57 protein-coding genes (2 of these 57 only partly in view) are annotated in these 55,455 nt (G+C 72.8%); 30 read left to right on the top strand and 27 right to left on the bottom strand.

What is annotated here, in order from left to right:
* Positions 1 to 1,464 carry the 3' portion of a glycoside hydrolase family 2 TIM barrel-domain containing protein gene (locus ACW62_RS19815; RefSeq protein WP_053205819.1) on the top strand. 1,296 nt of this gene lie to the left of the window's left edge, so 1,464 of the gene's 2,760 nt are visible here — the last part of the coding sequence; its start codon lies beyond the left edge, outside the window; it ends in the stop codon at positions 1,462 to 1,464.
* Here ACW62_RS19815 and ACW62_RS19810 read toward each other — a convergent pair.
* Both ACW62_RS19810 and ACW62_RS19805 read right to left on the bottom strand, forming a co-directional pair.
* Positions 1,451 to 2,101, bottom strand: coding sequence for a hypothetical protein (locus ACW62_RS19810; RefSeq protein WP_053205818.1), 651 nt, complete (start codon positions 2,099 to 2,101; stop codon positions 1,451 to 1,453). The genes ACW62_RS19815 and ACW62_RS19810 overlap by 14 nt on opposite strands.
* Entirely contained in the window at positions 2,067 to 2,747 is a 681-nt protein-coding gene (locus ACW62_RS19805; RefSeq protein WP_053205817.1) for a hypothetical protein, read from the bottom strand. Before ACW62_RS19805 ends, ACW62_RS19810 begins: the two co-directional genes overlap by 35 nt.
* Before the next feature lie 359 nt (positions 2,748 to 3,106).
* On the opposite strand from ACW62_RS19805, the gene ACW62_RS19800 reads away from it, so the two are divergent.
* The 3 genes from ACW62_RS19800 to hemW are packed head-to-tail and all read left to right on the top strand — an operon-like array spanning position 3,107 to position 7,429.
* Positions 3,107 to 4,255: a glycosyltransferase gene (locus tag ACW62_RS19800; RefSeq protein ID WP_053205925.1), complete on the top strand. Its 1,149-nt coding sequence runs from the start codon at positions 3,107 to 3,109 to the stop codon at positions 4,253 to 4,255.
* A 60-nt stretch (positions 4,256 to 4,315) separates the two neighbouring features.
* On the top strand, positions 4,316 to 6,163 hold the full coding sequence (locus ACW62_RS19795) for an AMP-dependent synthetase/ligase (RefSeq protein WP_053205816.1): 1,848 nt from the start codon (positions 4,316 to 4,318) through the stop codon (positions 6,161 to 6,163).
* A 39-nt stretch (positions 6,164 to 6,202) separates the two neighbouring features.
* On the top strand, positions 6,203 to 7,429 hold the full coding sequence (hemW, locus tag ACW62_RS19790) for a radical SAM family heme chaperone HemW (RefSeq protein ID WP_053205815.1): 1,227 nt from the start codon (positions 6,203 to 6,205) through the stop codon (positions 7,427 to 7,429).
* A 114-nt stretch (positions 7,430 to 7,543) separates the two neighbouring features.
* Here hemW and ACW62_RS19785 read toward each other — a convergent pair whose 3' ends face one another.
* From ACW62_RS19785 to ACW62_RS19775, 3 genes are all read right to left on the bottom strand, one after another.
* Positions 7,544 to 8,389 carry a DUF3097 domain-containing protein gene (locus ACW62_RS19785; RefSeq protein ID WP_053205814.1) on the bottom strand — a complete coding sequence of 282 codons (846 nt, stop codon included), beginning with the start codon at positions 8,387 to 8,389 and terminating at the stop codon, positions 7,544 to 7,546.
* A gap of 119 nt (positions 8,390 to 8,508) precedes the next feature.
* A complete protein-coding gene (locus ACW62_RS19780) occupies positions 8,509 to 10,008 on the bottom strand; it encodes an MFS transporter (RefSeq protein WP_053205924.1) in 1,500 nt (499 codons plus the stop codon).
* Positions 10,009 to 10,081: 73 nt separating this feature from the next.
* Positions 10,082 to 10,726, bottom strand: coding sequence for a TetR/AcrR family transcriptional regulator (locus ACW62_RS19775; RefSeq protein WP_053205813.1), 645 nt, complete (start codon positions 10,724 to 10,726; stop codon positions 10,082 to 10,084).
* A gap of 911 nt (positions 10,727 to 11,637) precedes the next feature.
* Here ACW62_RS19775 and hrcA point away from each other — a divergent pair.
* The 3 genes from hrcA to ACW62_RS19760 are packed head-to-tail and all read left to right on the top strand — an operon-like array spanning position 11,638 to position 14,570.
* Positions 11,638 to 12,684, top strand: coding sequence for a heat-inducible transcriptional repressor HrcA (hrcA, locus tag ACW62_RS19770; protein WP_053205812.1), 1,047 nt, complete (start codon positions 11,638 to 11,640; stop codon positions 12,682 to 12,684).
* Between the two features lie 12 nt (positions 12,685 to 12,696).
* Positions 12,697 to 13,836 (top strand): molecular chaperone DnaJ, encoded by a 1,140-nt coding sequence (gene dnaJ / locus ACW62_RS19765; RefSeq protein WP_053205811.1) that lies wholly within the window; start codon positions 12,697 to 12,699, stop codon positions 13,834 to 13,836.
* Positions 13,833 to 14,570: a 16S rRNA (uracil(1498)-N(3))-methyltransferase gene (locus ACW62_RS19760; RefSeq protein ID WP_053205810.1), complete on the top strand. Its 738-nt coding sequence runs from the start codon at positions 13,833 to 13,835 to the stop codon at positions 14,568 to 14,570. Before dnaJ ends, ACW62_RS19760 begins: the two co-directional genes overlap by 4 nt.
* 3 nt (positions 14,571 to 14,573) lie before the next feature.
* Here ACW62_RS19760 and ACW62_RS19755 read toward each other — a convergent pair whose 3' ends face one another.
* The 3 genes from ACW62_RS19755 to ACW62_RS19745 all read right to left on the bottom strand — a co-directional run bounded on the left by ACW62_RS19755 (position 14,574) and on the right by ACW62_RS19745 (position 17,286).
* Positions 14,574 to 15,599 (bottom strand): Gmad2 immunoglobulin-like domain-containing protein, encoded by a 1,026-nt coding sequence (locus ACW62_RS19755; RefSeq protein WP_083459950.1) that lies wholly within the window; start codon positions 15,597 to 15,599, stop codon positions 14,574 to 14,576.
* A 10-nt stretch (positions 15,600 to 15,609) separates the two neighbouring features.
* Positions 15,610 to 16,119: a SigE family RNA polymerase sigma factor gene (locus ACW62_RS19750; protein WP_205629476.1), complete on the bottom strand. Its 510-nt coding sequence runs from the start codon at positions 16,117 to 16,119 to the stop codon at positions 15,610 to 15,612.
* Between the two features lie 96 nt (positions 16,120 to 16,215).
* Positions 16,216 to 17,286, bottom strand: a complete 1,071-nt coding sequence (locus tag ACW62_RS19745; protein WP_053205807.1) for an LCP family protein — start codon at positions 17,284 to 17,286, stop codon at positions 16,216 to 16,218.
* 165 nt (positions 17,287 to 17,451) lie between these two features.
* Here ACW62_RS19745 and ACW62_RS19740 point away from each other — a divergent pair, with 165 nt between their 5' ends.
* From ACW62_RS19740 to ACW62_RS19715, 6 genes are all read left to right on the top strand, one after another.
* Positions 17,452 to 17,799, top strand: a complete 348-nt coding sequence (locus ACW62_RS19740; protein WP_053205806.1) for a histidine triad nucleotide-binding protein — start codon at positions 17,452 to 17,454, stop codon at positions 17,797 to 17,799.
* A gap of 114 nt (positions 17,800 to 17,913) precedes the next feature.
* Entirely contained in the window at positions 17,914 to 18,948 is a 1,035-nt protein-coding gene (locus tag ACW62_RS19735) for a PhoH family protein (protein WP_053205805.1), read from the top strand.
* Entirely contained in the window at positions 18,945 to 19,409 is a 465-nt protein-coding gene (ybeY, locus tag ACW62_RS19730; RefSeq protein ID WP_053205804.1) for an rRNA maturation RNase YbeY, read from the top strand. Before ACW62_RS19735 ends, ybeY begins: the two co-directional genes overlap by 4 nt.
* The gene (locus ACW62_RS19725) at positions 19,409 to 20,773 is read left to right on the top strand and encodes a hemolysin family protein (protein WP_083459948.1); all 1,365 of its coding nucleotides are present in this window, start codon (positions 19,409 to 19,411) and stop codon (positions 20,771 to 20,773) included. The genes ybeY and ACW62_RS19725 overlap by 1 nt, the downstream gene beginning before the upstream one ends.
* A complete protein-coding gene (locus tag ACW62_RS19720) occupies positions 20,770 to 21,111 on the top strand; it encodes a cytidine deaminase (RefSeq protein ID WP_053205803.1) in 342 nt (113 codons plus the stop codon). The genes ACW62_RS19725 and ACW62_RS19720 overlap by 4 nt, the downstream gene beginning before the upstream one ends.
* 75 nt (positions 21,112 to 21,186) lie before the next feature.
* On the top strand, positions 21,187 to 23,301 hold the full coding sequence (locus ACW62_RS19715) for a zinc ribbon domain-containing protein (RefSeq protein WP_053205802.1): 2,115 nt from the start codon (positions 21,187 to 21,189) through the stop codon (positions 23,299 to 23,301).
* 12 nt (positions 23,302 to 23,313) lie between these two features.
* On the opposite strand, the gene ACW62_RS19710 is transcribed toward ACW62_RS19715, so the two are convergent.
* Positions 23,314 to 23,910 carry a TetR/AcrR family transcriptional regulator gene (locus ACW62_RS19710; protein ID WP_053205801.1) on the bottom strand — a complete coding sequence of 199 codons (597 nt, stop codon included), beginning with the start codon at positions 23,908 to 23,910 and terminating at the stop codon, positions 23,314 to 23,316.
* Positions 23,910 to 24,236: a DMT family transporter gene (locus ACW62_RS19705; protein ID WP_053205800.1), complete on the bottom strand. Its 327-nt coding sequence runs from the start codon at positions 24,234 to 24,236 to the stop codon at positions 23,910 to 23,912. Before ACW62_RS19705 ends, ACW62_RS19710 begins: the two co-directional genes overlap by 1 nt.
* A gap of 103 nt (positions 24,237 to 24,339) precedes the next feature.
* Here ACW62_RS19705 and era point away from each other — a divergent pair, with 103 nt between their 5' ends.
* The 5 genes from era to ACW62_RS19680 all read left to right on the top strand — a co-directional run bounded on the left by era (position 24,340) and on the right by ACW62_RS19680 (position 29,526).
* A complete protein-coding gene (gene era, locus ACW62_RS19700) occupies positions 24,340 to 25,269 on the top strand; it encodes a GTPase Era (RefSeq protein WP_053205799.1) in 930 nt (309 codons plus the stop codon).
* Positions 25,270 to 25,416: 147 nt separating this feature from the next.
* A complete protein-coding gene (gene leuA / locus ACW62_RS19695) occupies positions 25,417 to 27,174 on the top strand; it encodes a 2-isopropylmalate synthase (protein WP_053205798.1) in 1,758 nt (585 codons plus the stop codon).
* A 53-nt stretch (positions 27,175 to 27,227) separates the two neighbouring features.
* Positions 27,228 to 28,805, top strand: coding sequence for a D-alanyl-D-alanine carboxypeptidase/D-alanyl-D-alanine endopeptidase (gene dacB, locus ACW62_RS19690; RefSeq protein ID WP_053205797.1), 1,578 nt, complete (start codon positions 27,228 to 27,230; stop codon positions 28,803 to 28,805).
* Positions 28,806 to 28,849: 44 nt separating this feature from the next.
* Entirely contained in the window at positions 28,850 to 29,098 is a 249-nt protein-coding gene (locus ACW62_RS19685) for a type II toxin-antitoxin system Phd/YefM family antitoxin (protein WP_053205796.1), read from the top strand.
* On the top strand, positions 29,095 to 29,526 hold the full coding sequence (locus ACW62_RS19680) for a type II toxin-antitoxin system VapC family toxin (RefSeq protein WP_205629475.1): 432 nt from the start codon (positions 29,095 to 29,097) through the stop codon (positions 29,524 to 29,526). The genes ACW62_RS19685 and ACW62_RS19680 overlap by 4 nt, the downstream gene beginning before the upstream one ends.
* Here ACW62_RS19680 and ACW62_RS19675 read toward each other — a convergent pair.
* From ACW62_RS19675 to ACW62_RS34175, 10 genes are all read right to left on the bottom strand, one after another.
* Positions 29,499 to 30,008 carry a flavin reductase family protein gene (locus ACW62_RS19675; RefSeq protein ID WP_053205795.1) on the bottom strand — a complete coding sequence of 170 codons (510 nt, stop codon included), beginning with the start codon at positions 30,006 to 30,008 and terminating at the stop codon, positions 29,499 to 29,501. The genes ACW62_RS19680 and ACW62_RS19675 overlap by 28 nt on opposite strands.
* 22 nt (positions 30,009 to 30,030) lie before the next feature.
* Positions 30,031 to 30,813, bottom strand: a complete 783-nt coding sequence (locus tag ACW62_RS19670) for an alpha/beta hydrolase (RefSeq protein ID WP_083459972.1) — start codon at positions 30,811 to 30,813, stop codon at positions 30,031 to 30,033.
* Entirely contained in the window at positions 30,810 to 31,283 is a 474-nt protein-coding gene (locus ACW62_RS19665) for a cupin domain-containing protein (RefSeq protein ID WP_053205793.1), read from the bottom strand. Before ACW62_RS19665 ends, ACW62_RS19670 begins: the two co-directional genes overlap by 4 nt.
* Complete coding sequence (locus ACW62_RS19660) at positions 31,280 to 32,392, bottom strand: LLM class flavin-dependent oxidoreductase (RefSeq protein ID WP_053205792.1); 1,113 nt, start codon at positions 32,390 to 32,392, stop codon at positions 31,280 to 31,282. Before ACW62_RS19660 ends, ACW62_RS19665 begins: the two co-directional genes overlap by 4 nt.
* Complete coding sequence (locus tag ACW62_RS19655) at positions 32,389 to 33,192, bottom strand: ABC transporter ATP-binding protein (protein ID WP_053205791.1); 804 nt, start codon at positions 33,190 to 33,192, stop codon at positions 32,389 to 32,391. Before ACW62_RS19655 ends, ACW62_RS19660 begins: the two co-directional genes overlap by 4 nt.
* Positions 33,189 to 33,980, bottom strand: coding sequence for an ABC transporter ATP-binding protein (locus ACW62_RS19650; RefSeq protein ID WP_053205921.1), 792 nt, complete (start codon positions 33,978 to 33,980; stop codon positions 33,189 to 33,191). The genes ACW62_RS19655 and ACW62_RS19650 overlap by 4 nt, the downstream gene beginning before the upstream one ends.
* Complete coding sequence (locus ACW62_RS19645) at positions 33,964 to 34,809, bottom strand: ABC transporter permease (RefSeq protein ID WP_083459946.1); 846 nt, start codon at positions 34,807 to 34,809, stop codon at positions 33,964 to 33,966. Before ACW62_RS19645 ends, ACW62_RS19650 begins: the two co-directional genes overlap by 17 nt.
* Complete coding sequence (locus ACW62_RS19640) at positions 34,806 to 35,759, bottom strand: ABC transporter permease (RefSeq protein WP_053205790.1); 954 nt, start codon at positions 35,757 to 35,759, stop codon at positions 34,806 to 34,808. Before ACW62_RS19640 ends, ACW62_RS19645 begins: the two co-directional genes overlap by 4 nt.
* 4 nt (positions 35,760 to 35,763) lie before the next feature.
* Positions 35,764 to 37,275 (bottom strand): ABC transporter substrate-binding protein, encoded by a 1,512-nt coding sequence (locus tag ACW62_RS19635; RefSeq protein WP_053205789.1) that lies wholly within the window; start codon positions 37,273 to 37,275, stop codon positions 35,764 to 35,766.
* 111 nt (positions 37,276 to 37,386) lie between these two features.
* Positions 37,387 to 37,524 carry a hypothetical protein gene (locus ACW62_RS34175; protein ID WP_157524257.1) on the bottom strand — a complete coding sequence of 46 codons (138 nt, stop codon included), beginning with the start codon at positions 37,522 to 37,524 and terminating at the stop codon, positions 37,387 to 37,389.
* Positions 37,525 to 37,605: 81 nt separating this feature from the next.
* Between ACW62_RS34175 and ACW62_RS19630 the strand changes: the two genes are divergently transcribed.
* Entirely contained in the window at positions 37,606 to 38,514 is a 909-nt protein-coding gene (locus tag ACW62_RS19630; RefSeq protein WP_053205788.1) for a LysR family transcriptional regulator, read from the top strand.
* 475 nt (positions 38,515 to 38,989) lie between these two features.
* Here ACW62_RS19630 and ACW62_RS19625 read toward each other — a convergent pair whose 3' ends face one another.
* On the bottom strand, positions 38,990 to 39,724 hold the full coding sequence (locus ACW62_RS19625; protein ID WP_053205787.1) for a PspA/IM30 family protein: 735 nt from the start codon (positions 39,722 to 39,724) through the stop codon (positions 38,990 to 38,992).
* Positions 39,725 to 39,787: 63 nt separating this feature from the next.
* Positions 39,788 to 41,785: a TPM domain-containing protein gene (locus tag ACW62_RS19620; RefSeq protein ID WP_083459945.1), complete on the bottom strand. Its 1,998-nt coding sequence runs from the start codon at positions 41,783 to 41,785 to the stop codon at positions 39,788 to 39,790.
* A gap of 120 nt (positions 41,786 to 41,905) precedes the next feature.
* Here ACW62_RS19620 and ACW62_RS19615 point away from each other — a divergent pair, with 120 nt between their 5' ends.
* The 9 genes from ACW62_RS19615 to ACW62_RS19575 all read left to right on the top strand — a co-directional run bounded on the left by ACW62_RS19615 (position 41,906) and on the right by ACW62_RS19575 (position 48,887).
* The gene (locus ACW62_RS19615) at positions 41,906 to 42,328 is read left to right on the top strand and encodes a PTS sugar transporter subunit IIA (RefSeq protein ID WP_083459944.1); all 423 of its coding nucleotides are present in this window, start codon (positions 41,906 to 41,908) and stop codon (positions 42,326 to 42,328) included.
* Complete coding sequence (locus ACW62_RS19610) at positions 42,325 to 43,098, top strand: PTS sugar transporter subunit IIC (protein WP_053205784.1); 774 nt, start codon at positions 42,325 to 42,327, stop codon at positions 43,096 to 43,098. Before ACW62_RS19615 ends, ACW62_RS19610 begins: the two co-directional genes overlap by 4 nt.
* Before the next feature lie 13 nt (positions 43,099 to 43,111).
* Entirely contained in the window at positions 43,112 to 43,963 is an 852-nt protein-coding gene (locus ACW62_RS19605; RefSeq protein ID WP_053205783.1) for a PTS system mannose/fructose/sorbose family transporter subunit IID, read from the top strand.
* Between the two features lie 3 nt (positions 43,964 to 43,966).
* On the top strand, positions 43,967 to 45,130 hold the full coding sequence (gene nagA / locus ACW62_RS19600) for an N-acetylglucosamine-6-phosphate deacetylase (protein WP_053205782.1): 1,164 nt from the start codon (positions 43,967 to 43,969) through the stop codon (positions 45,128 to 45,130).
* Positions 45,131 to 45,140: 10 nt separating this feature from the next.
* Positions 45,141 to 45,620 carry a PTS sugar transporter subunit IIB gene (locus tag ACW62_RS19595; RefSeq protein WP_053205781.1) on the top strand — a complete coding sequence of 160 codons (480 nt, stop codon included), beginning with the start codon at positions 45,141 to 45,143 and terminating at the stop codon, positions 45,618 to 45,620.
* A gap of 3 nt (positions 45,621 to 45,623) precedes the next feature.
* On the top strand, positions 45,624 to 46,331 hold the full coding sequence (locus ACW62_RS19590) for a GntR family transcriptional regulator (protein ID WP_053205780.1): 708 nt from the start codon (positions 45,624 to 45,626) through the stop codon (positions 46,329 to 46,331).
* Between the two features lie 25 nt (positions 46,332 to 46,356).
* Entirely contained in the window at positions 46,357 to 47,139 is a 783-nt protein-coding gene (locus tag ACW62_RS19585) for a sulfite exporter TauE/SafE family protein (protein ID WP_053205779.1), read from the top strand.
* Positions 47,140 to 47,376: 237 nt separating this feature from the next.
* On the top strand, positions 47,377 to 48,105 hold the full coding sequence (recO, locus tag ACW62_RS19580) for a DNA repair protein RecO (protein ID WP_053205778.1): 729 nt from the start codon (positions 47,377 to 47,379) through the stop codon (positions 48,103 to 48,105).
* Entirely contained in the window at positions 48,102 to 48,887 is a 786-nt protein-coding gene (locus ACW62_RS19575) for an isoprenyl transferase (RefSeq protein WP_053205777.1), read from the top strand. Before recO ends, ACW62_RS19575 begins: the two co-directional genes overlap by 4 nt.
* Positions 48,888 to 48,894: 7 nt before the next feature.
* Here ACW62_RS19575 and ACW62_RS19570 read toward each other — a convergent pair whose 3' ends face one another.
* From ACW62_RS19570 to ACW62_RS19550, 5 genes are all read right to left on the bottom strand, one after another.
* Complete coding sequence (locus ACW62_RS19570; RefSeq protein WP_053205776.1) at positions 48,895 to 49,353, bottom strand: MarR family winged helix-turn-helix transcriptional regulator; 459 nt, start codon at positions 49,351 to 49,353, stop codon at positions 48,895 to 48,897.
* 179 nt (positions 49,354 to 49,532) lie between these two features.
* Positions 49,533 to 50,777, bottom strand: a complete 1,245-nt coding sequence (locus ACW62_RS19565) for an RNA polymerase sigma factor (protein ID WP_053205775.1) — start codon at positions 50,775 to 50,777, stop codon at positions 49,533 to 49,535.
* A gap of 91 nt (positions 50,778 to 50,868) precedes the next feature.
* On the bottom strand, positions 50,869 to 51,858 hold the full coding sequence (locus ACW62_RS19560) for a metal ABC transporter permease (protein ID WP_053205774.1): 990 nt from the start codon (positions 51,856 to 51,858) through the stop codon (positions 50,869 to 50,871).
* A complete protein-coding gene (locus tag ACW62_RS19555) occupies positions 51,855 to 52,610 on the bottom strand; it encodes a metal ABC transporter ATP-binding protein (RefSeq protein WP_053205773.1) in 756 nt (251 codons plus the stop codon). Before ACW62_RS19555 ends, ACW62_RS19560 begins: the two co-directional genes overlap by 4 nt.
* Before the next feature lie 22 nt (positions 52,611 to 52,632).
* Positions 52,633 to 53,571, bottom strand: a complete 939-nt coding sequence (locus tag ACW62_RS19550; RefSeq protein WP_053205772.1) for a metal ABC transporter substrate-binding protein — start codon at positions 53,569 to 53,571, stop codon at positions 52,633 to 52,635.
* Between the two features lie 263 nt (positions 53,572 to 53,834).
* Here ACW62_RS19550 and ACW62_RS19545 point away from each other — a divergent pair, with 263 nt between their 5' ends.
* Positions 53,835 to 54,248, top strand: a complete 414-nt coding sequence (locus tag ACW62_RS19545) for a Fur family transcriptional regulator (RefSeq protein WP_053205771.1) — start codon at positions 53,835 to 53,837, stop codon at positions 54,246 to 54,248.
* A gap of 117 nt (positions 54,249 to 54,365) precedes the next feature.
* Positions 54,366 to 55,455, top strand: partial view of an AMP-binding protein gene (locus ACW62_RS19540; protein WP_053205770.1) — the 5' end (the start) only. 1,469 nt of this gene lie beyond the right edge of the window; only the first 1,090 of its 2,559 coding nucleotides appear in the window; it begins with the start codon at positions 54,366 to 54,368; its stop codon lies off the right edge, out of view.

The raw sequence follows: 55,455 nt of genomic DNA, 5'->3' as shown, positions 1-55,455 counted from the left end.
CGGATGTACGCCTCGCACACCGAGGTCGACGAGATCGGCCGGGGCGATGGCAAGCCGTTCGTGCTGTGCGAGTACGCGCACGCGATGGGCAACGGGCCGGGCGGGCTGCGCGACTACCAGGATCTGTTCGAGCGGCACGAACGCTGCCAGGGCGGCTTCGTCTGGGAGTGGATCGACCACGGCCTGCGCGCCCGCGACGCGTCCGGCCGCGCGTACTACGCCTACGGCGGCGACTTCGGCGAGCGGTTCCACGGCGGCACCTTCGTCGCCGACGGGCTGGTGTTCCCGGACCGCACACCGTCGCCGGGCCTGGTCGAGCTGAAGAAGGTGGTGGAGCCGCTGCGCCTCACCGCGGGCGACCGGCTGACCGTCGCCAACCTGCACGAGGTGCTGGACACCAGCCGGTACACGTTCCGGTGGACCCTGACCGACGACGGCGCCGAGGTGGCGGCCGGGACGCTGCCGGTTCCGGTCGTCCCGGCCGGCGGACGGGCCGAGGTGGACCTGCCGCCGCTGCCGCCGACGGCCGGCGAGGGGTGGCTGACGGTGAGTGCGGTGCTCGCCGCGGACACGCCGTGGGCGGCGGCCGGGCACGAGGTGGCCTGGGGGCAGCTGCGGGTGACGGACGCGCCTGCCGTCCCTGCGACGGTGGCGCCGATGGCCGCGCGGCTCGACCCGGCGACCGGCCGCCTCATCGGGCTGGCTGGCCTCGACGTCACGGGCGCCGCCCTGGACGTGTGGCGGGCGCCGATCGACAACGACGCCGGCGGCCTGGCCACCCTGGCGGCCACCTGGCGCACGCTCGGCCTGGACCGGATGACGCACCGGGTCGACGACGTCCGCGCCGACGGGTCCGCGCTCGTCGTGAACACTCGTGTGGCGCCGGCCGCCCGGGCGTTCGCACTGCGCACCGTGTACCGCTGGACGCCGGCCGGCGATGACGCCGTCCGGCTGGCGGTGTCCGTGACGCCCGAGGGGGCGTGGCCCGCCGACGTCTGGCTGCCGCGGCTCGGCGTCGTGCTCTCGCTGCCTTCTCGGTACGACCGCGTCACGTGGTTCGGCCGCGGCCCGGGGGAGTCGTACCCGGACTCCCGCGAGGCGGCCCGGGTCGGACGGTTCCACAGCGGCGTCGACGACCTGCAGACGCCGTACGTGCACCCGCAGGAGAACGGGCACCGCGGCGACGTCCGTTCGGCGTTCATCCACGCCGCCGACGGGTCCGGGCTGGCCGTCGACGGCGCACCGGTGTTCGGCCTGACCGTCCGGCGCTGGACGACCGCCGACCTCGAGGCGGCCCGGCACCACGCCGAACTGCGCCCGCGCGACCGCGTGTACGTCACCCTGGACCTCGCCCAGCACGGCCTGGGCAGCGCGTCGTGCGGCCCGGCGGCGTTGCCCGAGTACCGGCTCGCCGTCGGGCCGGCCGAGTTCACCGTGACGCTGCGGGCGGTCAGCTCCGGTTGAGGAAGCCGATCACCGTCGCGGTCCACCACGCCAGCTGCGACGTCGCGGCCATCAGCAGGCCGGCCCGCAGCAGTCGCCGCGACGGCGTCGTGCGGGCCGCCAGCCGCCGGCTGACCGCCAGCGCCAGCACGCCGACCACCCCCGCAACTCCCACCATGGCGACCTTGACCAGCGTGATCGTCGACGCGTAGTCGGGCGAGAGCAGCATCCCGGACAGCATCAGCCCACCCAGCCCGAGCCAGATCGGCACCGCCAGCGCGGCCGCCGTCGTCACCACCTCGCGCAGCGTCCCCTTGCCGAGCTGCCAGCGCAGCCCGAACCAGTCGACCGCCAGCACACTGCCCAGCCCGAGCACGACGCAGGCCAGGTGCACGAACTGCGCGGCCGTGTGCACGGCCGGCGGCGGCCGCACCAGCGCGCTGCCGAGCACGACGCCGGCCAGCACGATCAGCGTCGAGAACGCCAGCGCCAGTTCGGCCCGGGTGACGATCGGCTCGCGCTGCGGCCGCGCGACGACGGCCAGGCCGGCCAGGCCGGCCTGGCCGGCCGGGCCCGCCGGTGGCAGCGCGCCGGCGACCGCGGGCAGCGTCAGCGCCGCGCCGTCACTCGCAGGCCGGCGCCGCGGCCAGGAGCGCATGCGCGTCGTCATAGGCGCCGATGTTCACCGGCGCTGCCTCCCAGGAGGCGACCCAGAGGTCCTGGGCCGCGGCCGCGGTCATCTCGCCGTCGGCGTGCGAGGCCATCGCGTTGAGGTGGTTGGCCCAGTCCTGCAACCCGGCGGTCGAGGCGGCGACGGCGGTGGTGATCGCGGCCTCCCGCTCCAGGCAGGCGGCGGCCTGGCCGGCGACGTCGGGCAGCGCGCCCTCCAGCGCGCCGAGGTCGTCGCATCCTGGCAGCGCGTCGTACGCCTCCAGGGCGGCCGTGGCCTGGGCGACGTCCTCGGGGCCGGAGAGCCGGGTGCGCTTCCAGATGGCCTTCATGTCCTCCTGGGCGATGGTGCCGGCCAGCATGTCCGTCCGCGCCTGCACGTGCTCGCCCCAGTGCCCGATGCCGACGCCCGCGCTCGCGACGTAGGCGTCGCCGGCGGCCAGCCGCTCGACGCACGCCCTGACGGTGTCTCGGCCGGTCTGGGCGGCCTCGAACGAGCCGGGCGTCTCGCCGCGCGACGTCTCGCCGGCCGCGTCCGCCCGGGATCCGTCGGCCGCCTCGGCCGAGTCATCGCCGCCGTCGCCGCCGGTGAGCGCATTCACGCCGGCCCAGCCGAGCAGCGGGAGGCCGATCACGAGCAGAACCCCGATGACGAGCCCGGCCGATCCGCGGCGCTCGCGTTTTCGTTGCCTCGGCACAAGTGCCCCCCTTCAATCCACGGGCATTTTTCCATATCAGCGTGATCAAATACATAGCTAGCCTTATCCACGAAGAATACGGACATATCGATCTTGTGAGCTGGGGATTCTCTGGCCGGGACGGGCCGGCGCCAGAGGTTTTCCCGATCGCTTCGTGGCTCGCACGTCCCATTGCCGCAATTCGTGAATGCCGTCATGACGAATCGTGAAGCTGCGGCGAAAGTGGGCGGAGGAATTCACCGGCCGGACACATCGGCGTCGCCTCGGGGCCGATCCGGGCCGACAGAGTGACGGCCGTGCGCATCCTTCAGGCCGCCAATTTCGTCGCGCCGCACTCGGGCGGGATCCGCACGATGATGCGGCATCTCGCCGACGGGTACGCCGCCGCCGGGCACGAGGTCGTGGCGCTGGTGCCGGGGGAGCGCAACGCGACCCGCGCCACGTCGTACGGACGCGTCGTCGAGATCGCCGCGCCGGCCATCCCGGCCACCGGCGGCTACCGGATGATCACTCGGTGGCGCATCGTCGAGGACCTGCTCGCCGCCGTCGCGCCGGACCGCGTCGAGGTGTCCGACCGCATGACGCTGGCCCGCATCGGGCCGTGGGCGGAGCGGCGCAAGGTGCCGTCGGCGGTGTTCTCGCACGAGCGGCTGGACGCGCTGCTGCAGTTCCACCTCGGCCGCGCGCTGCCGACCCGGCAGCTCGCGGACCGCTGGAACCGCCGGCTGGCGTCGTCGTTCGGCACCGTCGTCTGCACCACCCGGTGGGCCGCCGAGGAGTTCGTCCGGCTGGGCGTCGGCAACCTCGCGCACGTGCCGCTGGGCATCGACCTGGACACCTTCCACCCGCGGCGGCGGGACCCGCGGCTGCGCGCCGAACTGGCCCGCGGCGCCGACGTACTGATCGTCACCGCCGTCCGGCTGTCCCCGGAGAAGCGGCCGGACCTGCTCGTCCCGATGGTCGAGGAGCTGGTGAAGCGGGGCGCGAGCGTCCGGATGGTCGTGTGCGGAGACGGTTCGGTCCGCGACCTGGTGGCCGAGCAGGCCGCGGGCCGCCCCGTCACGATGGCCGGGTTCGTCACCGACCGCTCGCAGCTGGCCGCGCTGCTGGCCAGCGCCGACGTCGTCGTCGCGCCCGGGCCGTACGAGACGTTCGGGCTGGCCGCGCTGGAGGCGATGGCCAGTGGCACGCCGGTCGTCGCCAGCGACCGCGGCGCGCTGCCGGAGCTGGTGACCGGCGGGTCCGGGCGGACCGCTCCGTCCGACCCCGCGGCGATGGCCGACGCGGTCCTGGACGTGGTCGCCGAGGGCCCCGCGGCGAGGAGGGCGGCGCGCCGCCGGGCCCAGGATTTCTCCTGGTCGGATACCGTTGAGGGGATGCTTGCGGTGCATGGTTTGGAAACCCGTGGACCGCGGAGACTGTCGCTGGAAGCTACCAGGTCGTAACCTTCCTCCACCTGGCCGTTTCCGGCTGGTCCCGTCAAGGGCGATTGGGAGGAATGACGCATGAGCCTCGGCACCACGGACAAGGCGGATCTCGTCGCGGTGCGGCCGGCCTCGGTCGGCAGGATGTTCCTGGATCGGGTCGAGGCCACGCCGAGCCGCGAGGCCTACCGCTACCCCAGCGGCTCCGGCTGGTCGTCGCTGACCTGGGACGAGACCAAGGACCGTGTCTGGGTGTTCGCCGCGGGGCTGCTCGACCTCGGCATCGAGCACGAGCACCGGGTGGCCATCGCCGCCACCACGCGCATCGAGTGGATCCTGGCCGACCTCGCCATCAACGTCATCGGCGCGGCCACCACCACCGTCTACCCGACCACCACGCCCGAGGACGTCTCGTACATCCTCAGCGACTCCGACACCCGGGTGGTGTTCGCCGAGAACGCCGAGCAGGTCGCCAAGGTGCTCGACCACCGGGCCGAGCTGCCGTCGCTGACCCACGTCGTGGTCTTCGACGACGACGGCGTCGAGCGGCACGATCGCGACGACGACGGGCCCGGCGTCCTGAGCCTGGCCGAGCTGGACGAGCGCGGCCGCGCCCTGCTGGCCGACCGCCCCGACGCCGTCGACGACGCCCTCGCCGCCGTCGGGCCGGAGACTTTGGCCACGCTCATCTACACCTCCGGCACCACCGGGCGGCCCAAGGGCGTCCGGCTGGTCAACGACAACTGGGTGTACGAGGGCGTCGCGGTCGACGCCCACAAGATCCTCTCCGTCGACGACGTCCAGTACCTCTGGCTGCCGCTGTCGCACTCGTTCGGCAAGACGCTCGAGGCCATCCAGCTGCGCATCGGCTTCGCGACCGCCGTCGACGGCGACCTCGACAACATCGTCGAGAACCTCGGCGTGGTGAAGCCGACCTTCATGGCCGGCGCGCCGCGCATCTTCGAGAAGGTCCGCTCCCGGGTCATCACCGGCGTCCAGAACGAGGGCGGCCCGAAGGCGAAGATCTTCGAGTGGGCGTTCGGCGTCGGCGCCAAGGTGTCGAAGCTGCGCCAGCAGGGTCAGGAGCCCACCGGGCTGCTCAAGTTCCAGTACGGCCTCGCCGACAAGCTGGTGTTCAGCAAGATCAAGGCCCGGCTGGGCGGCAACATCCGGTTCTTCGTCAGCGGCGCGGCGGCGCTGTCCCGCGACGTCGCCGAGTGGTTCCACGCCGCCGGCATGCTGATCCTGGAGGGCTACGGCCTCACCGAGACCAGCGCCGCCTGCTTCGTCAACGTGCCCTGGGACTGCCGCTTCGGCACCGTCGGGCCGCCGCTGCCGGCCACCGAGGTGAAGATCGCCGACGACGGCGAGATCCTGGTCCGCGGCCCGGTCGTCATGCGCGGCTACCACAAGCTGCCCGACGTCACCGCCGAGGTGCTCGACGCCGACGGCTGGTTCCACACCGGCGACATCGGCGAGCTGGCCGACGGCTACCTGCGCGTCACCGACCGCAAGAAGGATCTCATCAAGACCTCCGGCGGCAAGTACGTGGCGCCGCAGAAGATCGAGATCATCTTCAAGGCGGTCAGCCCGCATGCCAGCCAGATCGTCGTCCACGGCGACACCCGCAACTACTGCGTCGCGCTCATCACGCTCGACCCCGAGGCCATCGCCGACTGGGCCGATCACAACGAGCTCGGCGGCCGCTCGTACGAGGAGCTGACCGGGGCGCCGGAGGTGCGGGCGCTGATCCAGGGCCAGATCGACGAGCTCAACGCCCGGCTGGAGCGGTGGGAGACGATCAAGAAGTTCGAGATCCTGCCGGCCGACCTCAGCATCGAGGGCGGCGACATCACGCCCAGCCTCAAGGTGAAGCGCAAGGCCGTCGAGAAGCGGTACATGGACGTCATCGACAGCATGTACGACTGACGGTTTCGCGTCCGGGCCGCCCGGCGGGGACAATGGGTCGTGCCCTCCACCCTGCCCGACGGCTCGCCCGCGCCCGCTGACGGCTCGCTGCCGCCGTCCGCGCTGGCCGGCGTCGGCACCCGGCCGTTCGGTGTGTACCTGCACGTGCCGTTCTGCACCACGCGGTGCGGTTATTGCGACTTCAACACCTACACGGCGTCCGAGTTGGGCGCCGCGCCCGGCGCGTCCCGGTCGTCGTGGGCCGACGGCGCCATCGCGGAGCTGCGGCTGGCCCGGCGGGTGCTCGGCTCGGCCGACGTCCCCGTCTCGACGGTGTTCGTGGGCGGCGGCACGCCGACGCTGCTGCCGCCTGCTGACCTGGGGCGGGTGCTGCGGTTCGTCGGCGACGAATTCGGCCTGGCGCCCGGCGCCGAGGTGACGACGGAGGCCAACCCCGAGTCCGTCGACGCGCGGTCGCTGGCCGGGCTGCGGGCGGCCGGCTTCACCCGGGTGTCCGTCGGCATGCAGAGCGCGCGGCCGCATGTGCTCGCCGTCCTCGACCGCGTGCACACCCCCGGCCGCCCGGCGCAGGTCGTGGCCGAGGCCCGGGCCGCCGGATTCGAGCACGTCAGCGTCGACCTCATCTACGGCACCCCGGGCGAGTCGCTGGAGGACTGGCGGGCCAGCGTCACGGCCGCCGTCGACGCCGGGCCCGACCACGTCAGCGCCTACGCGCTCATCGTCGAGCCGGGCACCCGGCTGGCGGCGCGGATGTCGCGGGGCGAGCTGCCGCTGCCCGATGACGACGACCAGGCCGACAAGTACCTGCTGGCCGACTCGCTGCTGTCGGCGGCCGGGTTCGAGTGGTACGAGCTGTCCAACTGGGCGACGTCGGCGGCCGGGCGGTGCGCCCACAACGAGCTGTACTGGACCGGCGCCGACTGGTGGGGCGCCGGCCCCGGCGCGCACAGCCACATCGGCGGCACCCGCTGGTGGAACGTCAAGCATCCGGCCGCGTGGGCGGCCCGGCTGGCGTCGGGTGAGAGCCCGGCGCACGCCCGCGAGATCCTCGACGCCGAGACGCGGCGGGTCGAGCGGGTGCTGCTGGAGGTCCGGCTGGCCGCCGGCCTCGACCTCGCCGTCCTCGACGACGCCGGCCGCAAGGCGGCGGCCGCCGCGGTGGCCGACGGCCTCGGCGAACCGGACGCCCTCGTCGCCGGCCGGCTCGTCCTCACCCGCCGCGGCCGCCTCCTCGCCGACGCCGTCGTCCGCGACCTGCTCCCCTGACCTCTCCCTGCTGGTCTGCCGTCACGTCCTGGTTCTGAGTCGCGCTTCCGGGGCCGAAACGGCCGAAAAGCGCGACTGGGGACCAGGACGTGACACAGGACGAGCTGATGACGATCAGGGACGGTCTGTAGACGGGTCCGTCACGAAGTCGATCAGCTCCTCGACCCGGCCGAGGATGGCCGGCTCGAGGTCGGTGTAGGTCGTGACCTTGCCGAGGATGTGCGCCCACGCCTCCCACGTCTCGCCGCGCCAGCCCAGCCGCCGCAGCACGCCCTCCTTCCAGGGCTCGCCCTTCGGCACGTCCGGCCAGGCCTTCAGGCCCAGCACGGCCGGGCGGACCGCCTGCCACACGTCGACGTACGGGTGCCCGACGATGAGGACGGCGTCCGCGTGCGGGCCGCCACGGACCGTGTCGGCGAGGCGGGTCTCCTTGCTGCCGGCGACCAAGTGGTCGAGCATGACGCCGAGCCGCCGGCCGGGGCCGGGCTGGAACTCGGCGACGACCGCGGCGAGGTCGTCGGCGCCGCCCAGCTCCTCGACGACGACGCCCTCGACCCGCAGGTCATGGCCCCACACCTTCTCGACCAGCTCGGCGTCGTGCTTGCCCTCGACGTAGATGCGGCTGGCCCGCGCCGTGCGCGCCTTGTGGTCCAGCACGGCGACCGAGCCGGACGCGGACACCATGCGGCCGCTCTTGGGCGGCGCCGTGGGGCGGACCAGCTCGACCGGCTTGCCGTCGATCCAGAACCCGGGCCCGAGCGGGAACGCGCGCCGCTTGCCGTGCCGGTCCTCCAGGAGCACGCCGTGCTTGTCCACCTCGACGACGGCGCCGACGTACCCCGTCTGCACATCCTCGACGACCAGCCCCGGCACGGCGGCCTCCTGGGTGCTGACCGGGCGCTTCGGGTGCGGGGAGTTCGTGAGGACGTCGCGGCCGTAGCGATCGTTGTAGGAGCCCACGTCCGGTGACGCTAGCCGCTCAGCGGGCTTGGGTGCGGCAGCGACACGAATCGGACATGGCAGGGGCCCCGTCGCCGGACGACGGGGCCCCAGTCTCGTGCGGGCGTGGCTGACCTCGGTCAGTGGATCATGACCGGGGCGGCCTCGCCCTCGCCGTCGAGCTCGTCGAAGGCGGCCTGCTCGGAGTCGGGCGTCGCGTTCACGAAGAAGAACGCGATGGCCGCCGACACGACCAGGATGCCCACAGCCCACCAGATGGCGGTGGTGTAGCCCTCGACCATGCCCTGCAACTGCACGAGCTCAGGCGGGGTGGGCCCGCCGGCGTGCGTGGTGATGTAGGACGTGGTGGCGGTGGCCGCGATGGTGTTCAGCAGCGCCGTGCCGACGGCGCCGCCGACCTGCTGCGACGTGTTGATCATCGCCGAGGCGATGCCGGAGTCGCGTGGCTCGACGCCGAAGGTGGCCAGGCTCATGGCCGGCATGAACGTGGTACCCAGGCCGAGGCCGAGCAGGATCTGCGCCGGCAGCAGCAGGGCGACGTACGAGCTGTCGACGGTCATCTGCGTGAGCAGCAGCATGCCGACCGCGGCGACCAGCAGGCCCGGCGTCATCAGGTAGCGCGCCGGGACGCGAGTCATCAGCCGGGCGCCCAGCTGGGTCGAGCCGATGACCATGCCGACCACCATGGGCAGGAAGGCCACGCCGGAGCGGATCGGGCTGTAGCCCTTGACCACCTGCAGGTAGTAGGTGAGGAACAGGAACAGGCCGAACATCGCGATGACCGCCAGGCCGAGCGCGAGGTAGACCCCGCCGCGGTTGCGCTCGAGCACGACGCGCAGCGGCAGCAGCGGCTCCTTCACCTTCCGCTCCACCAGCACGAACGCGGCCAGCAGGACCACCGTCAGGACGAACATCGAGATGGTGCCGGTCTCGCTCCAGCCCTCGGTCTCGGCGCGGGTGAAGCCGTAGACCAGAGCCACCAGGCCCAGCGTGCCCAGCACGGTGCCGGGGAGGTCGAGCGGCGCGCGGTTGCGGGTGCCGTCGGGCTCGTGCACCGAGGTGACGGCGCCGATGAACGCGAACGCGGCGATCGGGATGTTGACGAAGAACACCCAGCGCCAGTCGAGATACTCGGTGAGGACGCCGCCGAGGATCAGGCCTAGCGCCGCACCGCCACCGGCGATGGCGCCGAAGATGCCGAACGCCTTGGCCCGCTCCTTGCCGTCGGTGAACATGACGGCCAGCAGCGACAGCGCGGCCGGGGCGAGCAGCGCGCCGAAGACACCCTGCAGCGCGCGGGAGGCGAACATCAGCGCCTCGTTGACGGCGGCACCGCCGAGGGCCGACGCGGCCGCGAAGCCGACGAGGCCGGTCAGGAAGGTGTTCTTGCGGCCCCACATGTCGGCGATGCGGCCGCCGAGCAGCAGGAGGCTGCCGAACGCCAGCGCGTAGGCCGTGATGACCCACTGCCGGTTGGCGTCGGAGATGCCGAGGTCGGCCTGCGCCGAGGGGAGCGCGATGTTCACGATGGTGGCGTCGAGCACCACCATCAGCTGAGCGAGGGCGATGAACGCCAGCGCCCGCCACCGCCTGGGGTCAGGCAGCTGTGTTTCAGGCATGACGAAGTCCAATCAGGGTGACGTGAGAAAGCGTTCTGAGCAGGGCCGGGCCGCCGTCGGCCCGCCTGGTGGCTTACGTGGTCTCGAAGTCCTCGAAGGTGGCCGCGGTGCCGCAGAGTTCCGAGCGGGCGGGCGCGCGCATGCCGTCGAGGAGGAGTTGGAGGTGGCGGTGCATGAAGCGTTCGACGTGAGCACACGCGGTGCCGGCGATGGGCCGGGTCAGCTGGGTGATCGCGACCATGAGATCACCGATGCCGACGTCGGATCGCAGCTGGCCGGCCTCGCGAGCGTTGTCCATCAGCTCGGTGACGACCGCTTCCATCCGGACCCTGGCGTCGATCACGTGTGGATCGTTCTTGTCGAAGCCTTCGTACAGCAGCGAGCACAGCGCGCCGACCCGCTCGTCGGCCGCGCGGTGGACGAACCGCCGCAGCGCCTCGAACGCGTCGGTCTCCTCGGCGAGCGCCGACTCGGCCTGCTCGGTGATGCGAGCCAGCGAGTACGACGCGACGACGTGGATGAGCTCGTGCCGGTCGGCGAAGTGCCGGTACAGCGTGGCGTTGCCCACGCCCGCGCGGTGTGCGATGGCGTCGAGCGGCACGGTGGGACCGTGCTCGACGAACGCCTCGCGTGCCGCGGCGATGATGCGCTCACGGTTACGGGTGGCGTCGACGCGTGCCGGCTGTGCCCTGCGCTCGGCTGTCGCCATGCCGCCCATGATTCCCCCTTCGAGTCGAACGACGAAACGGAGATCTTCTCCCCGTTTCCTGAACCGGGGAATGGCTCCCCGGTTGAGCTTGACGTGATCTCAAACGGGGAAGGCATCCCCGGATATTTCCCGCATCGGACGTGACCTACGTCACATCGCCTGTCGGCCTCTTCGCCGGGGTGGCTCCGACGCGGACGACAAGCGGATATCCGGCACGTTCGCACCGTACGTGCCAGCACTGACAAAGTCGGCCGGCCCGGGCGCCGGGGGAGGGTTGCCTCGGCGGCCGTGCGTTTGCGGACGTGGGTTTGGCCGACCGTGCGTTGGGGCGCCACGTTCGCCGGGGTTCCGCAGTTCGCCGCTTTGCGGCAGTGGGCCGTCCCCCTGCTGCCCATTTTCTTAGCCGCGGCACCGCGCCTCAAGCGGACTGATGGCGCTTCGCGCGGCGATGACCGCTTGACCCGCGGCACCGCGGCCAAGTGCGGGCAGTTATCAGGGGGACGGGGGAAGTGCGGGCAGAGCCCGCCCTCTGCACCGTTCGCCGTTCGGCTGGCTGGCTGCGGTTGGCCGTTCCTGCCGGTGCACCGTTGGACGATTCTGGCTATCGAAGACGGCCCAGGCCGTCGACGTCACTCGTCTCGTGGGCACGTCACCCGCCGTAGCACCGGATGAACGTCGGCGGCGGCGGCCATGCGGTGCTGACGCGGGCGAGGTGATCCCGGCGCGGGTGAAGTGAGGCGTGCCCAGACTGCCCCCGTCCCCCTGATAGGTGCGGCCAAGAGAATGGGCGCCAGGGGGACGACCAACGTGCGGCCAAACGGCGCACGGCAGCAAAGCGGCGAACGGCGGCCTGACCTGCGAGGAAAGACGGGAGCGACCGGGAGCACGTAGAATTGGCACTTGCCAGGGTCGAGTGCCAAATGCGCTGCGGGAGGTGTGCCCGGTTGTCTGTCGATGACCGCAAGCTCGACGTCCTCAGGGCGATCGTCGAGGACTATGTCGCCACGCAGGAGCCGGTCGGGTCGAAGGCGTTGGTCGATCGCCACCATCTGGGGGTGTCGCCGGCGACCATCCGCAACGACATGGCGGCGCTCGAGGAAGAGGGCTACATCGCCCAGCCGCACACGAGCGCCGGCCGGGTGCCCACCGACAAGGGGTACCGGCTGTTCGTCGACCGCCTGTCGACGGTGAAGCCGCTGTCGTCGCCGGAGAAGCGGGCCATCCAGACGTTCCTCGACGGCGCGGTCGACCTCGACGACGTCGTGTCGCGGACGGTGCGGCTGCTGGCGCAGCTGACCCGGCAGGCGGCGGTCGTGCAGTACCCGTCGCTGAGCCGGTCCCTGGTGCGCCACGTCGAGCTGGTCATGCTGGCGCCGGCGCGGGTGCTGGTGGTGCTCATCACCGACACCGGCCGGGTCGAGCAGCGCATCGTCGACCTCCCGTCCGACGCCGACGACGCGTTGGTGGGGGAACTGCGGGCGCGCATCAACGCGCTCGCCGTGGGGCAGGATTTCGCGACGGTCGAGGCGCAGGTGACGGAACTCACGGACCGGTTCGGCCCCGAGGATCGCGCGACGATCGCAGCGGTCACGGGCACGCTGCTCACCACGCTGATCGAGCGGCACGAGGAGCGGGTGGCGGTGGCCGGCACAGGCAACCTCGCCCGCTATGGCCAGGAGTTCGACCGCGAGCTCGAGCCGCTGCTGTCGGCGCTCGAGGAGCACGTCGTGCTGCTGCGGCTGCTCGGCGAGGCCACCAGCCCCACCCCGGTCCGGGTCCGCATCGGCAGCGAGAACGCGCAGACCGGGCTCTCGGCCACGTCCGTCGTCACCTCCGGCTACGGGCCGGGCGAACTGGCCCTGGCTAGCATGGGGGTGGTCGGCCCGACCCGCATGGACTACCCAGGAACCATCGCGGCCGTCGGCGCCGTCGCTCGATACGTCAGCAAGATTCTCGCGGCTCATTAGGGAAGACACAGGGTGCCCACCACCGACTACTACGAAGTTCTCGGCGTGCCGAAGAACGCCTCCAGCGAGGAGATCAAGAAGGCCTACCGCCGCCTCGCCCGGCAACTGCACCCGGACGTCAACCCCGACCCCGCCACGCAGGAGCGCTTCAAAGAGGTCGTCACGGCCTACGAGGTCCTGAACGACCCGCGCAAGCGGGAGATGTACGACCTCGGCGGCGACCCGCTCAGCAGCGGCGGCGGCGCGGGCGGCAACTTCGGCGGCGCGTTCTCCTTCACCGACATCATGGACGCCTTCTTCGGCGGGACGAACGCGCGCGGCCCGCGCAGCCGGGTCCGCCGCGGCCAGGACGCGCTGGTGCAGCTGAAGATCGAGCTGGCCGACGCCGTGTTCGGCGCCACCAAGGAGCTGCAGGTCGACACCGCCGTGGTGTGCGAGGTGTGCCACGGCGAGGGCACCGCGAAGGGCGCCACCCGGGTCACCTGCCCGACGTGTCAGGGGCAGGGCGAGGTCAGCCAGGTGCAGCGCTCGTTCCTGGGCCAGGTCATGACGACCCGCCCGTGCCCGGCCTGCCAGGGCTTCGGCACGGTCAACCCGAACCCGTGCGTCGAGTGCTCCGGCGACGGCCGGGTCCGCACCCGCCGCACGCTGACCATCAAGATCCCGGCGGGCGTCGACAACGGCACCCGCATCCAGCTGACCGGCCAGGGCGAGGTCGGCCCCGGCGGCGGCCCGGCAGGCGACCTCTACGTCGAGCTGGCGGTCACGCCGCACCCGGTGTTCAGCCGCAACGGCGACAACCTGCACTGCACGCTGCAGCTGCCGATGACGGCGGCCGCACTCGGCACCAGCGTCGACCTCGAGACCTTCGACGGCCCGACGACGATCGAGGTGCGGGCCGGCGCCCAGCACGGCGAGGTGATCAAGCTCGGCGCCCGCGGCGTCCCGAAGCTGCGCGGCACCGGCCGCGGTGACCTGCTGATCCACCTCGAGGTGCAGACGCCGACGAAGCTCGACGCGCGGCAGGAAGAGTTGCTGCGCGAGCTGGCCGGGCTGCGGAACGAGGAACGGGTCGAGGGCCCGGGCGCCGCCGGCGCTCACGGCAACTTCTTCACCCGCATCCGCGACGCCTTCAAGGACGGGCTGAACTGACCGCACCGGTGTTCCTGGCCGACGCCGCGGCGCTGCGCGGGTCGGACGTCGTCATCCTCGACGGCGACGAGGGCCGGCACGCCGCCGTGGTGCGCCGCATCGCGCCCGGCGAGGTCGTCGAGCTGACCGACGGCGCCGGGCAGCTGGCCCGCTGCGTCGTCGTCGGGGCGACCAAACAGGGCCTGACCTGCGAGGTCCAGCAGCGCGTCGACGTGCCGGAGCCGAGGCCGCGGGTGGTCGTCGCGCAGGCGATCCCCAAGGGCGACCGCGGCGAGACCGCCGTCGAGACGATGACCGAGGTCGGCGTCGACGAGATCGTGCCGTGGGCGGCGCAGCGCTGCATGGTCCGCTGGACGGGGGAGCGCGGCGACAAGGCGCTGCGGCGCTGGCGGTCGACGGCGCGCGAGGCGGCCAAGCAGTCCCGCCGCGCCTGGCTGCCGTCCGTCGCCGACCCGGTCCCGACGGCCGTGCTGGCGGCCCGGGCCGCGGCAGCGGCGCGAACCGTCGTCCTGCACGAGGAGGCCACCGCGCCGCTCGCCGCCGTCGACCTCCCGGACGACGGCGACATCCTGCTGGTCGTGGGCCCGGAGGGCGGGGTGGCGCCGGACGAGCTGGACCAGCTGGCCGCCGCCGGCGCCGTCGTCGCCCGGCTCGGCCCGACCGTCCTGCGCACGTCCACCGCAGGCACCGTCGCCGCCGGGATCGTCCTCGCGAAGACCGCCCGCTGGGCCTGACGCCTACTCGACGGTGAACGTGCGCGAGTCGCTCATCGGCGGGCGCCCCTCACCGCCGGACTCGTCGCTCTCGCTGACGACGATCTGGTAGGCGCCCGGCTCCAGGTCGAGCTCGAGGCTGAACGGCGAGAACGTGCAGCACTCCTCGGCGGTCGTGTTCCCGGAGTCGACCACCTCGCCGTCGCGGCGCAGCTCCCACAGCACGTTCGCCTCGTAAACCGCGGCCTCGCCGGTCACCGTGACGGGGCTGGGCAGCGTCGCGCCCTCGGCGGGGTCGTTGAGCTGCACCAGCTGCCGGACCTCCAGCGGGTCGGTCCGGCCGATCGGCTCGCTGGGGTCCTGCCCGCCGACCGTGATGCGGACCGGCAACGAGCCGTCCTGGCCGGCGCTCGCGGCCGCCGCCGTCGCCGTGTAGACCAGCTGCTGGGCGGCGAGATCGGGGTCCTCGCCGGCCGTCGGCGGCGCACTCAGGTCGACCACGATGGCGCCGTCGGCGAGATCAGCCGCCGTCACCTCGACGCCGGGCGCCCACAGGCTCCTGTAGTCGGGGTCCGCCGGCGGCGCCGTCAGCATCTCGTTCACCGCGGCGGCGATGGGCGTCAGGGAGGTCTCGATGGCGTGGAACTCGCGGACCAGCCGGAGCCCGTCGCCGGAGTCGGCCACGTAGTAGACCGGAACCGTCAGCGACTGCGCCGGCGGCGTGGTCTCGGCCGGCGGCGTCGTCGGCGGGGCGGTCTGTGCCGTCGTGTCGCTCGGCGAGGGCGCCGGCGACGTGGAGGTCTGGGAGGCGACGGGAGCGTCGTCGTCGCCGTCGTTCAGGGCGATCACGCCGCCCACGATCACGGCCGCGGCCAGGGCCGTCGCCCCCGCGAGCCCGAGTACCACCGGTCGTCGCCACATCGGAACCACCGCCGTCCTCCTCCTGATCCGCGCCAGGCCGTCGGGGCCCGGCTGTACCCGCTCGGCGGAGCGGTGCAGGGCGTCGTGGAGCTGCCGCTCCTGCGGTGTCCAGTTCTCCGGCGTGCTCACGGCTGCCTCCTCACGACCAGTCCGCCATCGCCTCGCGCAGCCCGGCCAGCCCGCGAGAGGCGTGACTCTTGACGGCGCCGTTGCTGATCTTCATCGCGCTCGCGATCTCCGCTTCGGAGAGACCGCCGTAGTAGCGCAGGACGAGCGCCTCGCGCTGCCGGTGCGGCAGTCCGCGTAGCGCCTCGACGACGGCGTCGGCGGCGGCGCCACCGACGGCGACCTGTTCGGCGCTGGGCGCGTGGCCGGGCGGCTCGTCCGGGTGACGGGCCGCCACGCCGCGGCGGCGCTGGACCGAGCGGCTGCCGTGCACGACGGACGTGCGCAGGTACGCGACCGCGGCGGCCGGCTCGCGGAGCCGGCGCCAGCGGGAGTGCAGGGCCACGAACGCGTCCTGCACGACCTCCTCGGCCACCGCCTCGTTGCCCAGCAGCAACGTGGCGAGCCGGACGAGGCGGACATAGTGCGCCGCGTACAGGTCCGTGATGGCGTCGTCCGCCTCGGACCCGGTCCTGTCTTGCACCACATACCCCTACTGACGCGTTGCCGGCGGCGCCGGTTTACCGAATGCGCGCCCCACCGTAGGGGATCGGGCCGTCGATCTTCAGCCGAACGGGGGTCAGCGGACGTCGTCGCCGGTGACGAGATCGGGGTTGGCGGCGAGGAACGCGTCCATGTCGTCCTCGGCGAGCGCAGTCCACAGTTGGCCGGCCCGTTCCTGGTCGTAGACGACGATGCTCTGCGCCCCGGCCATGCCGGTGCCGTCGGTGGGCACCGTCAGGAACGTCATGTCGTCCGCGCGCAGGTCGCGCATGGACAGCGCGAGGTCGACCATGCCGAACGCGCTGAGCTCCTCGTCGACCCGTGCGGCCTGGCCGATGGCGCCGGCGACGCCGTTGACCTTGCCGGGGTCGGTCAGCGTGCCGGACGAGATCAGCTCGTTCATCAGCGCGCGGAGGAAGTTCTGCTGCCGCTTGACGCGGTCGAAGTCGCCGCCGGGGAGGTCCTTGCGGTCGCGGACGTACTGCAGCGCCTGCTCGCCGGTCAGCGTGTGGGTGCCGGCCGGGATCGGGTCGTCGCCGTCGGCCAGCGGGGTCTCCTCGTCGAACGTCATGGTGACGCCGCCCAGCTCGTCGGTGAGCGCCTGGAAGCCGTTCCAGTCGATCAGCGCGAGGTGGTCGACGCGGATGCCGGTGAGCTCCTCGATGGTCTGCACGAACAGCGCCGGCCCGCCCAACGAGTAGGCGGCGTTGATCTTGTTCTCGCCCTGGCCGGGGATCTCGATGTAGGTGTCGCGTGGGATCGAGACCAGGTAGCCGCGGTCGCGGCCCTCCGGGAAGTGCGCCAGCATGATGGTGTCGGTGCGCGCGGCGCCGGGCTCGTACACGTCGACCTTGTCCTCGCCGTCGAGCCCGCCCAGCAGGAAGGTGATGCTGTCGCCGGGCAGTTCGGCCGGCCGCGCGGTCTCCGGGATGTCGAACGCGTCGGGGATGCGCTCGATGTTCGACGACAGGCGGTTCACGAAGTAGAACGCGCCGCCGGCCACCGCGAGCAGCAACGCCAGCAGCGTCACCAGCACGATCACCAGGACCTTGCGGTTGCGGCGGCGCTTGCGCGGCGGCTCGGCCGGCTCGGCCGGTTCGGCGTCGAGGGACGGGTCGGGCTGCGGGTCGCCGGGCGAGTTCGACATGGCTCCAGAGGGTACGGGCGGGCGGCGATGGGTCAGGTGAGGACACCCCGCCCGGCGGTGGCCTCTCGCTGTGATGACGCGCGAGGCGGGCGCCTGGTTGCACCGGCCGCCCGCGGGTCCCGTCGGTGGCCTACCATCCACCTACCCGAAGCACCGGAGGCACGAGTGACCCGAGACGCCGACTGCCTGTTCTGCAAGATCGCCGGCGGCGAGATCCCGGCCGACGTCGTCCGCGAGACCGAGCGCACGCTCGCGTTCCGCGACCTCGCGCCGCAGGCGCCCACGCACGTGCTGGTGGTGCCGCGCGAGCACCACCCGAACGTCGCGTCGCTCGCCGCCGCCGCGCCGGACACCCTGGCCGAACTGGTCCGGACGGCCGCCGACGTCGCGGCGGGCGAGGGAATCGAGGCGTACCGGCTGGTGTTCAACACGGGGGAGCAGGCCGGTCAGTCGGTGTTCCACGTGCACGGGCACGTGCTCGGCGGACGCGCGATGACCTGGCCGCCTGGCTGAGCCGGCCGACAAAATCGGAATGACTTGTCAGCGCTCGCAGGTAGCATTCAACACATCCACTGAACAGCGCCATCGAGACGGGAAGCAGGCGTGAGAGGCCCCGCGAGGCCGCCCATGACGAAGACAGAACAGGCCGAACCGCAGGCCGCCCAGCACACCATCGTCGTGCCGACGAGCATCTCCATGGTGAGCCTGCTCGGGTCGGCCGACGAGCTCATCAAGGTCGTCGAGTCGTCCTTCGCCGGCGTCGACATCCACGTGCGCGGCAACCAGATCACGATGACCGGCCGGCCGAGCGACATCGCTGAGGCCGAGGGCGTCATCGACGAGATGGTGGCCGTGCTGCGCACCGGGCAGGGCATGACGCCCGAGGCCGTCGAGCGCACCGTGGCCATGCTGCGCTCGCGCACCGGCGAGCGGCCGGCCGAGGTGCTCACGGCCAACATCCTGTCGAGCCGCGGGCGCACCATCCGGCCGAAGACGCTGAACCAGAAGCGCTACGTCGACGCCATCGACAAGCACACCGTCATCTTCGGCATCGGCCCGGCCGGCACCGGCAAGACCTACCTCGCGGTCGCGAAAGCCGTGCAGGCGCTGCAGGCCAAGCAGGTCAGCCGCATCCTGCTCACCCGCCCGGCCATCGAGGCGGGCGAGCGGCTGGGCTTCCTGCCCGGCACGCTGTCGGAGAAGATCGACCCGTACCTGCGGCCGCTGTACGACGCGCTGCACGACATGATGGACCCCACCTCGATCCCGCGGCTGATGACCGAGGGCACCATCGAGGTCGCGCCGCTGGCGTACATGCGCGGGCGCACGCTCAACGACGCGTTCGTCATCCTCGACGAGGCGCAGAACACCTCCGCCGAGCAGATGAAGATGTTCCTCACCCGGCTCGGCTTCGGGTCGAAGATGGTCATCACCGGCGACGTCACCCAGGTCGACCTCCCGGCCGGCACCACCAGCGGGCTGCGCGTCGTCGAGGGCATCCTCGACGGCATCAACGACGTCCACTTCTGCCGCCTGAGCAGCCGCGACGTCGTCCGGCACCGGCTCGTGGGCGAGATCGTCGAGGCGTACACCCGGTTCGACGCCGCGCAGGAGGCGGCACAGGGCAACGGGCGGTCGCGCGTTCCCGGCCGGCGCCCGTGACCATCGAGGTCAACAACGAGTCCGGGGCCGAGGTCGACGAGAAGACGCTGTCCGACCTCGCCCGGTTCGTCCTCGACCACCAGCGCATCCACCCGCTCGCCGAGCTGGCCGTCCTGCTGGTCGACACCGACACCATGGAACAGCTGCACGTGCAGTGGATGGATGAGCCCGGCCCCACCGACGTGCTGTCCTTCCCGATGGACGAGCTGCGGCCCACGCCCGACGACGCCGAGCCCGAGCCCGGCCTGCTGGGCGACGTCGTGCTCTGCCCCGACGTCGCCGCCACGCAGGCCAAGGCCGCCGGGCACAGCACCGCGGACGAGCTCGAGCTGCTGACGGCGCACGGCATCCTGCACCTGCTCGGCTACGATCACGCCGAGCCGGAAGAGGAGAAAGAGATGTTCGCGCTGCAGAAGCAGCTGCTGATCGACTGGCGGACCGCCCGAGGAGGCGGCCGCTGATGTACGCCTCACCGCTACCCGCCGCCGTCCTGGCCGCCGGTGACTCCGCCACCACCGCGGGTGGTGCGTCCACCGTCTGGCTGCTGGTCTCGGCGGCGGTGCTGGTGGTCGTCGCGATGCTGTTCGCGATGTCCGAGGCGGCGCTGACCAGCCTCTCGCGCACCCGCGCCGAGGAGCTGCACCGCGCGGGCCGCCGCGGCTCCGACGCGCTGGTGCGGGTTGCCTCCGACCCCGTCCCCGCCCTGAACACCGCGCTGCTGCTGCGCATGGCCTGCGAGGTCGCCGCGGTCGTCATCGTCGCGGTCGTGTGCGAGGAGTTCTTCACCCCGTGGTGGCAGACGCTGCTGGTCGCCGCCGGCAGCATGGTCGTGGTGTCGTTCGTCGTCATCGGCGTCGCGCCCCGCACGCTGGGCCGGCAGCACGCCGAGGGCATCGCGCTGGCCTTCGCCGGCCTGCTGCTCGGCGTCACCCGGGTGCTCGGCCCGATTCCGCGGCTGCTCATCCTGCTGGGCAACGCGCTCACCCCCGGCAAGGGCTTCCGCGAGGGTCCGTTCGCGACGGAGGCCGAGCTGCGCGAGCTGGTCGACCTCGCCGAGGCCGGCCGCATCATCGAGTCCGGCGAACGGCAGATGATCCACTCGGTGTTCGAGCTGGGCGACACCGTGGTCCGCGAGGTCATGGTGCCGCGCACCGACGTCGTGTTCATCGAGGCGCACAAGACGCTGCGGCAGTTCCAGTCGCTGGCGCTGCGCAGCGGGTTCAGCCGCATCCCGGCGGTCGGCCCGGGCGGGCTCGACGACATCGTCGGCATCACCTACCTCAAGGACGTCGCCCGCCGCCTCTACGACAACCGCGACGCCGAGTCCGTCGAGCGGGTCGAATCGGTGCTCCGGCCGGCGTTCTTCGTGCCCGACTCCAAGCCGGCCGACGACCTCCTGCGCGAGATGCAGGCGCAGCGCACCCACGTCGCCGTCGTGGTCGACGAGTACGGCGGCACCGCCGGGCTGGTCACCATCGAGGACATCCTCGAGGAGATCGTCGGCGAGATCACCGACGAGTACGACGCCGACGAGGACGGCGTCGAGACCCTCGACGACGGCGTGGTCCGGGTCAGCTCCCGGCTGCACATCGACGACCTCGGCGAGCTGTTCGGGCTGGAGCTGTCCGACGACGACGTCGACACCGTCGGCGGTCTCATGGCCAAGCAGCTGGGCCGGGTCCCGATCGCCGGGGCCGAGGTCGTCGTCGCCGGGCTGCGCCTCGTCGCTGAGGACCCGTCCGGCCGCCGCAACCGCATCGGAACCGTCCGGGTGAGCCGGCTCGTTCAGGTCACCGACAACGAGCCGCACGAGGAGCATGCGTGAGCGACGCACTCGACCCCGAGGACCAGAAGATCCTGATCCTGGCCCGGTCCGCCCGGGCCCGCACCGGGGCGCCCGCCGGCGCCGCCGTCCGCGACGCCGACGGCCGCACCTACGCCGCCGCCGACGTCGCGCTGCCGTCGCTGCGCCTCACCGCGCTGCAGCTGGCGGTCGCGTCGGCGGTGTCCAGCGGCGCCACCGGGCTCGAGGCCGCGGCGGTCGTCACCAGTGACGACGCCGGCGTCGTCGACACCGCGGTGGTGTCGGATCTCGGCGGACCGGGTATACCGGTGTACGTCGCGGGTCCCAACGGCACGCCCATCACGGCGCTGCGTTCGTAGCCATCAGCATCCGAGTGCGCTAACGTGCGGCCGTTCGACCTCCGAGGCGACCGACCGAAAACGACGGAGATACGAATGAACTTCTGCAGCAACTGCGGGGCGCCGGCCACGGGTTCGGCGTACTGCGGCAACTGCGGCGCGCCTATGACGGCGTCCGCGGCGGCCCAGGCGGCCGCTCCGGCACAGGCCGGTCCGGGCGCTTCTGCGCCCGGCGGTGCCGCCGCGCCCGGTGGCATGCCCGCGCCCGGTGGCACGCCCGCGTCCGGAGGCGTGCCCGCCGGTGGCGCCGCGCGCAACCCGTTCGCGGACATCCCCGTGTTGGACTACGCCCGCGACATCGTCGCGCTCGTGCTCCTGCTCGTCTCGTTCGGCATGCCGTGGGACCTCACCGACACCGTGACCGGCAAGGTCTACGTCGTCCTGGTGACGCTGCTGTCGGTGCTCTCCCTGTCGCTGCCCTACCTCAAGCGCGGCGGCGTGCTGCCGACGTCGTGGGGGACGGCCGAACTGCGGTTGGCCCGGCTGGCCGCCAACGCGCCGTACGTCGTGGTCGTGCTGATCACACTGGTGCTCGGCTACGTCGGCGAGAACAACGGCGACGGCGTGGGCGTCGGCATGACGTTCGGCCTGGCCGGCGCGCTGCTGGCCGCGCAGGGCCGCGAGGCCGAGCAGTCGCCGACCGGCGACGGCGCGGTGTGGCGCTGGATCACGCTCGGCATCGGCGGGCTGTTCGCGCTGCTGACGCTGGTGAGCATCATCACCTTCCTCACCGACGCCGCCGAGGGCGCCGACTGGGAGGTCGTCGCGGCCGTCATCGTCTCGATGCTGTTCTTCCTGGCGCTGGCCGCGCTGCCGCTGCTGGGCGTGCTCCGCGGCGACGGCGCCTGGCGCGACGTGCTGCTGCTGGTGGGTCTCGTGGCGCTGTTCGTCGGCGTGTGGCAGCTCGGCGCTGAGCAGACGATGCGCGACTCCTGGAGCCTGAGCACGTTCGGCCCGCAGCTGATCCTCGTCCCGGCCCTCGCCGTCGCGGCAGCCGCGCCCGGGCTCCGGTCGCAGTACCGGCAGACCCCCGGCGCCGCCTACTGGTCCGGCGTCGGCACCCGGATGTTCGAGCTGGTCATGGTCACCGCGGCCGCCGGTGCCGTGCTGTACGTGCTGGGCATCATCGGGGTCGAGGACGGCCGCGGCCTGGGCATCGTGGTGCTCGTGCTCATGCTGATCCTGGCGCTGGCCGCGCTGGTCGGCCGCAACGCGCTGGTCCGCGACCCGAACGCGGGCCGGGCCATCGCGGTCGTGGCCGGCGGGGTGTTCATCCTGCTGGGCATCGTCGTCGCCGCCATCCTGGGCGCCTCCGACGACGGGACCGTCGCGGTCGTCGACGCCGCGATCATCAGCGTGCTCTGGTGGGTCGGGGTGGCGCTGCTCGTGGTGCTGACGGCGCCGCCGTCGGTCCGCGCGGAGTACGGCCCGGTCGGCGCCAGCCAGCTCAACCTGAGCAGCGTGCTGCCGGGCAACGGCAACGGCAACGGTGCGTCCGCTCCCGCGGCGGCCGGGGCCGCGACCGGTGCGGCCGCGTCCGCCGCCGGTGCCGCGGCGGCCCGCCCGGCCGAGGCGAAGGCCGACGCCGCCAAGGTGAAGGCCGACGAGGCGAAGGCCGCTGCGGAGACCAAGGCGAAGCCCGACGACGCGAAGGCTGCCGCGGCGACCAAGGCGAAGGCCGACGACGTGAAGACGAAGGCCGACGCGAAGGCCGAGGCCGAGCCCGCCGAGACCAAGGCCGCCGACGACCCCGAGGGCGGCGAGGTGCCGGCCAGCCCGGAGGTCCCCGCCGACGACGCGAAGCCGGCGGCCGCCGGGGAGGGCCTGCTCAGTGGCGAGGCCAAGCCGGGCCCGATCAGCGGCCTCGCCGTCGGCCAGTCCGCTGCCGACGACACCGCCACCCGGATCGACCAGCAGCGGGTCGAGCCGGCTACCCGGGTCGACCAGCCGGCCGTCAGCGGCGCGCCCGGGTTCGACGCCCGCACGGCGCTCGACCCGAACACGCCGCTGCAGACGCTGGCCGACATCGCCGCCCAGGAGCCGGGGCTGCGCAAGTACGTCGCCGCCAACCCGTCGACCTACCCCGAGCTGCTGACCTGGCTGAGCCAGCTCGGCGACCCGGAGATCGACGAGGCGCTGCGCCGCCGCTGATTCGCCCCATGATCATCGGCGATCCTCCACACGATGGTGTGGTCGATCGCCGATGATCATGGACAGGGCGTCGGCGGCCGCCGCGCGCACCCCCGTCAGCTCCGCGCCGTCGGCCAGCGCGCCGAGCACCGCGCCGTCGACCACCGCGAGGATCACGTGCGGTGGCACGTCCGCCGTCAGCCCGGACCGCTCCAGTACGGCCGTCACGCTCTCGAGTGCCGCCGCGTTGCTGCGCCGGGCGGCCGCCGCGAACAACGGCTCGCGGGCGGCCAGCACGTACCGCTCATACCAGGCGACCAGCGCGGGGTACTCGTCCGGCGTCAGCAGGGTGGCGATCATCCGGGCCGCCGCGGCCGCGCCCCGCCGCCGGGCCGGCAGCGCCTCGACGGCGGCGGCCATGCGCGCGACGTCGTCGTCGGCCAGGGTGTCGACGGCGGCCCGGCGCAGCTCCGTCAGGTCGGCGAAGTAGTACGTCGTGGCGCCGAGGGGCAGCCCCGCCCGGCCCGCCACCGCGCGGTGGCTGACGGCCTCCAGCCCGCCGCCCTGCAGCAGCTCGGCGGCGGCGCGGACCAGCGCGGTGCGTCGTTGCTCGCCCTTCGCCGTGGCCATCAGTGCCCCGATCCGCCGGACAGGTTCAGCAGGATCACGCCCGACACGATGAGCCCGATCGCCGCGATGCGCAGGAACGTCGCCGGGTCGTCGAAGAACAGCATGCCGGCGATCGCCGTGCCGACCGCGCCGATGCCGACCCAGACCGCGTACGCCGTGCCGACCGGCAGCTCGCGCAGGCCGAGGCCGAGCAGCCCCATGCTGATCGCGACCGTGACGGCGAAGCTCACCGTCGGCCAGAGCCGGGTGAACCCGTGCGACTCCTTGAGTGAGATCGCGAAGGCCGTCTCGAACAGCCCGCCGACGATCACGTAGAGCCACGCCATGATGTCCTCCTGTCAACCGAATTCCTGTACGACTGTACCAGAAAACTGGTACGAGTGTACAACTCGGCGTCGCGGCGGCGCCGAAAGTGGGAGACTCGACACCGTGATCGGTGACTACGAGGGCTTCCGTTCTGGCTTCGCCTGCTTCGTCGGACGGCCCAACGCGGGCAAGTCGACCCTGACCAACGCGGTCGTCGGCGAGAAGATCGCCATCACGTCGAACCGCCCGCAGACCACCCGGCACGCCATCCGCGGCATCGTGCACCGCCCCGACGGCCAGCTGATCATCGTCGACACCCCCGGGCTGCACCGGCCGCGCACGCTGCTGGGCCAGCGGCTCAACGACGTCGTCCGCACCACCTGGGCGGAGGTCGACGTCATCGGCCTGTGCATCCCGGCCAACGAGGCCGTCGGCCCCGGCGACCGGTTCATCGCCACCGAGCTGGCCGCCCTGAGGCGCACCCCGAAGCTGGCCGTCGTCACCAAGTCCGACCTCGTGAGCGCCGGCCGGCTGGCCGAGCAGCTGACCGCCGTCGCCGAGCTGGGCACCGAGACCGGCATCGAGTGGGCCGACGTCATCCCCGTCTCCGCGACCTCCGGCGACCGCGTCGGGCTGCTCACCGAGTTGCTGCTGGCCCAGCTGCCCGAGGGCCCGCCGCTCTACCCCGACGGCGAGCTGACCGACGAGCCGGAGGAGACGCTGATCGCCGAGCTGGTCCGCGAGGCCGCGCTCGAAGGCGTCCGCGACGAGCTGCCGCACTCCATCGCCGTCGTCGTCGAGGAGATGATCCCGCGCGAGGACCGCCCCGAGGACAAGCCGCTGCTCGACATCCACGCCAGCCTCTACGTCGAGCGCGACAGCCAGAAGGCCATCGTCATCGGCCGCAAGGGCACCCGGCTGCGCGAAGTCGGCACGAACGCGCGGACGCAGATCGAGCGGCTGCTCGGCACCCCCGTCTACCTCGACCTGCACGTCAAGGTCGCCAAGGACTGGCAGCGTGACCCGAAGCAGCTCGGGAAGCTCGGCTTCTGAGGCAGTGCTAGAGTCTCTGTCCGTGCGGCGTTCGAGCCTCCTGCTTAGCTGCCGCGATGGGGTCCGCTAGACCGGCTCCCTCATCGCGGTGAGTTCGCGCTGCCGGTCGCGCTGTGCCCGACCACCCCGAGCAGGAGCCCTTCCGCCATGAGCTCTACCGCCATGAGCAGTGCCAACGTCTGGCCGCCCACGCAACAGCCGTCCGGTATGCCGGCGAGCCGCTACCGGCCGTTCCACGAGCAGATCGCCGTCGACCTCCCGGACCGCACCTGGCCCACCAAGCGCATCGAGAAGGCGCCGCAGTGGTGCGCCGTCGACCTGCGCGACGGCAACCAGGCACTGATCGACCCGATGAACGCCGAGCGCAAGATGCGCATGTTCCAGCTGCTGGTACGCATGGGTTACAAGGAGATCGAGGTCGGCTTCCCGGCCGCCAGCCAGACCGACTTCGACTTCGTCCGCGAGCTGATCGAGGGCGAGCACATCCCCGATGGCGTCGTCATCCAGGTGCTGACGCAGTGCCGCGACCACCTGATCGAGCGGACCTTCCAGTCGCTGGTGGGCGCGAAGCAGGCCATCGTGCACTTGTACAATTCGACGTCGATCCTGCAGCGCCGCGTCGTGTTCGGGCTCGACCGCGACGGCATCACCGACATCGCCACGACGGGGGCGCGGTCGGCGCAGAAGTACGCCGAGGCGATCACCCCGGGCACCGAGATCTACTGGGAGTACTCGCCCGAGTCCTACACCGGCACCGAGCTCGACTACGCGGCGGAGATCTGCGGCGCCGTGGCCGACGTGCTGCAGCCGACGCCGGACCGCCGCATGATCGTCAACCTGCCGGCGACGGTCGAGATGGCGACGCCGAACGTGTACGCCGACTCCATCGAGTGGATGCACCGCAACCTGCCGCACCGCGAGTCGATGATCCTCTCGCTCCACCCGCACAACGACCGCGGGACGGGCGTCGCGGCGGCCGAGCTGGGGCTGCTGGCCGGCGCCGACCGCGTCGAGGGGTGCCTGTTCGGCAACGGCGAGCGCACCGGCAACGTCGACCTCGTCACGCTCGGCATGAACCTGTTCACGCAGGGCATCGACCCGCGGATCGACTTCGGCGACATCGACGAGATCCGGCGCACGGTCGAGTACTGCAACCAGCTGCCGGTACCGGAGCGGCACCCGTGGGGCGGCGACCTCGTCTACACGGCGTTCTCGGGCAGCCACCAGGACGCCATCAAGAAGGGCTTCGAGGCGCTGGAGCGCGACGCCAAGGAGGCCGGCGTCGCCGTCGAGGACCACACCTGGGAGGTCCCGTACCTGCCGGTCGACCCGAAGGACGTGGGCCGCACGTACGAGGCGGTCATCCGGGTCAACTCGCAGTCCGGCAAGGGCGGCGTCGCCTACATCATGAAGACCGAGCACCAGCTCGACCTCCCGCGCCGGCTGCAGATGGAGTTCTCCGGCGTCGTCCAGGGCCTCACCGACGGCGAGGGCGGCGAGGTCGAGCCCGCGCGCATGGGCGAGGTGTTCCGCGCCGAGTACCTCGAGCGCGAGACGCCGCTGGCGCTGAACTCGGTGCACACGTCGTCGGCGGCGGGGGAGCGCGACGCCCTGCAGGTCGGGGTGTACGTCGACGGCGAGCGGCAGGTGCTGCACGGCAGCGGCGACGGCCCGATCGACGCGTTCACCGACGCGCTGCGCAGCATCGGCCACGACGTCCGGGTGCTCGATTACGCCGAGCACGCGCTGACGTCCGGCGCCGACGCGAAGGCGGCCGCGTACCTCGAGTGCTCGGTCGGCGGCGAGGTGTTCTGGGGCGTCGGCATCGACCCCAACATCGTCACGGCGTCGCTCAAGGCGATCGTCAGCGCCGTCAATCGTTCCGTCGCCCGCATTGGATCTTGACTCCGGCACTGGTATAGACCATCGTGTCGCTCTCGACCACGAGGAGTGACCCGATGGCAACCTGGACCCGCACTCTGGCCGTCACCGCCGGCGCTACCGCGCTGGTGGTGACGGGGAACGTCGCCTCACACCTGCTGGCGGCGGAGCCGGAGGCGGCTCCACCCGACGCCCTGGCCGCCGATCCCCTGGCCGCCGATCTCGACGCGATCCTCGACGATCCGCGGCTGGACGGCGGTCAGGCGTCGGTCGTCGTGCGCGACGCCGCGACCGGCGAGACGCTGTACGAGCACGATGGCGACCAGCGGCTGATGCCGGCGTCGAACGAGAAGCTGCTGACGTCGGCGGTCGCGCTGGACGTGCTCGGGCCCGACCACACGTTCGCGACCACCGTCGCGACGGCCGGGCAGCGGACCGGGCCGATCCTGCGCGGCGACGTGTACCTGCGCGGCACCGGCGACCCGACGCTGCTCGCGTCGGACTACGCGGACCTCGCCGCCCAACTGGCCGCTGACGGCGTCCGCGTGGTGTCCGGTCGGGTGCTGGCCGACGACACCTGGTTCGACGACGTCCGGCTCGGCAACGACTGGATGTGGGACGACGAGGCGTACTACTACGCCGCGCCGGTCTCCGCGCTCACCGTGGCGCCGGATACCGACTACGACGCCGGTAGCGTCATCGTCAACGTCGACCCGGGCGCCGCCGCCGGCGCACCCGCCGTCGTCACGCTCACCCCGCACACCGACGCCGTCACGATCGTCAACGAGGCCACCACCGGCACGCGCAACGCCGTCTCCGTCGAGCGTGAGCACGGCACCGGCCGCATCGTCGTGTCCGGCACCGTCGCGGCCGGTGGCAGCGGCGCCAGCGAGTGGGCCAGCGTCGAGGAGCCCACTGACTACGCCGCCGACGTGTTCGTCAAGGCGCTGGCGGCCGAGGGGGTGCGGGTCACCGGTGGCATCGGCCGCGGCGTCACCCCGTCCGGCGCCACCGTCGTCGCCGAGCACGAGTCGATGCCGCTGAGCGAGCTGATGGTGCCGTTCCTAAAGCTCAGCAACAACGGCCACGCCGAGGTGCTGATCAAGGCGATGGGCCGCGAGGTCTCGGGAGCGGGCACATGGTCCGCCGGGCTCGCCGTCCTGCGCGCCGAGCTGGCGGACTACGGCGTCGACACCGCCACCGTCGCGAACCGGGACGGTTCCGGGCTGTCCCGGCGCAACTTGATCCCGGCCGCCGAGCTGGCCGACCTGCTGGTCGCCGCGCAGGACCGGCCCTGGTTCGACGCCTGGTACGAGGCGCTGCCGATCGCCGGCGCCTCCGACCGCATGGTCGGCGGCACGCTGCGCTCGCGGATGGCCGGCACCTCGGCCGCCGGCAACGTGCACGCCAAGACCGGCTCGCTGACGGGCGCGTCGGCGCTGTCGGGCTACGTCGACGACGCCGACGGTCGGCGGCTGGTGTTCTCGATCGTGTTCAACGACCACCTCAGCAGCAAGCCGAGCGACCTGGAGGACCGCATCGCCGTCCGGCTGGCCCTGCACTCCGAGACCGAGGCAGCCCGCGTGACCAGCGTGGACATCACTGCGGTCGAGCTGCCCGACGACGTCGAGTGCTCCTGGGTCAAAGCCTGCTGACATATCCACTTGCCCGCATGACCACTTCATCTGACCATGAGGGCATGTCGATGACCATAGAGCCTTCGGGTGCGCAGATCGCGGCCGGCCGGTTCAAGGCTGTGTGCCTTCAACTGCTCGACGAGGTCGCGCAGACCCGCCGGCCGATCACGGTCACGAAACGAGGGCGGCCGGTCGCCCAGCTGGTACCGGTCGCCGAGCCGGAGCCGTTGTTCGGCGCGCTGGCCGGGTCGATCGGCCGCTACGACGACCTCATCGCGCCCATCGACGAGGAGTGGGACGCGCAACCGTGATCGAGGAGGGCAAGACCCACATCGTGCTCGACACCCACGTCCTGGTGTGGATGTTGGCCGGTGACGAGCGGTTGTCCCGCGAACTGCGGCAGTTCATCACCAACGCGTCGTACGAGTACGGCGTCGAGGTGTGTGCCATCAGCCTGTGGGAGGTGTCGATGCTCGCGGCCAAGGGGCGGCTGCAGCTCTACCGCGACATCGGCACCTGGGTGGACCTCGTGGCCACCCACCCGGCGCTGCACATCGTCCCGCTGGCCCCGGAGATCTCGGTCGCCAGCACCCGGCTGCCGGGCGAACTGCCGCGCGATCCCGCCGACCGGATGATCGTCGCGACCGCGCGCATCCTCAACGCCACCCTGGTCACCGCCGACCGCGCGCTGCTCGACTACGGCGCCCAGGGTCACGTCCGGGTGCTGGCCGCGGCCTGACTGGCCACCGTGCCGTACGCGCCGGCGTGGTAGACGAGCGGTGCGGTGGCCGGCGCCGCCGTCACCGCGGCGTCGACCACTCGGGCCACGACGATGACGTGGTCGCCCACCGGCAGCCGGTGCGTCACCCGCGCCCGCAGGTGCGACGGCGCGTCGTCGAGCACGGGTTCGCCGGAGGCCAGCCGCGACCACGCCGTCGGCGCGGCGAACCGGTCGATCCCGCTGGTGGCGAACCGGGTCGCGATGTGCTGCTGGTCCGCGTCGAGGAAGTTGACGACGACCGAGCCGGCGGCCGCGAACGACGGCCACGCCGACGCCGTCGCCGACACCGCGAAGGACAGCAGCGGCGGGTCCAGCGACACCGACGCCAGCGACGTCGCGGTCAGCCCGGCGGGCTGTCCGCCGGCCGAGGCCGTTATCACCACGACCCCGGTCGCGTACCGGCGGAAGACGCTGCGGAAGGTGTCGGCGTTCACGGACATGGGTCCTCCTCGGTCTGCGAGTTCAGGACAGGCGCTCGGACGCCGCGACGGCGGCGCCGGTGCGCAGGTCCTCCAGGAACAGCACGACGTGTGCCGCGGCGGTGCGGTGCGACCGGTCGTTGAACGCGTCGTGCCGGCCGTCGGCCAGCGTCACCAGCACGAGGTCGGGGACGGCGGACAGCGCGGCCCGGGCGGCGGGGTAGGGGCTGACGGTGTCGGCGGCGCCGTGCAGCGCCAGCACCGGCACCCCGACGGCGTCGAGCGGCACACCGTCCGGCACCGGGCCGGCCAGCGCCGCGGCCACGAACCGTGGGTCGTCCCGGAGCCGGCCGGCGTGCACCGGACAGGCCGTGCGCGCCTCGATCCCGGCCCCGGCCGCTCCGCCGGCGACCGGGTAGCCGGCCACCACGACGGCGTCGGCGCCGAGCGGGCCGGCCACGGCCAGCGCCAGCACCGCGCCGCTGTCCGAGCCGGCCAGGACGTACGGCCGGGGGAGCCCCGGGTCGGCCAGCACCGCCGCCACGGCCGCGCCCGCCGCTAGGTCCGTTCGGCGCGCTGGAGGTCTGCGGTCGTTTCCGACGGCAGACCTCCAGCGGCTCGACTCGGCCCCCGTGCCGGCCGTCGCCGGCGCGGCGTCCAGCGCCCGCACCACATACCCGTCGGCGGCCAGCCGCCGGCCGAACCGCTCGTACACGCCGCCGTGCTCACCGCGCCCGGGCAGCACGACGACCGTCCCCCGCGCCGTCACCCCGGCCGGCGGGTCGAACGCGACGACGGCGCCGGGAGCCGCCTCGACGACGCTCATGCGCCCGCCTCCGGCGCGCACTCGGCGTCGCCCGCGACGCCGTCCGCCGCCCACAGGCTGGGCAGGTTGACCACGATCCCTTCCTGCGTGCTGCGGGCGATCACGACGACCGCCTCCTCGTCCGGCGACGGGTTCTCCTCGCGGTGCGGCACGAACGGCGGCACGAACACGAAGTCGCCCGGCTCGGTCTCGATCCGGATCTCCTGCTCGCCGTCGGCGAAGACGAACACCGGGTGCCCGGCCTTCACGTAGATCGCGGTCTCGGCCTCGCCGTGATGGTGGTCGCCGGAGTTCGTGGCGGGCGCGACGTCGGTGCGGCCCATCCACAGCTTCGACGATCCGACGGTCTGGCCGGAGATCGCCTCGAACCGCCGCATCCCGGCGGTCTGCGCGGTGTCGCTGGACAGGCCGGCGCCGCGGACGTGCTCCAGCTGCCCGTGCCAGACCCGGTTCGCCTCGTCGGTGCTCATGCCGCCGCCGTCTTCGCCCGCGACGCCGCGCCGGAGCGCAGCAGCGGCACCAGGTCCTCGCCCCAGCGGAGCACGTCGGTCACCGGGTCGAAGCCGCGGATGAGGAACCGCGTGACGCCGAGGTCGTAGTACTTCAGCAGCGCCTCGGCCACCTGCTCCGGCGTGCCGACCGGCGCGGTCGAGTTGCCGGTCGGGCCGAACAGCTTGGTGATGCCGAACCACAGCCGCTCGTCGTGCACGTCCTGGGCGGCGGCGTGCTGCTGCAGCCGGTTCGACGAGACGGCGTTGCGCTCGCCGCCGCGGCGGCGCGGGCCCCACCAGCCGTCGTCGGTGCCGGCCCGCTCCTTCACCTCGACGGCCTGGTCGTAGATCTCGCGCGCCCGAGCCCAGGCGGCCTCCTCGGTGTCGGCGACGATCGGCCGGGTCGACAGACTGAACTCGACCGTCCGGCCCAGCTCGGCGGCGCGGGCCCGGATCAGCGCGATCCGCTCCGCCGTCGCCGCCAGCGGCTCGCCGAACAGCATGTAGACGTCGGTGTGCCGGGCGCCGGTCTCGACCGCGGCGTCGGACTGGCCGCCGAAGAAGACCGGGATGCCGGCCGGCGTCGCGGGCTTCACCGTGCTGAACGCGCCGGTGTACGTGTAGAACTCGCCCTCGTGGTCGAACGGCTGGTCCGACGTGAGCGTGCGGCGCAGCACCTCGATGAACTCGCCGGTGCGCCGGTACCGCGCGTCCTTCTCGACGTAGTCGCCGTCGCGCTGCTGGTCCTGCTCGCTGCCGCCGGTGATGTGGTGGATCGCGACCCGGCCGCCGCCGGTCAGGTGGTCCAGCGTGGCCAGCTTGCGGGCCACCAGCGTCGGCTGCACGAACCCGGGCCGGTGCGCGATCAGCACCTTGAGCCGCTCGGTCCGGTGCAGGACGCTCGCGGCGATGGCGAACCCGTCGGGTGAGGACGCGCTGTACCCGATCAGCACCCGGTCGAACCCGGCCAGCTCGTGCGCCTGCGCGAACCGGCGCAGGTAGGCGGGGTCGACGACCGGGCCGGGGCGCCAGCCCAGGCTCTCCGAGCCCTCCTTGGTGCCGACCATGCCGAGGACTTCCAGTGTCATCTCGTACTCCTTGCGTAGATGGGACGGGGTCCGTCGATGCTCGGGACGGACGCGATCAGCCGTTGCGTGTAGGGGTCCGCGGGCTCCAGCAGCACCCGCGCGGCCGGCCCCTCCTCGACGACGCGGCCGCGGTAGAGGACGACGATCCGGTCGGCGATGCCGGCCAGCGAGCCGAGGTCGTGCGTGATCAGCACGATCGCCACCTCGCGCTCGCGCCGCAGCCGGTCCAGCAGCCGCAGCACGTGGTTGCGGTTGGCCGCGTCCAGCGCGCTGACCGGCTCGTCCAGCAACAGCACCCGGGGGTCGACGGCGAGGGCGCGGGCGATCGTGACGCGTTGCCGCTGGCCGCCGGAGAGCCGCCCGGGCAGCCGGTCGCCGAGCGCCGGGTCCAGCCCGACCTGCTCCAGGGCGGCGACTGCGCGCGCTCGCCGGTCCGCGGCCCGGCCCTCGCCACGGACGGCCAAGCCTTCGGCGACGGAGTCCAGCACCGTCACGTCCGGGTCGAGCGAGCGCAGCGGGTCCTGGAACACGTACTGGACGCGGCCGCCGCGGCGGAACCGGCGCAGCTCGGCGCCGCGCAGCCCGGACACCGGCGTGCCGTCGACGCGGACGGCGCCGGCGTGCAGCGGCGCCAGCCCGACGACGGCCCGAGCCAGCGTCGTCTTGCCGGACCCGGTCTCGCCGATCAGCCCGACGATCTCGCCGGCCCGCGCCGTCAGGTCGACGCCGTGCAGGATCGGCGTCGTCGCGCGGCGGCCCAGCCGGACCTCGACGCCGTCCGCCTCCAGCGCCGCCGTCATCGCGCCACCAGCCGGTCCAGGCCGTACTCGCGGTGGTCGGCGACCAGCGCGCGGGTGTACGGGTCGGCGGGGTCGTCGAGCACCTGCCGGGTCGGCCCGGACTCCACCACCCGCCCATCGCGCAGCACGACGACGTGGTCGCACAACTGCGCCACGACGGCGAGGTCGTGCGACACCAGCAGCAGCGACAGCCGGCGTTCGGCCCGCAGCGCCGCGATCAGGTTCAGCACCTCGGCCTGGACGGTGACGTCCAGCGCCGTCGTCGCCTCGTCGGCGATCAGCAGGTCCGGGTCGCCGGAGACGGCGATCGCGATGAGGACGCGTTGCAGCATGCCGCCGGACAGCTCGTACGGGTACTGGTCGTGCACGTGCTCGGGCCGGTGCAGCCCCATCGACGCCAGCAGCTCGACGGCGCGCGCCTTGGCGACCCGGCGGTGCAGGCCGTTCTTCACCCGCAGCACCTCGCCGAGCTGGCGGCCCACCGTCAGCGACGGGTTCAGGTACGACGCCGGGTCCTGGAAGACGGCGGCGATCCGCGGCCCGCGGGCCCGGTCCCACTGCCGCCGCGAGTAGTGGGCGACGTCGTCGCCGGCCAGCCGGATCGTGCCGCCGCTGACGGTGACGCCCGGCGGCGGGACGCCCAGGATCGCCCGGCAGGTCAGCGTCTTGCCGCTGCCGGACTCGCCGACCAGGCCGATCGCCTCGCCGGGCGCGAGGGCGAAGCTCACGCCGTGCACCAGCTCGGTGCCGCCGGTGGTGCTCAGGTGCAGGTCATCGACGAAGAGCATCCGGGGCCTCCTGGGTGGTGGCGGGGTCGACGGTCATGGCGTCGGCCAGCGCGTTGAGCGCGGCGACGGTGACGATGATCAGCAGCGCCGGCGCGACCGGGCCGAACGGGCGCTGGGTGAGGTAGCCGAGGTCGCTGGCCAGCATCCCGCCCCAGGTCGGCGCGGGCGGCTGCACGCCGATGCCGAGGAACGTCAGCGACGACACCACCAGCAGCGCGCCGGCCATCGCCGTCGCCGTCGTCACCACGACCGTCGGCAGCACTTTCTGCCAGACGTGCGTGCGCACGACCCGCCAGCGGGTGGCGCCGAACAGCGTCGCCGCCTCGACGTACTGCGCCTGCCGCAGCCCGATCGCCGCGGCCCGGGTGACCCGGTAGAACGACGGCGCCATCAGCACGCCGACGGCGAACATGGCCTGGTGCAGCCCGTTGCCCAGCAGCGCCGCCACGGCGATCGCGAAGATGATGAACGGCAGCGCCATCAGCCCGTCCATCACCCGCAGCGACAGCCACTCGAAGACCCGGCCGACGTACACCGACGCCAGCCCAGGCAGCACGCCGAGCAGCAGCCCCAGCCCGACCGCCTCGGCGGCGGCGATCACCGACAGCCGCGACCCGGCCAGCAGCCGGCTGAGCACGTCGCGGCCCACGTAGTCGGTGCCCAGCCAGTGCTCCGCGCTGGGGCCGGCCAGGATCGCCGTCGTGTCCTGGTGCAGCGGGTCGTACGGCGCCAGCCACTCGCCGGTGATCATGAGCAGTACGACGACGCCGAGCACCGCCAGCGCGATCCGCGCCGCCCGCTGCCGGACGGCCAGCCGCAGCGCCCTCATGCCGTCCGCACCGATCCCGGCCGCAGCCGCGCCAGCGCCACGTTCACCAGCACGCTGGACACCAGCACCAGCGCGATGGCCACCAGCAGCGTCCCCTGCACGACCGGCACGTCGCCCTGCAACGCGCCGGTCGTCGCCAGTTGCCCGAGCCCCGGCATCGCGAACACCGTCTCGGTGATGACGGCGCCGCCGATCAGCCGCGGCACGTGCAGCCCGAGCACTGCGACCGCCGGGCCGGCGCCGTTGCGCAGCGCATGCCCGAACACCACCCGGCGCGGGCCGAGGCCGCGGACGACCGCCCCGGTGACGTAGTTCTCCCGCAGCGTCGTGACCAGGCCGGTGCGCAGCTGGCGGGCGAGGTCGGCGGCGCTGTCCAGGCTGAGTGCGACCGCGGGCAGGATCAGGTACGTCAGCCACGGCCCCACGCCCTGCGACGGCGGCACGTACCCGCCGGCCGGGAAGACCGGGACCAGCACGGCGAACACCACGATCAGCGCGATGCCGGCCACGAACGCCGGGATCGTCGACAGCGCCGCGCAGACCGCCGTCACCGCCCGGTCGAACCAGCCGCCCGCGGTGAGCGCCGCCCCGATGCCGGCGGCCGCGCCCAGCACGACCGCCAGCAGCAGCGCCAGCGCCGCGATCGACAGGCTGACCGGCAGCCGCTGCCCGATGCTCTCGGCCACCGGGATGTGGGTGAACCAGGACCGGCCCAGGTCCCCGGTGACCGCGTCGCCGATCCACGTCACGTACCGCTCCAGGAACGGCCGGTCCAGCCCGAACTCATGGTTCAACCGATCGATGTCGGCCTGCGTCGCCGTCTCGCCCATGGCCGCCGCGGCCGGGTTCTGGTCGCTCAGCGCGCCCAGCCCGAACGTGATGAACGTGGCGATGAACAGCACCGGGACCGCGATCAGCGCGGCCCGGCCGGCCGCGTGGAGTGCGCGCACACCGTCACCGCCCCACCGTGACGCCCTCGAACCGCTGGGTGCCGATGTAGTGCTCGAGGCCCTGCACGGACGGGTCGCGGGCGAAGATCCGCGGCCAGGTGAACAGGAACGTGTTCGGCATGGTGGTGACGGCGGCGGCGACGGCGTCCTGGACGGCCTGCTCGTAGCCCGGGTCGTCCAGCGGGGTGGAGCGGGCGACGTCGATGGCCTGCTGGATCTCCGGCGGCGCGTTGCGGCCCAGGTTCATCAGGCCCTCCGGCCCGAACAGCACCTCCAGCGACTGCAGCGGCGATTCGCGGCCGGAGAAGCTGTCGACGACGAACGGGTACTGCCGGGTCACGTAGTTGTTCGCGCCGGGCGTCGCGACCTCCAGCGTCACGTCGATGCCGACCTCCTGGAGCTGCTGCTGCAGCAGCTCGGCCAGCGGGTCGTTCTCGGCCTGCGTGGTCAGCGTGACGGCGACGCCGTCCGGGTAGCCGGCCTGCGCCAGCAGCTCGCGGGCGCGGTCCTGGTCGAACGGGTACAGCTGGTCCAGCTCGTCGTTCCAGGCGAGGTAGTCGCGCGGGAACGGCTGCCAGTTCGGGTCGCCCTCGCCGAAGAACGCGACGTCGACCAGCTCCTGCCGGTCGATCGCGTGGCTGATCGCCTGCGTGACCAGCGGGTCGTCGAACGGCTCGACGGTGTTGTTCACGTCCAGCACCCGCACCGTGAAAACGTCGATGACGTCGACCTCGAGCCCGGCCGCCCGGGCCGCCTCGAGCTGCGCCGGCGGGATGACGGCGACGTCGAACTGGCCGGACTGGATGCCCGCGACCGCGACGGTCGGGTCCGGCGGCACCCGCAGCTCGAAGTCGTCGACCAGGATGGCGTCCGCGTCCCAGTAGTCCTCGTTCTTGTGCAGCGTCGCGTGCGACGCCGGGACGTATTCATCCAGCGCGAACGGCCCGGCGCCGGCCGGTTGCGTCGCGAGCCCGGCGACATCGGTCTCGACCGCCGTAGGGCTGACGATCATCCCGGTCTTGCCCGACAGCAGCAGCGGGATCTGGTAGTCGGGCTGGTTGAGCAGCAGCGTCACCTCGGTGGGACTGTCGACCCGGATGTCGGTGACGACGCCGAGCTGGGCGCCGATGGTGGAGTCGGGGGCGTCACGGCCGCGCAGCAGGCTGGCCTTGACCGCCTCGGCGTCCAGCGGCGTGCCGTCGGTGAAGGTGAGGCCGTCGCGCAGGGTGAAGGTGACCTCGTCGCCGGTCGCGTTGTACTCCCAGCCCTCGGCGAGCGCCGGTACCGCGTTGCCGTCGACGTCCTGCTTGGTCAGCGCCGCGTAGGCGAGCGACAGCGCGTGCACGTCCTGGCCGACGGTGGACGTCACCGGGTCCCAGGTGGAGGGGAGGTGCCAGCCCCAGGTGAGGCTGCCGCCGGCGGCGGTGGCGTCCTGGCTGGTGGGCGTGGTTTCGCCCGCGCACCCGGCCAGCAGGAGCAGGGCCGCGAGGACGGTGGTCAGCGTGCGGGTTCTCATCGATGGACGCTCCGTTGAAATACTTAAAGCCGATGGATTTACTAGGCTTTACGGCATGGCGGCAGACAGCCGCCCGCCGTCAGGCGAGCGAGGTGGTGCCGGAGTGGGAGCTCAGCGACAGAGCGCGCTGGCCGTGCGCAGCAGGTCGACGCTGCGCCGGACCGTCAGGATGCGGGCCGGCTCCAGGACGTGCCGCAGCGCCGTGCGAGCGAGCCGCTCGCCGGTGGCGGTGTCCTGGAGTGGGGTCATGCGAACGATTCTGCGGGGATCGGCCCCGATCTGTCCAACATCGAATACTGATCGTGATCGATCGCGAACGCTGATCGGTCCATGAGCGCGGTCCTCGACATCGTGCCGCTGCGCAGCCTCGTCGCGGTCGCCGAGTGCGGCGGCTTCCACCGTGCCGCGGCCGCGCTGCACATCACCCAGAGCGCGGTCAGCCAGCACGTGCGCAAGCTGGAGAAGGTGCTGGACCGGCCGCTCGTCGTCCGCGACGGGCGACGCGGCCGGTTCACGGCAGCGGGGGAGGCGCTGCTGGCCGAGGCCCGGCGCATCCTCACCGCGCACGACGAGGCGCTGCGCCGGCTCGGGGTGGAATCGTCCGACGGGGTGCTGGTGGTCGGCTCGTCGGAACACGCCGCCGACCAGCTGCTGCCGGAGATCGCGACGGCGCTGCGGGCGGCGTTCCCGCGGCGGCAGGTCCGGTTCCGGCTGGACCGCAGCGGCCGGCTGGCCCAGGCTGTCGACAACGGCAGCGTCGACGTGGCGGTCGTGCTCAGCTCGGACCGTTCGGCGGGTGCGGCGTCCGCGGCCGGTGCGGCGTTCGCGGCCGGTGGGGCGTCGGCGGCTGGTGGGGCGTTCGCCGGCCGGCTGCCGCTGCGCTGGTTCGCCGCGCCGGGGTTCCGGCTGCCGCCGCCCGGCGAACCGCTGCCGCTGGTGGTGTTCGACGAGCCCTGCGCCCTGCGGCGGCGGGCGGTCGAGGCGCTCGGCGCGGCTGGACGGGAGCCGGTGATCGCCTGCGAGGCGGCGTACCTCGCGGGCATCCTGGCGGCCGCCCGGGCCGGCCTCGGGGTGGCGGTGCTGGCGGGGGGGGGGGGGCGGCCGGAGGGACTGGCGCCGCTGTCCGGCCTGCCGCCGATCGAGCCGGCGGCGCTGCGCGTGCGGGTCCGCGCCGGTGCACCGCCCTCGCTCGCCGCGGTCGCCGCCGCCGCGGTCGAGCAGGTGGTCGCGGGTCACTGACGCTCGTGTGGTGGTGGCCGGCTTGTCGGCTTCCTGGGTCTCACGCGCGCCGAACACCCGTTTCGAGCCCGAATGCGCGCCTCACACCCAGGTTGGTGAGCGTTGGCGTCTTGGTCTGCCGTCGCGTCCTGGTCCCCAGTCACGCCACCAGCCCCGAACCCGCCATAAAGCGCAACCACAGACCAGGACGTCACACCAGACCAGGACCGCCCCACCCGGGCGGGCGGTGCCCGCACTTCCCCCGTCCCCCTGATAGCTGCCCGTCCTCAGGCCGCGGTGCCGCGGGTCAAGCGGTGCTTCGCCCGCGCGAAGCGCCACTGGGCTCCGCTTGAGGCGCGGTGCCGCGGCTGAGAAGATGGGCAGCAGGGGACGGCCCACGTGCGGACAACGGCCTACTGCGGGACAACGGCGGCGAGGCCGCACTTCGGAGTGCGCCGGGCACTCCGAAGCGACCGTCCTCCGGCCCGCGGCCTGGTCAGCTGCCGATGGCCGGCGCCGCTCCGCGCTTCAGGTCGGCCAGCCGGGCCTCGACCTCCACCGACGTCGCGCTGTCCTCGAGCTCCTCGAACTGCTGGTCGATGGACGACGCGGCGACCTCGGCGGCGCCGGCGACCTGCGCCTCCTGCCGTCGCACCTTCTCTTCGAACCGGGAGACCTCGCTGGTGGGGTCGAAGATGTCGATGGAGCGCACCGCGTCCTGCACCTGGGCCTGCGCCTGCGCGCTCTTGGCCCGCGCGACCAGTTCGTCGCGCTTGTTCTTCAGCTCGCTGAGCTTGTCCTTCATGCCGATCAGGCCGGACTTGAGCTTCTCGGCCACCTCGCGCTGCGACGCGATCATCGGCTCGGCCGTCTTGGCCTCCGTCTCGAACCCCAGCTGCTTGCCGAGGGCGACCTTGGCGAGGTTGTCGAACTTGTCGGCGTCCGCGGTGTCGCCGCCGGCGCGCAGCTGGTCGGCGCGCTGCGACGCGGCCAGCGCCTTGTTGCCCCACTCGGCGGAGGCGCGGACGTCCTCGGCGTGGTCCTGCTCGGCCAGCCGCAGGTTGCCGATGGTCTGCGCGACGGCCCGCTCGGCCTCGGCGATGTTGTCCGTGTAGTCGCGGACCATCTGGTCGAGCATGACCTCGGGATCCTCGGCGCGGTCCAGCAGCGAGTTGATGTTGGCCTTGGCCAGCTGGGAGATGCGCCCGAGAATGGATTGCTTCTCAGCCATGATGCCGTCCTTCGTTCCTGGCCCCCCGTGGAGCCGCGATCGGATGAAAGGCAGAGCGCAGGGTCAGAACCGCCCACCGCCTCCCCGGCGACCGCGAGTGCCGCCCCCGCCGAAGCTGCCCGGCGACCGGCCACCCCCGGAGCCGCGCCCGCCGCCGCCGAAGCCGCCACCGGAGCCGCCGCCGAACATCCCGCCGCCGCGGCCCATCGAGTTGATCAGGATGCCGCCGAGGATCATCGACGTGAGGTCGGTGCCGCCGCCGCGCCCGGCGTTCTGCTGCCGCTGCCATTGGCCGACGTCCTGCTCGGCCAGCTGCTGCGCCTGCCGCGACAACTGGTCGGCCCGGTTGACGGCGTCGAGCGCGGCCGCCGGATCCGACGTCGCGAGCGACTGGCCCTGCGCGAGGTAGCGCGTCGCCTCGGACAGCCGGGTCCGGGCCTCGGTGCCGACCGCGCCCCGCCGCGTCTCGATGAAGTCGTTGACGGCCTTGACCTGCGACGTCACCCGGCCCACGGTCTCGGCCAGGGCGGTGCGGGCGCGGTCGGCCTCCTCGGCCACCGCACGCACCGGATCGAGCAGGTCGTCCAGCGCGGTCTCGGCCTCGGCCAGTTGCCGCAGCGCGGCCAGCGGGTCGCCCTGCCCGGCGGCGCGTCCGGCGACGACGGCTTGCTGGGCGGTCGCGCTGGCCGCGGTGATCGCCGGGTCGGACGGCGCCAGCCGTGTGGCGTCGGCGATGTCCAGCGACACCGACTCGATCGCCTTGCCGATGCGCTCGCCGGCGGTCTCCAGCTCGTCCTTGGCGCTCGCCACCGCGTCGAGCAGCTTGACGGCCTGCCCGACGGCGTCCTCGGCGGCCCGGGCCTGGGCGACGGCGGCCGCGCGGTCGTCCGTCCGCAGCGACTCCTGGCCCGCCGCGACCGCCTCGTGCGCCGCCGTCAGCAGCCGGGCCGCCTGGTCCGGGTTGCCGCTCACCGACGCCAGCGCGGCCGGCTGGTAGCCGAGCGCGAGCTGCTCGAGCTGGGCCCGGGCCGCGGGCAGCCGCTGCTCGACCTCGGCGGCGCGCTGCGCGGTCTCGGCCAGCACCTCGGGCGCCCGCGCCTGCAGGTCACGGAGCTGGTCGAACGCCTCGACCTGGGCGTCGAGCGCGTCACTCACCTCGCGGCAGGTCTCGATGATGCCGACGGTCATGGCGCGCCGCTGCTGGTCGGTCTCCGGCTCGCTGTCGTCCAGCCGCTGCCGCACCGCGAACGCGTCGGCGACCCGCGTCTTCGCCGTGGTCAGCAGCTCGCTGAACTCGGTGGTGGCCTGGACGCCGAACTGCGCCTGGGCGAACCCCAGCTCCTGCTCCGACGTCTTCAGCGCGTCGTCGATGTCGACCAGCGCCGCGCTGGCGCGCTTGTCCAGCTCGTCCAGCGACAGCCCGGCCAGCTCGTCCACCGGCCGCCCGTCCGGGCCGACCGGCGCGCCGCCCTGGTCGCGCCGGCGGCGGCGCAGCGCCCACCAGCCCGCGGCGCCCGCGCCGACCACCACGACGCCGCCGACCACCCACGGTGTGGCCGAGCCGCCGGAACCGGAGCCGGTGGCGGCCTCGCGGTACCCGTCGGCGCCGGCGATGGCCGCACCGGCCCAGTCCTCGTCACTGAGCGCCGGGCGGATGTCGTCCTGCCGCACCTGCGCCAGCTGGTCGTCGGTGAGCTCCAGCTCGTCGGTGACGGAGATGCCGAACGAGCGGTCCTGGAGTGCGACCGCGAGCAGGATGTCGTCGGTGCCCAGCCCGGACGCCGTGGCGGTGTCGTTCGCCCACGTCTGGCCGTCCAGGCCGTCGAAGCTCTCGACGTAGACGACGAACATCTGCAGGCCGGCGTCGTCGGTGAGGCGGTCGAACGCCGCCTGGATGCGCTGCTCGTCGTCGCCCGCCAGCGCTCCGGCCCGGTCCGTGATCGGTCCCGGGACGTTGAAAGGCGGCTCGGCCACCGCTGGGCCGACGACGAGGATGGTGGTGAACGCGACTACGACGAGCGTTACCAGCCCCCGCCAACGCGTGGCAGTCACGGCTGCCATCTTGCCTGGTGAGCGGTGGTCGCACAATCGATTCCGGCGGATTCGGCCCGGCGGCCGGTCGCGCCGGCCCTCGTTCTCCTCGGGTTGCGACGGCCTCGCTCCATACTGTATGCAGTATGGATGACAACAATCGTCGTGACGGGCCACGGTTCGTTCGCTACGTCGTTGGTCGAGACGGCGCAGATGATCGTCGGCTCGACTGAGCACGTGCACCCCGTCGACTTCCCGGTGGGCGCCGGCGTGGAGGACCTCACCGCACGGGTGGCCGCGGTCATCGAGCAGGCGAACCCCGCGGGCGAGCCCGGCCGGGTGCTGATCCTGGCCGACGTCCTCGGCGGCTCGCCGGCCCGGGTCGCGCTCGCCGAAGCGGCGGCCGGCCGGGCCGACGTCGTCACCGGCGTCAACCTGCCCATGCTCATCGACCTGGCGCTGGCCGCGGGCACCGCGTCGGCGCCGGAGCTGGCCGCGCGGGCCGTCACCGCCGGTCAGGACGGTATCCGCGACGCCGGCACCCTCGTCCGGCCGGAAGGAGGAGTGTCGTGACACTCTGGCAGGCGTTCCTCATCGCGCTGGTGGTCGCCCTGGCCTACCTGGCGCGCCGCATCCTCGGCGACCCGCAGCTGGAGCGGCCGATCATCCTCGGCCCGATCGTCGGCCTCATCGCCGGCGACCTCGAGACCGGGCTGATCGTCGGCGGCACCCTGGAGCTGATCTTCATCGGCGCCGCGACGTTCGGCGGCACCGCGCCGCCCAACGTCGCCATCGGCGCGGCCGTCGGCACGGCGCTGGCCATCTCCGCCGGTCAGGGCGCTGAGACGGCGCTCGTGGCGGCGGTCCCGGCGGCCGTGCTCGGCACCTTCTGCGAGCTGTTCGCCAAGACCGTCTGCTCGTTCCTGGTGCACCGCGCCGACGCGGCGGCGGCCCAAGCGCGAGGAAGCACGATCCTGGGCATCATCTGGATCGGCAACGCGATCCACTTCCTCGCCTACTTCGTGCCGACCTTCCTGGTCCTGCAGTTCGGCGCCAACGCGCTGGAGGGCGTGCTCAACGCGCTCAGCGAGGACGTCCAGAACGCGCTGAACACGTCCGCGGCGCTACTGCCCGCGGTCGGCTTCGGGATCCTGCTGTCGGTGCTCTACAACAAGGCGCTGTTCCCGGTCTTCTTCGCCGGGTTCGCCCTCGCCGCGTTCACCGACTTCACGGTGATCGGCGTCGCCATCATCGCGACCGCGCTGGTCGTCACGATCCTGCGCAGCCGCACGCCACAGACGCCGCAGTCACCGTCCAGCCCGCAGTCGTCGGCGCTGATCTGAGCGGAGAAGAGACATGACCGAGACCTCCACCACCACCGACACGCCCGACGTACTGGAACAGCCCGACGACCAGCGCGGGGAGATCCGCCGTCTGACGGTGCGCGGCCTGCTGTTGCAGGGCGGCTTCAACTACGAGCGGTTCCAGAACCTCGGGTTCTGGTGGATGATGCGCCCGACGCTGGACCGCCTCTACCCCGACCCCGTCGACCGCGCCGCCGCCTACCAGCGGCACCTGGTGTACTTCAACACCAACCCGTGGGTGATCGGCCCGATCGCCGGCGTCACCGCCTCCATGGAGCGGCAGCGCGCCAAGGGCAGCACCGACCTGAACGACGAGGCGATCAACTCCGTCAAGGTCGGGCTCATGGCGCCGCTGGCCGGCATCGGCGACTCGCTGATCTTCGGCACCATCCGGCCGATCCTGGCCGCGGTCTGCGCCGGTCTGGCCATCGACGGCAACATCGCCGGTCCGATCATCTTCTTCGTGGCGCTGCTGGCCATCCAGGTGCTCATGCGGGTCGGCGGCACCGCCACCGGCTACCGCACCGGCATGCAGTTCTTCGAGAAGCTGTCGCCCGCGCAGATCGACCAGATCAAGCAGGGCGCGACGATCGTCGGTCTCGCGGTCACCGGCGCGCTGGTGGCGACGATGCTCAAGGTCACCACGCCGTGGTCGTACACCAGCGGCGAGCAGACCATCGCGCTGCAGGACCAGCTCGACCTCGTGCTGCCCGCGCTGCTGCCGCTGATCGCGACGCTCATCGTCTACGCGCTGATCCGGCGCCGGGTCTCGCCGGTCTGGGTGCTGCTCGGCACGCTGGTCGCCGGCCTGGTGTTCGGCTACTTCGGCATCCTGGCGGCCTGAGCCGTGCCCGGGACCGACGAGTACGTGCTGACCGGCGGGCGGGTGCTGCTGCCCGACGGCCGGCTGGAGGCGGGCGCCGTCCACGTCCGGGCCGGGCTGATCGCCGCGGTCGGACCGGACGGCGCCGCGCCCGGCGTCGAGCGGATCGGCCTCGACGGGCTGATCGTCGCGCCGGGCCTCGTCGACACCCACGTGCACGGCGGGCTCGGGCACAACGTGATGAGCGCCGACGCGGCCTCGCTGCGGGCGATCGGGCGGCGGCTGCGCCCGGCCGGCGTCACGTCGTTCGTCGCCACCACCGCGTCGGTGCCGTTCGACCGCGTGCTGCACTCGGTGCGCGGGCTGGCCGCGCTGACCGGGCTGACCGGGCCGGACGGGGCCGAGCTGCTCGGCGTCCACCTGGAGGGTCCGTTCCTCAGCCCTGACTACCGCGGCGTGCACCAGGAGGAGAACCTGGTCGAGCCGGCGCCGGACCGGATCGCCGCGCTGCTCGACGCCGCGGGCGGGGCGCTGCGCGTCTGCACCGTCGCGCCGGAGCTGCCGCACGCCGAGTCCGCCGTCCGCACCCTCGCGGCCGCCGGCGTGCGGGTCTCCGTCGGCCACACCGCCGCCACGTTCGAGCAGGCCCGCGCGGCCGTCGAGTGGGGTGCCCGGCGGGCCACCCACCTGTTCAACGCCATGCCGCCGATCCACCACCGCAGCCCCGGCCCGGTGCCGGCGCTGCTCGCCGCCGAGTCCGTCCACCTGGAGGTCGTCGCCGACGGCCTGCACGTCGCGCCGGAGCTGCTCGGCGCGCTCGCCGCGCTGCCCGGCGTGCGCGACCGGCTGATGCTGGTCAGCGACGGCACCGACGTGTCCGGCCTGCCCGACGGCGACCACCATCGCTGGGACGGCACGCCGGTGCGGATCACCGGCGGCCGCGCCTTCACGCACTCCGGCGGCATCGCCGGCAGCACGTCGACGCTGATCGACGGCGTCCGGGTGCTGCTCGCGGCCGGCGTGCCGCTGCCGCTGGCGCTCGACGCGGCCGGGCGGCACCCGGCCCGTTCGCTGGGGCTCGCCGACCGCGGCGCCGTGGCCGCGGGCCTGCGGGCCGACCTGATCGTCGTCGACGACGACGCGGTGCTCTCACACACGATCTTGCATGGACAATGGGAAAGGCACTAGGAGGAACGATATGGACATCGCTCTGATCCGCGTCGACGACCGGCTGATCCACGGCCAGGTCGTCATGGGATGGACGCAGGCGCTGGGCATCCAGCAGATCCTGGTGGCCGACGACCCGACGGCGGGCAACCCGACGCAGAAGAACCTGATGCTCCTCGCGGTGCCGGCCGGGGTACGCGCCGACATCCTGACGATCGCCGACTCCGCGCGCATCGTCGAGCAGTCGACGTCCGACGTGAAGACGATCATCGTCGTCAAGGGGCCCGTTGAGCTGAAGGCGTTGCGCGACGCCGGCCTGAAGATGACCGATGTCAACGTCGGCAACGTGCACACCGGGCCGGGCCGCCAGCGGCTGACCAAAGAGGTGCACGCCACCGACGACGAGATCGCCATCTGGCGCGAGCTGTCCGAGCAGGGCGTCCGCCTCGAGGCGCAGTGGCTGCCCGGGACCGCCCGCACCGACCTCGGCAAGCTCGTCGCCGGGCTCTGAGCCGTGACCGCCTCCGACTCCCTCGACGCCCCGGCCGGCATCGCCGGGCAGCTGTCCCGCGGCGACGTCCCGCTCATGCGCCGGGCCAGCCTGCGCGAGCAGGTGCGCCAGGCCGTCGAGGAGCTGATCGTCTTCGGCAAGCTGGCGCCCGGCGAGCACCTGGCCGAGGAGTCCATCGCCGAGCTGCTGGGCGTCAGCCGGCAACCGGTGCGTGAGGCACTGCAGTCGCTGTCCGTCGCCGGGTTCGTCGACCTGCGGGCCGGGCGCGGCGCGTTCGTGCACGAGCCGACCGCCCGCGAGGCGCGCGAGGTGTTCCACGTCCGGGCCCTCCTCGAGTCCGACAGCTGCCGGCTGGCCGCCCAGAACGTCGACGACGACGGTGTGCGGCGGCTGGAGGACATCTACGCCGAGGGGCACGCGGCGTCGCAGCGAGGCGAAGATCCGCGGCGGCTGCTCGAGCTGAACCGCGCGTTCCACCGGGCCATCACCGAGATCGGCGCCAACCGCGTCTCGCTGGCGCTGCTCGCCGACCTCGAGCGGCGGGCCGGCTGGTACCTCGCCACCATCATCGCCAACCGGGCGCCGTCCTCGTGGGCCGAGCACCGGGCCATCCTCGACGCCGTCGCGGCCCACGACACCGACCTCGCCGGCAACCTCATGCTGAACCACATCGACCACTCCCGGGACCTGCTGGAGTTCACCGGTCAGTAGCCGGAGCGCCGGCTGAGAGAGAGTCATGTCCGCAATAGAACTCTGCCTGCTGCTGCTCGCCGCCCTGGCGGCCGGATCGATCAACGGCGCCGTCGGCTCCGGTTCCCTCGTCACCCTGCCCGTCCTGCTCGCCCTCGGCCTCGACCCCGCCGCGGCCGTCACCACCAACACCATCGCCATGGTGACGTCCGCCCTCGGCGGCACCCTCGCCTACCGCAAGGAGCTGCGCGAGGACCGTCAGCACATCCGTGCGCTGCGCTACATCTCCGTCGCCGGCGGCGCCATCGGCTCCGTCCTGCTCCTCACCACCAGCTCCGGCGCCCTCGACGTCATCGTGCCGATCCTCATCGGGTTCGCCCTGCTGCTGGTGATCGTGCAGCCCAAGCTCGCGGCCATGGCCCGGGCCCGAGCGGCGTCGCGGTCCGGCGACAACCCGTTCGGCAGCAAGGGCCTGCGCGTCTCGATCCTCGGCTGCTCCATCTACGGCGGCTACTTCGCGGCCGCGCAGGGCATCCTGCTGCTCGGCGCGCTGAGCGCGTTCAGCGGGCGGCCGCTGAACAGCACCAACGGGATCAAGAACCTGCTGACGCTGACGGTCAACGTCACCGCCGCGGCCGGCTTCACCATCGCCTACTTCCTCGGCCACGCCGACGTCGAGTGGCTCGCCGTCGCCGTCATGGCCGTCGGCGCCACCATCGGCGGCTACAGCGGCGGCCGGCTCGCCAAGACGCTGCCCGACTGGGTGCTGCGCGGCCTCATCATCGTGGTCGCCGTCGTGTCGCTGGGGCACGAACTGCTGCTCACCTGATCGTTCCGGCGGGGGTGATCAGGTGACACAACGTCGCCAGGCACACGCCGTACATCACCTGATCGTCTCCAGCATGCGGACGCGAAAGGATCAGATGACAACGGCCGCCGTATCCCGGCCGTTGTGTCACCTGATCAGCTGCCGTCCGCACAGCCCGGACGCGGCGGCCGGCCTCCGATGGAACAGGGACGGAACGGACTAAGGTGGAGGCGACGTGAGCGCAGGTCAGGAGGTCGCATGCCGCTCTACCGTGACGAAGGGGTCGTGCTGCGCACCCAGAAGCTGGGCGAGGCCGACCGCATCGTCACGCTGCTCACCAGAGGCAACGGCCGCATCCGCACCGTCGGCAAGGGCGTCCGGCGCACCACCAGCCGGTTCGGCGCGCGGCTCGAGCCGTTCATGCACGTCGACTGCCAGTTCGCCACCGGCCGCACGCTCGACATCGTCACGCAGGCCGAGACCATCGCCCCGTACGGCATGAGCATCACCGACGACTACGGCCGCTACACCGCGGGCACCGCCATGCTCGAGACCGCGGAACGGCTCACGGCCGAGGAGCGCGAGCCGGCCGTCCAGCTGTACCTGCTGCTGGTCGGCGCGCTGCGCACGCTGGCCGGCGCCACCCACGAGCCCGGCCTGGTGCTCGACGCGTTCCTGCTGCGTGGGCTGTCCATCGCCGGGTTCGCGCCCAGCTTCGAGGACTGCGCCCGCTGCGACGCCAGCGGGCCGCACCGGCTGTTCTCCGTCCAGGCCGGCGGCATGGTGTGCGGGTCGTGCCGCCCGGCCGGCACCGTCGCGCCGGCCGGCGACACCATCGCGCTGCTGGCGGCGCTGCTCAGCGGCGACTGGCCGGTCGCCGACTCCAGCCAGCCGCGGGCCCGGCGCGAGGCCAGCGGCATCACCGCGGCGTTTCTGCAGTGGCACCTGGAACGCGGGCTGCGCTCGCTCGGCCTGGTGGAGCGGTGAAGCGCACCTACACCCCGCCCACGCCGCACCCGTCCGGAGCCGTCCCGCCGCCCGTCCCGCCGGACCTGGTGCCCGCCCACGTCGCCCTCGTCATGGACGGCAACGGCCGCTGGGCCAACGCCCGCGGGCTGCCGCGCACCAAGGGCCACGAGGCCGGCGAGGCGGTCCTGCTCGACGTCATCCACGGGGCCATCGAGGTCGGCGTGCGCTGCCTGTCCGTGTACGCGTTCTCCACCGAGAACTGGCGCCGCTCGCCCGAGGAGGTGCGCTTCCTCATGGGCTTCAACCGCACCGTCATCCGGCGCCGCCGGGACGAGCTCGACGCGCTCGGCGTGCGCATCCGCTGGGCCGGCCGGCGGCCGCGGCTGTGGAAGAGCGTCATCAGCGAGTTGCAGGACGCCGAAGGGCGCACCCGCGACAACGACGTCATCACGCTGCAGTTCTGCGTCAACTACGGCGGCCGGGCCGAGCTGGGCGACGCCGCCGCGGCGATGGCCGCCGACGTCGCCGCCGGGCGGCTGCGGCCCGACAAGGTGAACGAGCGGACCCTCGGCCGCTACCTCTACAACCCCGACCTCCCCGACGTCGACCTGTTCGTCCGGCCGTCGGGGGAGCAGCGCACGTCGAACTTCATGCTCTGGCAGTCGGCGTACGCCGAGATGGTGTTCATGGACACGCTGTGGCCCGACTTCGACCGCCGCCGGCTGTGGGCGGCGATCGAGCAGTACGCCCGGCGCGACCGCCGCTACGGGGGCGCCGACCCCGCCGCGCCCGCCGTCTGAGCCGTCGTCAGACCGGGCCCATGTCGCGCTCTTCGCGCCAGCCCAGGTTGGTCGCCATGCGCGCCAGCACCTCGACGGCCGCGCGGTACTCCTCGTCGGTGATGCCTTCGGTGATCCGCTGACGGTCGGCCCCGACCCGGGACTGGATGTCGGTGAGCGCCTTCGCGCCGGTCTCGGTGAGCATGACGCGGTCGGGGCCGACGGGGGTGGCCCAGCCGCGGTTGCAGAGGTCGTCGGCCACGGGACGGACGGTGGGCATGTGCGGCGCGAGGTACAGCGCCGCCTCGTCGTCGATCTGGGCGTAGGTGGCCGGGCCGTGCTCGAGCAGGTTGAGGATCTGCCAGTGCCGCGGCGTGACGGCGGCGCTGCCCAGGACGGCGTCGAAGCCCTGATCGATCAGGCGATCGACCAGCTTGAGCCAGTACCCGATCGGGTGCCGCTCCGCGGGCCCCTCCGACGCGTTCATGACAACTCCTCTGAACACCGACGATTCACTTGTTCTCGTGCAACGACCTGAAATTAACAGGCATGTCCGCCGTTCAGCGGGCACATTCTCGCCGGCGACCGCAGCATTCCTGCTGACCACATTATGTGCGGGAAACCACTGGCCGAAATCGGTAACCTCATTTTGGTTTTTCCACCTGATCATTCCGGCGCGGTGAGCCGCGCTGCCTTGTCTTCCAGGTAGCGCTGTTCGGGCAGGCTGGTGGTGCGCTGGGCGGCCAGCCGGTAGGCGGCCAGCGCCGCGGCGGTGTCGCCGGCCATCTCGAGGAGGTGCGCGCGGACGGCCTCGAGCCGGTGGTGCTCGGCCAGCCGGCTGTCGCCGGCCAGCGTCTCCAGCAGCGCCAGCCCGGCCTCCGGCCCGTCGACCATCGCGACCGCGACGGCGTGGTTGAGCGTCACCATCGGGTTGGGGGAGATCCGCGCCAGCACCTCGTAGAGCGCGACGATCTGCGGCCAGTCGGTGTCGTCGGCCGCCGGTGCTTCGTCGTGCACCGCCGCGATGGCCGCCTGCACCTGGTATGGGCCGAGGTCGCCGTGCCGCAGCGCGTCGGTGACCAGCCCGACGCCCTCGTCGATGGCGGCCTTGTCCCAGCTGCCGCGGTCCTGCTCGGCCAGCGGCACCAGGCTGCCGTCGGGCCGGGTGCGGGCCGTCCGCCGCGCGTCGGTGAGCAGCATGAGCGCCAGCAGCCCGGTGACCTCGCCGTCGCGCGGGAGCAGCCGGTGCACCTGGCGCGTCAGCCGGATCGCCTCGGCGGCCAGCTCGACGTGCTGCAGGTCGGCGCCGGACGTGGCGGTGTAGCCCTCGTTGAAGATCAGGTAGAGCACGTGCAGGACGGCGCGCAGCCGCTCGGCGCGGTCTTCCTCGGGCGGCAGGTCGAACCGGGCGCCGGTGGTCTTGATGCTCTGCTTGGCCCGGCTGATGCGCTGCCCCATGGTCGTCTCGGGCACCATGAACGCGCGTGCGATCTGCGTGGTCGTGAGGCCGCCGACGGCGCGCAGCGTGAGCGACACCTGCGACGGCGCGGACAGCGCCGGGTGGCAGCACATGAACAGCAGCGTCAGCGTGTCGTCGGTGTCGGGTGGCTGCTCGTCGGCCGGCGGGGCGGTGAACTGCCCGTCGGACGGGGTGAGCGCGGCCGCGTTCTCCTCGCGCCGCCGCCGGGCCGACTCGCTGCGCAGCTGGTCGGTCAGCCGCCGCGACGCGACGGTGATGAGCCACGCCCGCGGGTTGTCGGGCACGCCGTCGTCGGGCCACTGGACGGCGGCGGCCAGCAGCGCGTCCTGGACGGCGTCCTCGGCGGCGTCGAAGTGGCCGTAGCGGCGCACCAGCGCACCCAGCACCTGCGGCGCCTGCTCGCGCAGCAGGTCCTCGATTCCCCCGTCCATTCGCCCCATTGTGAGGCATGGCACCGACAAGGTCGCGGATGCGCGCCACACCGCCGCCATGACGAGCGATGTATGAGACGACCAAGGATCCCTAGTGCTCGTCGTAGTGGCGGTCGTGCGCGGCGTGCAGGTGGCCGTCGTGCAGGTAGTCGGTGTGGTCGCCGTGCTCGACGGTGGGATGGCCGCACTCGGGGTCGTGCTGGTGCGGGTGCCGCTCGGTGGGGACGTGCGCCCCGGTGACCCGCGGGTCCTCGCCGTTGACGGAGCGCCGCGCCCGTCGCCGGCGCAGCAGCGAACCGGCCGGCCAGGCCAGCACGAACCCGATCAGGGACCCGACGACGATGCTCGCCCCCGGCGCGACGTCGACGTAGTAGGAGAACACGACGCCGCCCAGGGACGGCACCACGCCGAGCACCATGGCCAGCGCGAACGTCGTCCGGAAGCTGCGGGTGAGCTGCTGCGCCGTCGCCACCGGCACCACCATCAGCGCGCTGACCAGCAGCAGCCCCACCGTCCGCATGGCCACGGTGACGGTGACGGCGGCCATGACGGCGATCAGCATGCTGTACAGGCGCACCGGCAGGCCGCTGACCCGGGCGAACTCCTCGTCCTGGCAGACGGCGAACAGCTGCGGCGCCAGTCCCACCGCGAGCGCGATGACGACGGCCGCCAGGACGGCGACCACCCACAGGTCGTCCTGCGACACTGTCGTGATCGAGCCGAACAGGTACGTGTTCAGCGTCGCCGCCGTGCTGCCGGCCAGCCCGGTGATCAGCACGCCACCGGCGATGCCGCCGTAGAACAGCATGGCCAGCGCGACGTCGGCCGAGGCCCGGCCCTTGGCCCGCACGTAGTCGATGGCGAGCGCGCCCAGGATGGCCACCGCCACCGACGTCCACACCGGCGCCCACCCCGTGAGCAGGCCGATGGCGACGCCCGTCAGCGCGACGTGCCCGAGCCCGTCGCCCAGTAGCGCCAGCCGCCGCTGCACCAGGTAGGTGCCGACGGCGGGCGCGGCCAAGCCGGTGAGGACGGCCGCGATCAGCGCCCGCTGCATGAAGTCGTAGTCGAGGAAGCTCATCCGAACAGGCCCGCCCCGTAGTCCTCGCGGTGGTCGTCGTGGTGGTCAGGGGGACCGGTCAGCGTCATCGACGGCGTCGGCAGCGGGCCGTCGTGGACGACGTGGCCGCCGTCGAGGACGACGCCGCGGTCGACCAGTGGCGCCAGCGGGCCCATCTCGTGCAGCACCAGCAGCACCGTCCGGCCGGACGCGACGAACGTGCGCAGCGCGCGGGCGAACGCCTCCTGGCTGCGCTTGTCGACGCCGGCGTTGGGCTCGTCGAGGACCATCAGGTCGGGCTCGGAGGCGGCGGCGCGGGCGATCAGCACCCGCTGCTGCTGCCCGCCGGAGAGGTTGGCGACGCTGCGGTTCGCCTGGTCGGACAGCCCGACCAGCTCGATCGCGTGGTCGACGGCGGCGCGGTCGGCCTTGCGGGCCGGGCGGAACAGCTTGCGCCGGGCCAGCCGTCCCGCCGCGACGACCTCGCGCACCGTCGCCGGGACCCCGCCCGCCGCCGTCGTGCGCTGCGGCACGTAGCCGACCCGCCACCAGTCGTGGAACGACCGCAGCGGCGTGCCGAACAGCCGCACCTCGCCGGCGACGGACGGCACCAGCCCGACCACCGTCCGGACCAGCGTCGACTTGCCCGAGCCGTTCGCGCCCAGCAGGGTGACGACCTCGCCCTCGACGACCTGGAGGTCGACGCCGTGCAGCACCGGCCGGTCATCGAGGTCGACCCGCAGCCCGCGGACGTCGACGACGGCTGATCTCATGGGGCTCACCGTACTCACACCCCTAGCATCCGTTGGCGGTGCGCAGTGCTTCGAGGTCGGCGCGCATCAGGCTGAAGTAGTCCTGGTCGGCGGTGTCGTCGGTGAGGCCCTCGATCGGGTCCAGCACCGCGGCCTGGACGCCGAGGTCGCCGGCCAGCGTCTCGGCGACGTCCGGGCTGACGAGGCGCTCGTAGAAGATCGTCGTCACGCCCTCTTCCCGCACGACGTCGTGCACCTCGGCCAGCCGCTCCGGCGACGGCTCCGCGTCCGGGTCGATGCCGGAGATGCCGACCTGCTCGAGGTCGTACCGGTGGGCGAGGTAGCCGAACGCCTCATGCGCGACGACGAACACCCGCTGCGTGCACTGCGCCAGGCCGGTCTCGAACTCCTGGTCCAACTCCTGGAGGTCGGCGTTGAGGGCGTCGGCGTTGGCGCGGTAGGCGTCGGCGTTGTCCGGGTCGGCCTCGGCCAGCCGGTCGGCGACGGCCGACGCGATGGTCTCCAGGTTGGTGGGGTCGAGCCAGACGTGCGGATCGCCGGCGAGGTCGCCGTGGTCGTGGCCCTCGTGATCCTCCTCGTCGCCGTGCTCCGGCTCGTCGAGCAACTCGACCAGGCCCGCGACGTCGACGGCGCGGTCCTCGGCGTTCTGCTCGACCGCCTCGTCGACGGACGGCTGGAACCCGGCCAGGTAGACGACCAGGTCGGCGTCGGAGATCTCGCCGACCTGGCGGGCGGTCAGCTCGAGGTCGTGCGGCTCGCCGCCGGCCTGCGTGAGGTTGTCGACGGTGGCGTGGTCGCCCGCGACACGTTCGGTCACGAACGCCAGCGGGTAGAACGACGCGGCGACGGTGAGGCCGTCGCCGCCGCTCGCGGTGTTGTCGTCGTCGCCACAGCCCGTGAGGACGAGCCCGGCGAGGGCGGCGGTGCTCAGCGCGGCGATGGCCGCACGACGGTTCTTCATGGGACACATTCTCATCAAGACTGACAACCATTGTCAAAACGGCGGCTCTGGAACGTCCCGGCGGGGCTCGCGCGTTGGGGGAGTGGGGTGCGGTCGCCGAGGGCTGCGCCCACGGGGGTGCGGTGGCTCGCGGCGCGGGAGCGCGTCCCACAAAGGGCGCCGTGGGCCACCGCCTCGTCCGCCCGTGTGCGCGCGGCTCGTCTCAGCTGGGCGATCGGAGCTAGACTCTCATTGGTAATGAGAATCGACAGGGAGCGACTCAGGTGACGGTACGCGAACAGCCGGCCAAGGAACACCGCCGGACACGGCAGCGCGCCGCGGTCGACGAGGTGCTCGACCAGACCGAGGACTTCATCAGCGCCCAGGAACTGCATGCCCTGCTGCGGACCCGTGGCGCCGGCGTCGGGCTGGCCACCGTCTACCGCACCCTGCAGACCCTCGCCGACGACGGCCGGGTCGACGTCCTCCGCTCCGACGCCGGTGAGGCGGTCTACCGGCGCTGCGTCCGCGAAGAGCACCACCACCACCTGGTCTGCCGGTCCTGCGGCGCCACGGTCGAGATCGCCGGCCCCACGGTCGAGCGCTGGGCCAAGTCCATCGCCGATCAGCACGGCTACTCCGAGGTGTCGCACACGCTGGAGATCTTCGGCACCTGCCCCCGCTGCGCCGCCTCCTGATGGCGAATCCGGTCACGGCCGCTCGGTGATCGCTGCTCAGCCGCACCGGTATTGAAATGTCCGCCCGCTCCCCCTAAGGTAAGCCTCGCCTTATCGGATGTCGCTGGGGGAGCGGGCATGACCGTGGTCTCGCCGCTGCATCGGGGGCCCGTGGCGTCGCCGCGCGTCGCCGTCCCGTTCGCGCGCGACCTCGCCCGCCACGGCGACCGCCTCGCCGTCGTCGCCGGTGCCGAGCGCTGGACCTACCGCGAGCTGGCCCAGCGCGTCGGTGCGACGGCGGACCGGCTCGGCCCCGGCCGGAAGCTGGTGCTGGTCAGTGCCGGGAACGACGCCGCGGCGCTGGTCACGTACCTCGCCGCGCTGGCCGCCGGTCACGTCGCGCTGCTGGTGCCGCCCGCGCAGGCCGGCGCCGTCGCGGCCGCCTACGACCCCGACGCCGTGCTGCTGCCCGGCGGCCGCCTGGACGTGCGGCGGGACGGCTCCGCGCACCAGCCGCACCCGGAGCTGGCGCTGCTGATGCCGACGTCCGGGTCGACCGGCTCGCCCAAGCTGGCCCGGCTGTCGCACGAGAACGTGCAGGCCAACGCGGACTCGATCGTGGCGTTCCTGGGCATCCGCGACACCGACCGGGCGGTCACGACGCTGCCGATGCACTACGTGTACGGGCTGTCCGTCGTGAACACGCACCTTCTGCGTGGGGCGGCGGTCGTGCTCACCGACCGGTCCGTCGCCGACGCCTGCTTCTGGGACCTGTTCCGGGCCGAGGGCGCGACGACCTTGGCCGGGGTGCCGCTCACGTTCGACCTGCTCGACCGGGTCGGGTTCGCCGGCATGCGGCTGCCGCGGCTGCGCTACGTCACCCAGGCCGGCGGGCGGCTCGACCCGGCGCAGGTGCGCCGGTACGCCGAACTGGGGCGGCGGGGTGGGTGGGACCTCGTCGTCATGTACGGGCAGACCGAGGCGACCGCGCGGATGGCGTACCTGCCGCCGGAGCTGGCCGCCGCGCACCCGGAGGCCGTCGGGGTGCCGATCCCGGGCGGCTCGTTCTCCCTCGCGCCCGTGCCCGAGGCGACGTCGCCGGACGTCGGCGAACTGGTCTACCACGGCCCGAACGTCATGCTCGGGTACGCGACGTCGCCGGCCGACCTCGCCCTCGGGCGGACGGTGACCGCGCTGCACACCGGCGACCTCGCCCGGCGCACCGGCG

This window comes from Jiangella muralis, from assembly GCF_001270745.1.
GTDB classification, from domain to species: Bacteria; Actinomycetota; Actinomycetes; order Jiangellales; family Jiangellaceae; genus Jiangella; species Jiangella muralis.
This window is presented reverse-complemented; position numbering and strand designations above follow the sequence as displayed.

What these genes read in the sequence shown, in the direction of transcription:
- ACW62_RS19810 (WP_053205818.1), bottom strand. Translation starts at nt 2,101, where the DNA reads ATGCGCTCCTGGCCGCGGCGCCGGCCTGCGAGTGACGGCGCGGCGCTG.
- ACW62_RS19795 (WP_053205816.1), top strand. Translation starts at nt 4,316, where the DNA reads ATGAGCCTCGGCACCACGGACAAGGCGGATCTCGTCGCGGTGCGGCCG.
- ACW62_RS19780 (WP_053205924.1), bottom strand. Translation starts at nt 10,008, where the DNA reads ATGCCTGAAACACAGCTGCCTGACCCCAGGCGGTGGCGGGCGCTGGCG.
- ACW62_RS19775 (WP_053205813.1), bottom strand. Translation starts at nt 10,726, where the DNA reads ATGGGCGGCATGGCGACAGCCGAGCGCAGGGCACAGCCGGCACGCGTC.
- hrcA (WP_053205812.1), top strand. Translation starts at nt 11,638, where the DNA reads ATGCGCTGCGGGAGGTGTGCCCGGTTGTCTGTCGATGACCGCAAGCTC.
- ACW62_RS19745 (WP_053205807.1), bottom strand. Translation starts at nt 17,286, where the DNA reads ATGTCGAACTCGCCCGGCGACCCGCAGCCCGACCCGTCCCTCGACGCC.
- ACW62_RS19735 (WP_053205805.1), top strand. Translation starts at nt 17,914, where the DNA reads ATGACGAAGACAGAACAGGCCGAACCGCAGGCCGCCCAGCACACCATC.
- ACW62_RS19725 (WP_083459948.1), top strand. Translation starts at nt 19,409, where the DNA reads ATGTACGCCTCACCGCTACCCGCCGCCGTCCTGGCCGCCGGTGACTCC.
- ACW62_RS19715 (WP_053205802.1), top strand. Translation starts at nt 21,187, where the DNA reads ATGAACTTCTGCAGCAACTGCGGGGCGCCGGCCACGGGTTCGGCGTAC.
- ACW62_RS19710 (WP_053205801.1), bottom strand. Translation starts at nt 23,910, where the DNA reads ATGGCCACGGCGAAGGGCGAGCAACGACGCACCGCGCTGGTCCGCGCC.
- ACW62_RS19705 (WP_053205800.1), bottom strand. Translation starts at nt 24,236, where the DNA reads ATGGCGTGGCTCTACGTGATCGTCGGCGGGCTGTTCGAGACGGCCTTC.
- leuA (WP_053205798.1), top strand. Translation starts at nt 25,417, where the DNA reads ATGAGCTCTACCGCCATGAGCAGTGCCAACGTCTGGCCGCCCACGCAA.
- dacB (WP_053205797.1), top strand. Translation starts at nt 27,228, where the DNA reads ATGGCAACCTGGACCCGCACTCTGGCCGTCACCGCCGGCGCTACCGCG.
- ACW62_RS19685 (WP_053205796.1), top strand. Translation starts at nt 28,850, where the DNA reads ATGTCGATGACCATAGAGCCTTCGGGTGCGCAGATCGCGGCCGGCCGG.
- ACW62_RS19675 (WP_053205795.1), bottom strand. Translation starts at nt 30,008, where the DNA reads ATGTCCGTGAACGCCGACACCTTCCGCAGCGTCTTCCGCCGGTACGCG.
- ACW62_RS19670 (WP_083459972.1), bottom strand. Translation starts at nt 30,813, where the DNA reads ATGAGCGTCGTCGAGGCGGCTCCCGGCGCCGTCGTCGCGTTCGACCCG.
- ACW62_RS19665 (WP_053205793.1), bottom strand. Translation starts at nt 31,283, where the DNA reads ATGAGCACCGACGAGGCGAACCGGGTCTGGCACGGGCAGCTGGAGCAC.
- ACW62_RS19660 (WP_053205792.1), bottom strand. Translation starts at nt 32,392, where the DNA reads ATGACACTGGAAGTCCTCGGCATGGTCGGCACCAAGGAGGGCTCGGAG.
- ACW62_RS19655 (WP_053205791.1), bottom strand. Translation starts at nt 33,192, where the DNA reads ATGACGGCGGCGCTGGAGGCGGACGGCGTCGAGGTCCGGCTGGGCCGC.
- ACW62_RS19650 (WP_053205921.1), bottom strand. Translation starts at nt 33,980, where the DNA reads ATGCTCTTCGTCGATGACCTGCACCTGAGCACCACCGGCGGCACCGAG.
- ACW62_RS19645 (WP_083459946.1), bottom strand. Translation starts at nt 34,809, where the DNA reads ATGAGGGCGCTGCGGCTGGCCGTCCGGCAGCGGGCGGCGCGGATCGCG.
- ACW62_RS19635 (WP_053205789.1), bottom strand. Translation starts at nt 37,275, where the DNA reads ATGAGAACCCGCACGCTGACCACCGTCCTCGCGGCCCTGCTCCTGCTG.
- ACW62_RS34175 (WP_157524257.1), bottom strand. Translation starts at nt 37,524, where the DNA reads ATGACCCCACTCCAGGACACCGCCACCGGCGAGCGGCTCGCTCGCACG.
- ACW62_RS19630 (WP_053205788.1), top strand. Translation starts at nt 37,606, where the DNA reads ATGAGCGCGGTCCTCGACATCGTGCCGCTGCGCAGCCTCGTCGCGGTC.
- ACW62_RS19625 (WP_053205787.1), bottom strand. Translation starts at nt 39,724, where the DNA reads ATGGCTGAGAAGCAATCCATTCTCGGGCGCATCTCCCAGCTGGCCAAG.
- ACW62_RS19620 (WP_083459945.1), bottom strand. Translation starts at nt 41,785, where the DNA reads ATGGCAGCCGTGACTGCCACGCGTTGGCGGGGGCTGGTAACGCTCGTC.
- ACW62_RS19615 (WP_083459944.1), top strand. Translation starts at nt 41,906, where the DNA reads ATGACAACAATCGTCGTGACGGGCCACGGTTCGTTCGCTACGTCGTTG.
- ACW62_RS19605 (WP_053205783.1), top strand. Translation starts at nt 43,112, where the DNA reads ATGACCGAGACCTCCACCACCACCGACACGCCCGACGTACTGGAACAG.
- ACW62_RS19595 (WP_053205781.1), top strand. Translation starts at nt 45,141, where the DNA reads ATGGACATCGCTCTGATCCGCGTCGACGACCGGCTGATCCACGGCCAG.
- ACW62_RS19585 (WP_053205779.1), top strand. Translation starts at nt 46,357, where the DNA reads ATGTCCGCAATAGAACTCTGCCTGCTGCTGCTCGCCGCCCTGGCGGCC.
- recO (WP_053205778.1), top strand. Translation starts at nt 47,377, where the DNA reads ATGCCGCTCTACCGTGACGAAGGGGTCGTGCTGCGCACCCAGAAGCTG.
- ACW62_RS19570 (WP_053205776.1), bottom strand. Translation starts at nt 49,353, where the DNA reads ATGAACGCGTCGGAGGGGCCCGCGGAGCGGCACCCGATCGGGTACTGG.
- ACW62_RS19565 (WP_053205775.1), bottom strand. Translation starts at nt 50,777, where the DNA reads ATGGACGGGGGAATCGAGGACCTGCTGCGCGAGCAGGCGCCGCAGGTG.
- ACW62_RS19560 (WP_053205774.1), bottom strand. Translation starts at nt 51,858, where the DNA reads ATGAGCTTCCTCGACTACGACTTCATGCAGCGGGCGCTGATCGCGGCC.
- ACW62_RS19555 (WP_053205773.1), bottom strand. Translation starts at nt 52,610, where the DNA reads ATGAGATCAGCCGTCGTCGACGTCCGCGGGCTGCGGGTCGACCTCGAT.
- ACW62_RS19550 (WP_053205772.1), bottom strand. Translation starts at nt 53,571, where the DNA reads ATGAAGAACCGTCGTGCGGCCATCGCCGCGCTGAGCACCGCCGCCCTC.